Raw genomic sequence first — 57,671 nt, forward strand, 5'->3', positions numbered from 1 at the left:
AAAAAAGGCTTATAGCCGCAGAGCAAACCACCCGTTATACGGGTGGTTTTGATTAGTAAATTTCTATTAACCATTGATTAAATTAATTTAAATAGCTAGACAAATCAATGTAGCTAGTACTCGTCAGTAATTCTAAGTATAGCGTTGCAAACAAACTTATAGCTTTCTAAATTTAAATCGGTCTTATTCATTATTATTGATTTGTGCTTGTAGTGATTGTGAATTAGACTGTGAAATATTGAGTAAATATTTGGACCTTGCCAATGATTGCTTACTGTTATTATAGGAAACCCCAGTTCGCTTGGAAAGTAACACCGTGACAAGTGACCCTAATATCGCTAACACTGTAATTGTGATAAATAATGACACATTCGCAGTTGGATTCACAAAAAAGATAACCACCGCAATAAGTATAGATACTATAGCGATACCGATTAATATTAATGTAGCATACATATATTGCGTTGCTTGTTTCAAATCTTTTTGAAATTGTTCTTTGGAACGTCTATAGTAGAGGTTATTTTTGTATAATTTCAAATCTTTGTTTGCATCCATCGTTTGCGCAAAATCTGAAACTTCTTTATTGTCATCCTTTTTTAATGCTTCGATGATTGGTTGATAACCAAATGTAAGTGCAATTTTTTTCTCTTTTACTGTGCCCTTTGCCAGCCGGTTCAATTCTTCTAATTTTTGTTGGTTCATTGTTTCCACTCCCGTATTGTTTAATATTGATCCGTGTTATTAAGCTAGCGCTCACTTATCCATTGAGACTGCTATTTTGTTAACAATAGGTGCTTCTAAACATCATTATTTATTTTTTGATAATTCTGTTTTTTGTGAATTTTGAACTTGAGTTTGCGTCTCTTTATTATTATCTTGTTTTTCTTGGCTGTTGGCTACATGACTACCAAATAAAGTACCTGAACCTAGCACGGCACATAAAAAGAGTCCACCTAACCAAGTAAAGAACGTTGGTTTTTTTCTTCGTTCATAGCGTTTTGCTTTTTCAGCATCATCATCTAATAAGTTACCGACATCGATGTTCTGCGGTCCAGCCACCTTACTGAAATTTGATTGATTTGAATCATTATTTGAAAAACTTAGGGCCTGTTGTTTAATTTCCATAGCCCGCGCTGAGATACTTAAACTTGTTTGATTACTTTGTTCTAGTTGTTGATTTAATCGATCTAGATGACTTCTATTATTTTGAAGTTCCATTTCTTTAGAACGGATCGATTCATCTTTATCTGCGCTTTCTCTTTTTGATTTCTCTAATTCTACTCTTAACCAATTAATTTCATCTGTCATTTGTGAATCTTTTAATTCATAATCAGTTACTTTTTGATTCACTGCTAAATCTAAACGTTCATTAAATGTTGCTTCATTATGAATTAAATCTTGTTCTAACTTACTAATTTCTCCTCTAAGTTTGTCGACATCTTCACTTCTTTTTTGGACTAATGTTTCCACATCTTTTTCCATAATATTTTGAAGTTCCGACTTTTTAGTAGCTATAGTCTCTTGATGATGTTGAACGATGTCATCGACAATCTTAGTAATATGCAAATCATAGTCATTTTTCACATTGGCATCTAGTACTTTAATTTGATTATTATAAGCATTTTTTGCTTTATCTGATAATGTCTTCTCATATTCACGAATACGATTTGTTAAAATCGGTCTTTCTTCTCTTTCTATTCTTTCTTCCATATCTCTGCGTGCTTTTTCGCTACGCTCGTTTTTACTTGTTTCAAATTCTTTTTCTAATTTTTTAGTTTGTTCTTCAACTTTTTTTGGAATAACTCCTAAATCTTCTTGTAATTTACTTTCAATTTGTGTGTATGTTTTATGATATTGAGAATCATTAGATTTATAATTACGCATTTTATCTGCTTCAATGCTTTTGCTCCACAAATCATTAACAAGCTGATTGAATATACTGTTTATAATATCTTCTCTCTTTTTTTCTAAAACTGCTAATTTATCATTTTTTGCTTTATTAAAGTCGTCTTCTGTTAATTGTTCAAGTTTTCGGTAAGTAGGTAATATGTCTTCATTATATCCTTTATCATCGACAATACTTCTAAATTCTAAATTTTCGTCATCTAAATATATTTTATCTATAAGCGAATCCAGTGTGTGATATAGATTACTCTTTAAAAACTGTATGTCTGAAGAATCTTCGTTTTTATTTATAGATATAACTTGTTTATTCTTTTTCTCATTAAACAATTTTTTCTTAGCTCCATTTTTATTTTGAATTTGTTCTATAATCGCATCTTTCAGTGGTTGTAATGTTTCAAAGTTTAATCCTTTACTTAAATCAGAAATATCACAGCCAGCAATATTGATGTCTTTTAAAATATCATTGTTTATAACTTTCAATTTGGACTCATTTTTATGAGGCATATACAGTCTTAAACCAAAATTACAGTCAGGACGTTTAACCTCTTGAATATGTTGTAAAGAAGTTAGGTCTGTAATACAGTATTCTCGATCTTCGAATATTTTGAATGGCTCATTTTCATCATTATGATCTATTGTCACATCAAATGATTGCACAATTTTTGAGGACCCTAAGATTTGTTTAAAAGAATCAACAGCATTCCCTTTAGAATCTCCTTTTCTCAATACTGGGGCAACGATTGGAACAATATATATTTCGGTTTCTCCTGCAAGTACATGGTCTATTTCTAAAGAACTAATATCTAAAACGTTATTGCTCATTACATGTCATCCTTCCATTCGAGTTATTGTTTAAAAAGTATTTTAATAATACTTAAATGACTTCACTTTATGCTTAATCGATAGTCAAGAAGTCATAAAATAATATTTCTGCCTGTGCAATGAAATAATATCAAAAAACAAACTTATGTATTTTTTAATATCTTCTCAAATAAATTATTATTACCAGTCATATTTAGATGATAACATATTAATTAAAGTTGTAATATTAATATTTTAAATAAAAACACGTATTTTAATTATTAATTTTTCTGATTTTGTGATAATTTTTACACAATATCTGAAATATAAACATTTTTTCGTTGTGAAATGAAGGATTAACAGTGATGTGTGGAAATTCACCATTTAAAATCATCAAATGAACTTCGTCAAACTACCTCATTAATCACAGAAATATTTAAGGTTAAACAGCAGTTTCAGTAAATGGTTACCAATGAAATCGAATTTGGTTTTACAACAATAAAGAGGTTCTTTATTCAAGAACATAAAAATAGAAAGTCCGAGACATTAATTTATGTCTCGGACTTTTATCATTTTTAACTTACTTAAGAATTGATATAAAAAACAATTCTAATGTGTTCTATTTAGTTAATCTTTTACTCTATTTCACTTATTTTCTGTTCTGGATATTTTGTAACATTATCTAATATATTTATAAATTTATCCAACATACGTTTGATTGTTGATGAAGAAAATAACTCACTTGCATATTTTAAAGACACTTTGTAAACTTCATCACCTTCGATTATCATGTGTAAATCAAATTTAACGTTTGTATCGAAAGTTTCTTTACGTTCAATTTCCCAACCGTCTATGTTCAATAACTGATTATTTATATTTTGAAAAGAAAATGTTACATCATGCAATGTGTTACGAGTTAAATTATATTTTTCTATAATTTCTTCTTTTAATTGTTCAATAGGATAATCTTGGTTATCTAAAGCTTTTAACGATAAATCAGTAATTTCTGTTAATAATTGATTTATTGATTTATTTTCTTTTGGATAACCACGTAAAGCAAGCCTATTAAAAAACGGACCCGCCACCTCTTCCGTATCCTTAAAGGTACGTCCTGAAAAAGGGCTACCGATTACTATATCTTCTTGATTAGTATACTTACTCATCAATATCATTAGCGATGTTAATAATATTGTATAGTCAGTACTACCAGTTGTTTGTGTAAGTTTATCCATTGCTTTTTTCATTTCATTAGACAAGTTTACAGTAATTGTTTTGCCCTCAAAAGTTTGTTGTTTGGGCCTTGGATAGTCTAAAGGTAAATCTAAAATAGGTAATTTATCTTCAAACTGTGATAACCAAAATTTGCGTTGGTCGGTTAAATCATAATTTTTAATCCACTCACTATAATCTTTATACTGTAACTTCTTGTTTTCTATGTTATGACCTCGATATAATTTTGAAAATTCATTAATGATATGATAGATAGTGACTCCATCTGAAATGATATGATGGATATCAAATAATAATATATAACGCTGCTCATCATATTTCACTATTTTAATTCTTAACAACGGCGCCATCTTTAAATTAAACGGTTGTACAAAGTCTTGTAAGAGACTATCATAATCAATTTTTGATTTTTCTTCATAGTCTACACTAATTTGTGTATCATCTTCGATTATCTGAACAGTTTCTCCATTAATTCTTTCAAAACGCGTTCTTAATACCTCATGCCGATTAACTAAAGTTTGAAAGGCATACTGTATGCGTTGAATATCTAAATCACCTTTTATTTTAAATGCTCCAGGCATATTATATGATGTTGTTTGTTTACCAGCAATTGTATTCAAAGTATATATATGCTGTTGAATCGGAGATATAGAATAAAATAGTTTATCTTCAGCTTTTGGTATATTTCGTATATTCTTGTATTCATTACTTTCTTTTATAATTTTAGCCAATTGTATAACTATTGGTTTTTCAAAAATAACTGTGACTGGTATACGAACACCACTTCTATATTCTATTTCATTTATAATTCCCAAAGCATTAAGTGAATGTCCTCCTATTTCAAAGAAATTATCATTCATTCCAACCTTTTCAATACCTATTATCTTCTCAAATATTTGGGTAAGCATTACTTCTGTGTCATCTTTAGGTGCAACATATACTTTGCTTTCAATCTTAATTTCAGGTAACTGCCTTTTATTTAATTTACCATTATCTGTAACTGGTATTTTTTCAATTTGAGTTATATATTTTGGAATCATATAATTTGGCAAGCTTTCGCTTAAATTTCTTTTGATATTTTCATAGTTTAGCTGCTCTTCTGAGACTAGGTAAGCACAAAGATCTATATTTCCATCTCCCATTGATTTGGCAATGACAGCGACATCTGTAAGTTTTTCATTTTTACGTAAAGCACTTTCTATTTCACCAAGTTCAATGCGATAACCACGTATTTTTACTTGATCATCGATACGCCCTAAACATATAATATTTCCATCTTCTTGCCATTTCGCTAAGTCACCTGTTCGGTATAATTTCCCTTTACCAAACGGGTTATCAATAAATCTTTCTTTTGTTAATTGGGGGCGGTTTAAATAACCATCAGTCACACCTGCTCCTCCTATACAAAGCTCTCCTTGAGTACCAATACCCATGAGATTATTATCTTCATCCATAATATACGCTTGCGTATTCGCAATAGGTTGACCAATAGGTATAGTTTCATAGATAACATTATTTTCAAAACTAAAGTTTGTCACATCAATAGTAGTTTCAGTAGGACCATAAACATTGATTAATTGTGTATTATTCACCTTACCAATCCATTGATTAAATTGATTAACTAACTCTGGCTTCACTGCTTCGCCTCCAACTAAGACATACCTTAAGCTAGAAAGTAAGTTCGCTTGTTTAGTTAACTGAATATAATGAATAAATGGATTAAACATTGAAGGTACAAAGACAACTATCGATACTTTAGATGTGTGAATTAATGATGTGATTAATTCTGAGTTACCTTCTTTCCCCGAAGGTAACAATGTGGCTTGTGCACCAACCATAGCCCATCCAAATAATTCCCAAATTGACGGGTCAAATGTAAATGGCATTTTAAATAATATATTATCTTTACTACTAATACCAAATCTCTTAATCCTTCTATTAAGATTATTCATAACACCTTTAGAAGTTATCTTAACACCCTTAGGTTTACCTGTAGTGCCAGAAGTATAAATAATACACATCACATCAGATATACTTGTGACATGCGATAAATTCTTTGTGGGTTGTATTGATGTACTTTTGTCTTCCATTAAATTTATAACCGATTGATTAAATTCAATAGAAGTCCCTAAATCTCTATCTGTTAATAGTGTATTGGGCTTACTATCACTTAAAATATAATTGATACGCTCAATCGGATATTCTGGATCAATTGGGACATAGGCGCCACCCGCTTTTAAAACACCATATATCCCAACTATCATTTCCAAATTACGATTTGTCATTACACCTACTAAGCTATTTGGTTTAACGCCATTGCGTCGTAATTGATGCGCGACTTGATTTGCTTTAGCGTTTAATGTTTGATAAGTAAGGCTTTCACCTTCGTAAGTAACTGCCTTGTTATTTGGTGTTTTTTTCACTTGGCTCTCAAAAACATCCACAAAGGTTTTCGTGTTATCCATACTTACTTGTGTATCATTAAACCCCTGTAAAATAAGCGTCTTTTCTTCATCTGTAAGAGTCTCAATTTCACTAATTTTTTGTTCTGGATTCTCTAGAATTACATTTAAAATTTTTATAATATTTGAGTGTAAATTTATAACTTCCTTTTCGCTGACCAGGTCCAGCTGGTACTCGTAATCTATTTCAAGGCTGTCTTCTCCATCTCTATTACTTATATTTAGACCTAATGGGACATTTGTGGTACCAGGGTCTAACCATTCTTCTGAGTATCCTTTTTTAATAAAATCTGGGTTATGTTGAGTGTTTTGAAATGATACTACAAAGTCTAATAAACCTTTTGCATTTTTGCTATGTTCCACTATATAACTATTTGGATATTTTCTATGTTTCAACAATTTGAATGTTTCTTTTTTCATTAACTTTAAAAATTCATTAATGGATAATTTTTTATCTATTTCCACTATTATAGGTAACACTCTTGAATAGACTCCTGTGACTTGCTTTTCAAATTGCGTATTTCTATTGTGTAATATTAATCCAATCGAATTCTTATTTACTGAATTTTTTTTATACTTTAGAATTAGCATAGCAGCGGAAAACAAATTGCTAATACTCAATTGATTACTTATACAAAATTCCATAATTTTATGTGTGTATATGTCTGAAAGTCTATAATTTAGCCTATTCCCCTGGGCACTATTATTCCTTTTACTTTCAAACAACTCGCTATTTTCTAAATTTTCTACTTTTTTAATCCAAAATTGTTTATCTTTTTCAAATCTAGATGAATTTTTATAATTTATTTCTTCTTCCACGTGATCTAAATACGTATATTCAAAATTTTCTTCTTTTTTTCCGTAAATTAATGATTCACATAATGTATCCCCAGCTATAGTCATGCTCCAGCCATCTGAAATAAAATGATGTTGCAACAATAATATTCCAATATCTCCACTAGGCTGTGTTAAAATTACAAATTTAAATAATTCGCTATTGAGGGCAAATATATTTGATTTTATCTGCGTAGTAATCCATTCATCATAACCCTTTTTATTATTATAAAAATCAATATACTCAAAGGCTTTTCTTTTATATTCATCAATATATTGTTTATATTCAGCGTTCACTTTTCTAACTTTAATCCTATAACTCTCATGTCTTTTTATTAAATTGTTTAGTGATTTATCAATTTCTTCTATTTTAACATTATCTTTAATAGTAACCATTGCTGCTATATTATTAATACTAGTGTTTTCATAATATTCTTCTAACTGAATAATTTCACGTTGCGCTTCAGATAATATATACTCTCTCACTAATTTTACCTCCATAATTTTAATCAATGTATATAACATGTAATTACATACATTTGCATATTATTTTATGACGATATTCTTTGTAATTTTTACTACAATTATATATTCAAATAAGTATAGTTCAATAAAACAGAAAAGGGTCAGGATGTATTTTATTTTGGGATTACTACATCTCAAGGTGTGTTACTCATTTCTTTTTAAGCTAAGTATTTGTGTAATTTTTTCTTCAAAAATAATGGTGATACTTGATATAATTTTAAAAGGTAATGGACAAGTTGAGGCTTGTTTATTTCTTCTTTTTTCTTTTGAATTCCTTTTACTATAGTTTTTGCTAATTTATCTGGATTTAATATAAACGTTTTATTCATGTTTTTATATAATCCATGTAGATCTGCTTTCTTTAAAAATGGAGTAGCTATTGGTCCTGGGTTTACTACAAGAACATGGTACTTTGGCTCTTCCATTCTTAAAGTATTTAATATTTGAGAAAATGCCGCTTTTGAAGCTCCGTAATGACCAGTACCTTTATCTGTTATTAATGAAGCAAAGCTAGAAATACCTACAATTGTTGGTTCTTCAACAAAAAATTTTCGCAAAACATTCAATAAAATAGAAAAATTAATTGTATTAATTTTATAAATTTCATTCATTTGCTCTATAGAGATGGAAGACATATTTACTATATAACTCAAGCCTGCACAATGAATAAAACCGTCTATATCATTGCTTAATTTATGCTCTAGCAATGTTAAATCTTCAATATTTAATAAGTCACATTCTATAACCTGAACACTCTTGTTATTTTTAAATAATTCAATTTGATTAAATTTATATAAATCTCGCGAAAGGATAGTAACTTTACAACCTTTATTAAGCAATGTTTTTACGATAGAGTAACCTAAACCACTGGTTCCCCCAGTAATAATGTAATGCTTATTATCCACACTAACACTCCTTTTAATTATATTTTAAAATTGAAATATCAATGACAATCACGATAATAACATAAAAATCAGTTATAAATCATTTTTTATATGTTTACCAATCAATAAAAAATATATTTTTATATAATATTAAAGAAATTAAAAACAATGGGAAGCTATACAAAGTTTAATAAAAGAAAATTTTGTGGATAGTACTATGGCAAAAGGAATGTTTATAGAAGAAAATAAGAATCACAAACAAAATATTTAAAGGACTAATTCATATGAAAATGAATTAGTCCTTTAAAAAAATGAAATTTATAATCAACCACGTATAATAAAATCATACCGTAAATATGAATAGTAAAATTTGAAATTATCGATGTTAAAGTAACAACAACTACAATAGATGGAGTAATAATCAAAGATGTATTAATTTAATGTTTATATTTTTGATAATGGTTGCTTGCTTTTTTTCTATTTCCACACGTTTCCATATCGCACCATTTTCGTTTTCCAGCTTTTGATATATCAAGAAAATAACATATACAATTTTCATGGTAACACTGCTTAATTCTTTTAGTATCGTAATGTTTCAAAGTATCGACTAAATCATTAATAATAATATAGGTTATATTATCCTTTATAGTTTTACCTATATATGCTAAATCTATATTTTTATCATTATCTAAAAAATCAACAGTAATATTTGTGTCATTTATATATTTTTTTATTTTACTTTTAATACTCTGCGAAAGTTTTGCATCACTTTGGATACTATTTAATACTTCGTTAGATAACATTCTCAATTCTTTTAGCAAAGTAACTAATTCATCTGTTATAATATTTTCATTTGTATTATGATTAACCATATTATTCTCTATTAACCAATTTAATATATCTGATTTACTAGTCAATAAATCCATATTTTTATTATTTTTAATAAATGTCGTATTAACTAGATTAATCCATGCTCTTCCACCAATAGTTAATATTTTTTTGTCCATGCTATCACCCCACCTATATACTAACCTTTAAATTATCGTTTTACAAGTTAGTTATTCACGCGTATCATATAACCTGTAAAAATATTTTAAAAGGTTATATGATAAGAGGAATTAAAATGACTACGTTTTATCAAAAAGTAACTGTGCAAGATATCAATATATTTTATAGAGAGGCTGGCAATCCAAAAGACCCAACTATTTTATTATTACATGGTTTCCCTTCTTCATCACATATGTATAAAAGTTTAATAGAAAAATTAGAAGATGATTATCACCTGGTTGCGCCAGACTATCCAGGCTTTGGAAATAGTGACCAACCAAATATAAATGCCTTTGATTACACATTTGACAACATTTCAAATATTATAAATGAATTTATAGAAATACTATCTTTAGAAAAATTCAGTATATATGTTCATGATTACGGCGCACCAATAGGATTTAGATTAGCTACTAAGAACCCACATAAAATACAAGCAATTATTAGTCAAAATGGCAATGCATACGAAGAAGGATTGTTATCGGCTTGGGACCCAGTCAGAGATTATTGGGAAAATCCATCAAATGAAAACAAAGAAAAATTAAGAAAATTATTAACAGCTGATTTCACAAATATCAATACATTGATGGTACAAGAAACCCTGATACTATAAGTCCTGATGGATGGAATATGGACCAAAAAAATTTAGATAAAAAAGGCAATCAAGAAATACAAATAAGCCTATATTATGACTACAGAAATAATTTGAAATTATATCCAAAATGGCAAAAGTATTTTAGAACTTATCAACCACCTACATTAGTAGCTTGGGGTAAAAATGATATGTTTTTCGGACCTGAAGGTGCATTAGGTTTTCTTAGAGACATTGAGGACTGTGAAGTTCATTTATTTAACACGGGTCATTTCCCATTAGAAGAAGAACTTACAACAAGTGCATTTTTAATTAAAAATTTTTTAAGCTCAAGATTAAAACAATAATTGTATAAAGGTTAAGTTTTGTTTTAAGTTACAAAAAGCTTCAAAAGTATAAAGAGATTTTAAATATTGACTAAATAATCATGATTTTACTATAAAAAATTATCTTTATTTCATTCTTCAATTAAAATTACCACTCTAAAATAAATACTTACAATTCTTAATAATATTATTGAAAAAGCAAATCATATAATTCCAAAAACGCTAATTTTTGACAAAAACCCTCTTAAATACAATTTAAGAGGGTTTTCTTAGATATTTATGTTCATAAACTGGCTTTACTATCAATAATCAAAAATTATTTAGCAATATGAAACTTTTGACGATGTTAGGTGTATATATTATCGAAAAACACATTCTATGAATGAAGCAGAATGAAATCAAATGGCCAAAATTGATTATACTACAATCAAAAAATTAAGCTCTTCCAACTATAAAAAATGCAATTTTCTTAGCTATTGCTTCCTTCTCTATCGTACCATTACTATCAGCTAACTGTAATGCGGCTTCATGAACCATTTGTGCAAAAATAGGCACAAATATTTCTTTTTCATTATCTTCATAAACACCTTTCAAACTTATTGTTAAAACATTATTCAACTCGCTTAGTATTTTTTCTTTCATTTGAGGTAATGCTAATCCAGCATAGCTGCTTCTGCATTCAATATTAGGTTCTTGATAAAAATCGTGAACTGCTAAAATGAGTTGACTTATATTTTCTTGGTTAAAAATCATGGTTTCCGAAACATAGTTCTCAATAGTAACTGTAGCAAAATCTTCCATAATATAGTCGATTAAGTCATATTTATCTTCAAAATGGGCATAAAATGTTGCTCTATTTACTTTAGCCCCTTTTGTGATATCTGCTATTGTTATTTTCTCAAAAATTTTTTTATCTACTAAACTAAAAAAGGCGTTAATCAATGATTGCTTCGTATGTGTCACTCTCAAATTTTTTACTTTTTCTGCCATTTGAATCATCTCCTCAACAATTTAAAGTTATTGTTGCTATAGCAACATTCAAGCATGGTTTGTTGATTGTTATATCACTTTATTAATTGTATATTTTACTTAAAGCAACACTTTGTTGTTTTAATATATCATAGACAAGGAGCTACTTAAAATGAAAACATTAGTCATTGTAGGCGCAGGTACTGGTTTAGGACTATTTATAGCTAAAAAATTTGGTTCTGAAGGATTTAGAGTAGCAACTATTTCTCGAAATTCTGAGAAATTAAAAGTTATTCAAGAAGAATTGAGTAATTTAAACATTGAGACAAAAACTTATATAGCAGATATCACAGACTTGGAAGCATTAAAACAATCTATCCAAGCAATTAAAATTGATTTTGGTTCGATTGATGTCATAGAGTTTAGCCCTTACGCCAAAGAAGATAAATTTACAAATATATTAGAAACTACGCCAGATAGTGTATCAGAAATGTTAAAAACTTATCTATTCCCATCAATTCAGTTGGTTAACGACGTTTTACCAGATATGATAAATAAAGGGGAGGGGGCAATTCTATTTACAACAGGTGTATCTACAATATTCCCTTTACCTTTTGCTGGAAATGCTGGAATTATAGGAGCAGGCTTACGTAATTATGCTGAAAGCCTCTACACTCAACTGGAAGATAAAAACATATTTATAAGACATCTTTCAATAGGAACAGTGATAGAACCTGGAACAATAGGAGACCCAAATTTGATTGCGGAGGCCTGGTATAATTTATATAACCAAAGAGAAAAGTTTGAAGAAACCTTCCCAAAAGATCTTAAAAAATCTGATATTTCCTAATTTTTGTACTGTACTTAAATGATAAAAATTTATGTTTATATTAATTAAACAATTTATGTTTTACTGTATTAGGATGTTATAAAACATTTATCAAGGAACTAACATAGACTAATCTCTCACTATCAGCTAGTAGTGAGGGATTAATTATGCAAAAAACTGCCATTCAAATCAATGACTTGAAGGCAGTTTGAAATATATTTTAGTATGATATTTTAACATTTACATCTAACTATTTTTGTTGACCATTCGTCTTAATGATATAGAACAGGTAGTATACTATACCAATGACAAACCAAATCAATGTATAGAATTTAGCTTGTCCACTTAATCCCCAAAATACTGCAAACACACAAATAAACACAAGTATTGGCATAACAGGATACAACGGTAATTTAAATGCTGGTAATGGCAAATCTTTACCTTCTCGTTTACGTAAAGCGAAAATACCCACTGTTACAAACATAAAGGCTACTAATGTTCCTGCTGTAATTAATTGAGCTAAAAACCCAAACGGGAATACAGATCCAACAATTACTGCAACGATAGATAATACGACTAAAGCGCGATTTGGTAAGTTTTTATTATCCAATTTACCTAACCAAGATGGAAGGATGCCATCTCTACCAAATGAGTAAAGTAAGCGTGAACCAGCTAGCATCATTCCAATTAATGCAGTAAACATACCAATAACCGAAATAGCTTGTACAATAATTGCAATCGTACCATGACCGCTTGTACGTAATGCCCATCCAACGGGTTCAGCATTGTTTTTATATTCACTGTAATCAAACATTCCAACTAATACTAACGCAACAACCACAAATAACGTCACCGCAATTAATAATGACCCTAAAATCCCTCTAGGCATGGTCTTTTGTGGATTAATAGCTTCACCAGAATTGGCAGCGATAGAATCAAAACCAATGTAAGCAACAAATATAACAGAGCTACCTGCATAAATGCCCTGCCAGCCACCAAAAGCACCTGCTGCTGTTTCTTTATATTCAGGAATAAATGGAACATAATGTCCAATATCTATTACAGATAAACCTACTATTATAAATAGGAAAATTGCTAGTACTTTTAACACGACTAATATATTCTGTACTCGTGCTGTTTCTGAAGTACCTCTAGACAATAATAAAGCAGTAATAACAACTACAATTGCAGCTATCAAGTCTATTACCCCACCATCAGTACCTAATGAATTAGAAAGTGAATTAGGAAGTGAAATATGGAAGGGGTCTAACAGCCCTCTTAAATTTGCAGAAAAACCAGAGGCTACAAAGGAAACTGCAATTAAATATTCAGCGATTAATGCCCAACCAACAATCCAACCAAAAAATTCTCCAAATAATATACTAATCCAAGTATATGCAGAGCCTGCAAACGGCATTACTGTCGCCATTTCAGCATATACAAATGCAACCATAGCTGCTACAATTGCTGCAACTAAAAAGGATAGACTGACGGAAGGTCCCGTATGATCCGCAGCCACAACCCCTGGCAATGTAAAAATAGCAGTTGAAACTATTGTCCCAACACCTAATGCTAAAAAGTCCTTAACGCGAAGTGTACGTTCTAAGTGCGCATCTTTATTTTGGTAGCGCGATACATCTTCTTTACGTAGTATTCTATGTATCAGATTCATTTTTATATCTCCTAGCTTTTTTTAAAACAAACATGTTTTTAAGTATAATGATTTTTGAAACTATTGTACATGCCATTTTTAAAAAGAATTATTATTTTTAAGTCATTTTACCTAGGTTACTTTAAAGTGCGTACTTACATTTTCCTAATAAGAGGTTTAAAATAGCGTTCATAGTTAATAATTTACTAAAATTGATTTAATGAAAAGGAGCATAATGATGCAAAATATAACTTTTAATAATGGCAATACAATGCCACAACTTGGCTTAGGCGTCTTTAGAGTAGAAAATGATGATACGGCAAAAAATGCAGTAAAGCATGCAATCATTAACGGATATCGTAGTATTGATGCAGCATTAGTTTATGCTAATGAAGAAATGGTTGGACAAGGTATACAAGAGGGTATAAAGGCCGCAGGTATTACTAGAGAAGACCTATTTATCACATCTAAATTATGGTTAAATCACTATGGTAAAGATAACGTGAAAGATGGCTATGAAACGTCATTAAGTAATCTTGGCTTAGATTATTTAGACCTATACCTCATTCACTGGCCAGGTACCAACGAATCACTCATGCTAGAAACTTGGGAAGGCATGGAAGCACTATATAATGAGGGCAAAGTTAAAAATATTGGTGTTAGTAACTTTACAATTGAACAATTAGAGTTACTAGAAACGAAAACGACTATTAAGCCAGTTATTAACCAAGTAGAATTCCACCCATACTTTACTCAAGAAGCATTGAGAAAATATTTAGCTTCAGCATCTATCCAAATGGAATCTTGGTCACCTTTAATGAATGCTGAAATTCTTACAGATGAGACTATCAATGCTATAGCTGATGAAACTGGAAAATCTCCTGCACAAATTGTAATTAGATGGAACATTGAACATGGTGTTGTCACAATTCCTAAGTCTGTGACACCACATAGAATTGAAGAAAATATAAATGTTTTTGACTTTTCATTAACTGAAGCACAAATCAATCGTATTGATGCTTTAAACCAAGATAAAAGAATTGGTCCAAACCCTGTAGAATTTAATGGATAAATAATTAATAGCGTGGAACGACAATCATTTTATAATATATGATTGCTGTTCCACTTCTTTTTATTTATTATTTCATTAAATTATTTTTTAGCTCTTTTCTTTGAAATGCTAATGAATATGGATCATTGTACCAATACGTCTCGGCCTTTACTTTAATAATATGATTATTTTTAACAGCAGGTATTTGTTGCCACATATTTGTTTTTTCAAATTCTGGCTGAGCTTTACCTTCACTCATCGTGATAATGTAATCTCCAGCATACTTTGGTAGTTGTTCTTGTGATAATTCTTTCCAACCATCTTTTTTGACTTCTTTTTCTAACGGTTGAGGCATATTTAAATCAAATGCTTGATATAACACTTCTCCACCACGTCCCCACTCTGAGCCAAATGCATAGATGGTTTTGCTAAAATCATCAAAAATTGAAACTGTTGCGTTTTCTCCTATATGCCCTTTGATTTCTTTAGAATCCTCAGCAGTTTGAGCTTTCCATTTTTCCACCCAATCTTTAGCTTCTTTCTCCTTACCAAGTATCTTACCTAATTCAATTTGCGTATCTAAATAATCTTTATTACCGTATTCGATTGGTAATGTTGCCGCAATTTTTTCATACTTTTTAATATTTTTGTCAGTAGTATCAACAATAATTAAATCTGGCTTAAGTTTTGCAACTTTTTCCACATCGTTTTCATTTAGTTTTGCAGTATTTTTAAATTTATCTTTTAGAACATCACTCTTTTCTATATCTTTAGTAACACCGATAATATTACCACCTAAATATTTTATGCCACCTGCATATGTATTAGCCACAACTGCAATACGCTTTGGATGTTTTGGAATATCAACTTTTTTACCACTACCCAAGGTATAACTTTTCGTGCTTTCTTCTTCATTAGATTTTGACTCATTACTACATGCTGAGAGCAGCAGTACTGCTAAAATAATAAAACTTAATAATTGTTTCATTTGGCCCCTCCTATTGATAATGATTATCACTATTAATTATATTTTATGCCCAGTATTAATAATAAGCAATATATTTATTTGTATTTTAAAATTAATAATAAATATTATTAGTTTTAACACTTTATATTTTTGCTTGATTCACCTATGTAAATAGTTTACTTACAATGTTCTGAAGGGATAAGATAAATTGATTAACTCATGAGATAAAAATAAGTGGCTGGGATATGATTCCCAACCACTTTCACATTAAATTTATTCCATACGTTTTAATATTTCTAATTTAATCACTTTTAATGCTTCGCTATATTCTCTGTTGGTACTTTCTTGGGCATTAACGATTAATAGTTCAACAAGTTCTATGTCACTTTTTTCGCTAACTTCATGTTCAAATTGATGTAAGTGCTCTTCGGATGTTTTAGCATTTTGCTTTTCTATTTGATAATATTGGTCCGCTCCTAAACCACCCTCTTCAATCATGACAGAAATACCACTTGACCGCGCTTCATTCAGTCTTTTCACTTTAATGCATTTGTTTTCACGAATAATCATTTGAATCCCTCCTAATTTAATGCGCGTATTTTAAAGTACGTTACTGCTTATAAACATCACATTGCTTCTAGAATTAGATTGACTTCAAATAATCTAGCTGACTTTAATCATTATGTATCACGTTATCTTCACAAATATCGATTAGTTAGCTATTAAAATTGTTGTTTACTGTAGTGTAGTATTACACTACAGTAATTACAACATCTTTGCTCACTATACTATACCCATTTAAATACTTATTTATGAATTACTAAATAATATCTTTTTTACTACTTCAAATAATGTATGTCTCATTCAAAAATGTTTAACAAAGTTTTCATAAATACAATATGTTAACAACTTCTATTGCTTAAGATATAACTATATAATTGATAATGATTATTATTATGAAAGAGTGATGAATATGTTGAATTTAAAGACTGGTATTTTAGAAAAAAATTATACAATTAAAAGTATGGAAATCGAAAACAAATACTTGATTCAGCGTCTTAACGCTTTAGGTTTAGCCCCTGGATCAAATGTAAAAATTAAACAAAAATGCTTATTTAGAGGCCCTTGTATTCTAGAAATAAATGGTCAAAATTTAAGTATTCGTGGTTGTGATGCATGTCATATTTTACTAGAGGAATCTCATGGCTAATAGTTTCTGTATTTTAGGGAATCCTAATGTAGGTAAAACCTCGTTATTTAACGCTTTAACTGGTACATACGAATATGTGGGTAACTGGAGTGGCGTTACTGTAGAGAAGAAGGTAGGACGTCTTAAAGCTAATGCTGGAGAGCTCATTGATTTACCGGGTATATACGAATTATCTCCTATTTCAAAAGATGAGACTGTGGTTACCGACTACTTATTAAAAAATGAATTTTCTGGCATGATTAATATCATTGATGCTAGCCAATTGAAACGAAATTTACAACTCACGATACAATTAATGGAACTCGGTGCACCAATAATTATAGGGTTAAATATGATTGATGTTGCTGCGAAACGTGGCATACATATTAATCAAGACGCACTCATGAAAAAATTAAAAGTACCTATACTTCCTATTATCGCTAGAAATGGAAAAGGTACTAAAAAATTATTAGATGCACTAAATGATGCACATTTATCTAGAAATTCCCCATTACATATCAATTATGGTGAAGCTATAGAAAACACAATCCAAAACATATCAGAACAGCTACTAAAGCACAGTAATTTCGACAGGCACTTATTACGTTTTATCGCCATACAATTTTTGTTAGATAATATAAAAATCTATGAACTTCTCGATAAAACTTTAATTAATCTAATTGAACCTTTACGCCAAAAATTAGCCGCTTCTCAATCCATTGATATTCGAGCAGTAATCCAACAAAAACGAAACAATTATATAGATCATTTGTTAACTGATGTCGTCGAATATCCTGATGAAGAACGACAATATTTTTCATCACGTTTAGATAAATTATTAACGCACAAATTCCTTGGTATTCCTATATTCCTAGGTATTATGTGGTTGATATTTCAAATCACATTTACTTGGGTCGGCACACCAATATCAGACCAACTTGATGAATTTATTGGGGGAAGACTGACCGACACTGTTAAATCCGTAATGGAAAGCATTAGTTTAGTGCCGTTTCTACAGTATTTAATCACTGATGGTATTATCGCCGGTGTAGGTGCAGTCATAGTATTTGTACCTCAAATCATGGTACTTTTCTTCTTTATTTCATTATTAGAAGACTCTGGGTATATGGCACGTATTGCTGTACTCATGGACAGAATTATGGAAACCTTTGGCTTAAGTGGTAAATCATTTATTCCTATGATTATAGGATTTGGCTGTAATGTGCCTAGTATTATGGCTGCACGTAGTATCGAAAGTGAAAAAGAACGCCTTACAACAATCTTAATTGCACCTTTTATGTCTTGTTCAGCACGGCTTCCAGTTTATGCTTTATTTGTTGGTGTATTCTTCGCACAACATCAGGCTTTGATTGTATTAAGTCTTTATATCCTTGGCATCGTTGTAGCTTTGGCTACGAGTATAATCTTGACTAAGACTTTATTGAAAAATGATGACTCGGTATTCATAGTAGAATTACCAACATACCGCATGCCATCTATCAAGACATTATGGCGAAGCACATGGGAAAAAGCTAAAGGTTTTGTAAAAAAAGCAGGTACATTTATTTTTGGTGGCTCTGTTGTGATTTGGTTATTAAACTACACTGGACCTAGTGGGTTTAATGTAGACGTCAATGATAGCTTTTTACATGCAATTGGTAGCTTCTTTGCCATTTTCATAGCACCATTAGGCTTTGGTACGTGGCAAGCTGGCGCGACTTTAATTCCTGGCTTCCTTGCAAAAGAAGTCATTGTCAGTTCAATGGCAATTATTTATGCTTCCGATGAGTCAGGATTAGTCAATATTATCCAAGAACAATTCACACCATTATCTGCATATGCATTTATGATATTTATATTATTATATATACCATGTTTATCAACCGTAGCAACTATTCGAAAAGAAACTTATTCACTTAAATGGACTGTACTAGCAGTTGCGTATCCTCTAATTGCTACCTATGTATTATCGTTCATTTTCTATCAAGTTGGACATCTATTTATTTGAGGGAGTAATTTTATGACTATTTTAATTAATATTATTGTCTTTTCCGCAATATTTAGCTATACCGTATATACACTCACTAGATTTATTAAAAGGTCCAAATCTGGAAAGTGTAACTCTTGTGGTTCAAAAGACGGCTGTATAATTGAACGTAGAAAAAACTAAACCAAATGCCGAAGAGATTGGGACATAACCCCCCAGACGCTTCGGCATTTTAATATTTTATCTTAATTAACATCTTTATATACTTATACTTTACCAACAAATACTAAAATAGCATCCTTAAGAAATTGTGTACCGCCTTCAACATGTTTATCATAGTAGTCAGTAAAAGTAGCATCGTTAACATACATTTCTGCTAGCCCAGCATGAGCTGCTTTAGAGTATTCAGGCCATGTATACATGAGCCAAGCTTTGTGTTTTGCTGCTAATAATTGTGCAGGTTCGGAAGCTGAATCACCTGTTTGGTATGCTTCAGATAGCAAATCGATAATTTCTTTTTCCAAATTCTTCCAAGCATCGTAATCTGTTTGTGTCATATTCTTAAATTTTTTATTGCTTTGATCTATGAGGTCATCTCCATATTGCATTCTGATTTCTCTTCCATATTTCGTTTCATTTTCTTGAATAACTTTTTCTTTGAATCCTTCAAATTTTTCTTTATCTTTCATGATAATTTCTCCTTTATTATTAGCAATCGTTTTTTCAACTGTTTGAATCATTTTATCGAGGCGTTCACGTTGTTGTTTTAAGTTATAATAATGGTTTTCTAAAGCTTTCACTCTATTAAATGTCGGTTGTTGGATAATCTCTTTAATTTCATCTAAACTGACCTCTAACTCACGGTAAAATACGATTTGTTGCAGTATATCGACTTCTTCTTGTTCATATATGCGATATCCAGATTCATTAATTCTAGCTGGCTTAAGTAAACCTATTTGGTCATAGTAACGTAAAGTTCTATTACTTACGCCTGATAGCTCAGCTAATTGACTTACTGTATAGTTCATCATTGACCTCCTTTCAAATTTCACTTTACACCCTTACGTAACGTAAACCTCAAGGGGAAATTTATTATATATAGTATTATTAACCTCAAAAACATGGTTTGCTATTAAAATTAATTATTATTTCAACTTACCATACTAATAATATTTTAATATAACTGAAATAAAACTTATTTTAAAGACACTTTTAAATGTTTGATAAAATAATTGTCGGGAATACTAATACAGTGGTGAAATATTACATTTTTAATAATCTTAAAGGAGGGCATTTAAAATGACAAATAAACTTTATAGAGCATGTAGAAAAGTTCAAACCTAGATACTGTAACTTAAATAACTTACTAATTAATTTAAGTTCTAGATAAATTTATCTAAAAGTATTACTACAACTTTCACTTTCGCTTTTCAACAACGATGCCGCTATTAATTAATGTCTTACAGTCAACTACCCCAATGCGTTAGTATTTGTGACAAAAATTCCAATTGATGTTCATTACAAATACTTTTTATTTACCATTAGAAGTATAGTTAGGACACATACTTACATTTCAATATTTAACTAAGGGACTAAAAACCATTTTGTCGAGAGTTTAACTTTTAATAAATAGATAGAGGTGATTCTATGAAAATAGAAGATTGCATCGAAAATTTTATTCTCAGTATTAATGAAAAAAATTCCTAGCTTTTTTGTAACTTGTTAGGGCCTAGGGAACTCTCCAAATTAAGAAAAAAGTTATATATTAGTAGAAATTATATAAGTATTAACAGATATGTCAAAGAACGATATTTAGAGAAACTATCTCGTTTAGTATCTCCTCTATATTCATATGAATATTTCAAAATTGACAATAAATATATTGTTAAGTATAAATTTTCTAAAAATAAATCGTATTTTATAACTGAATTTAACGTTTCAGAAAATGAAAATGGCTCTTTAATTAGTTTGAATATTACTAAAATCCAAGCTAAGATATAACCTGTTATACAATCCTTGCAGTTAATAATTCATCTTATTATAGGGGAAAAATGGTACATTAACCCCTATCTATTTAGTGTAAATAAAAGGAAAGGTTTCTCAATATTGTAATAGAAACCTTTCCTTTTTATTATGTGTTATTAATTTGTTTTAGCTATCCAATTAGTTTAAATTTATCACCGAAACATGTAATAATCCTCTCGGAAAAACAATAATATTCACTATTTTTGTCATTTAAAAATAAAAGTACTTATTAGTGCGATTATTAAAAATGTACCTACAACTAATATAAAGCTGTACCAAAATGTAGCTACATTTCTTAATTTAGTAGTCTTGACCTCATTTGGGTCGTTACCTTTCATAAACGCAACGATACGGTCATAGGTTTGTATATCGTATGATTTCTTAATGCTATCCACTTTAATAGAAGCCGTTATCCCAATGCCTAATAATATAACTTCAGTTATCGTTCCAACTGTTCCCCAATAATACATTGCTGGGCCAATTAAAATCGCGGCCATTAGCATTGGCCATATCATTAAATGCGTCCACAAGTTAAAGCGAGCTTTTCTTAATTTTTGCTCCATAATCTCTACATCTCCTTTGACTAAATCGTCTAAAGAAACATCGAACAATGAACTAAGCATTAATAAATTATGCACGTCAGGATAACTCCTATCATTTTCCCAGTTTGATATTGTTTGTCGTGAAACATATAGTTTATTAGCTAAGTCTTCTTGAGAAAGTTGATCACGTCGGCGGAAATATTTAATTTGATAACCTAGATTCATTGCTTTTTGCTCCTTTTATTAGAGAGTAAGATATATTATATTATTAGACTATCAAAGTTCTTTAACATCTGCATAATTATCTTTGTCTAAATACTTTTACATACTGTTATGACAGCTTTTTTAAGACTTCCTCTAGACAGACAAACAAAAAGAGCGAGATTGAAACCAATAAAGTTTCCTATGCTCGCCCTCACGATAATCATATATTTAGGTATTAAGTAATCATTTAATTACTTAATTTTGCTAGCTGTATATATTCCATAGTTAAACATTCATCACATCTATACAATTAAATGATTGATATGGCTAACTCAATTAATGTAGTTCTTCTTGACCACGTTTGTTCCAGGTTAGTATGAAGCTAAGCATTGCTAAAATACTAATAACAGTTAATAATACAAAGCCAATATCCCAACCAAAATGTTGCACGACAAATCCTAATACGATATTAGCCATTACAGCGCCAAATAAATAACCAAACAATCCTGTTAATCCTGCTGCAGTTCCAGCTGCTTTCTTAGGAACATAATCTAATGCCTGTAAGCCAATTAACATTACAGGTCCGTAGATAAGGAACCCAATAGCAACGAGTGAGACATTATCTAACCAAGCGTTACCAGGAGGATTCAGCCAATATATAAGTACAAATATTGTTACACCCAACATGAAGAAAAATCCTGCTGGACCACGACGTCCCTTAAATAATTTATCGGATAGATAACCGCATAGTAATGTACCAGGGATACCCGCCCATTCATATAGGAAGTACGCCCAACCTGACTCACTTAGATTGAATTGCTTCTCTTCACTTAAATATGTAGGCGCCCAATCTAACACCCCATAACGTACAAAATAGACAAATATATTTGCAAAGGCAATTGCCCATACCCATTTATTATTCAGAACATATTTAAATAAAATTTCTTTCGTAGTCAGTTCTGTCTCTAATGTCTGTTTAGATGATGTAGAATAATCATTATTATAATGTTCAATGGGTGGTAGCCCCTGTGATTGAGGAGTATCTCTAATTAAACAGTATGAAATGATCGCAATAATGATGGCTAATATTGCTGGATAAATGAATACACCTTCAAAACCTTTTAAGTACCCAAAATTATATAGTGCAGTCATGGAGATACCCCATGTCGCTATAGGAGCCATTAGACCCCCACCTACATTATGAGCTACATTCCATATTGAAGTCTTACTACCACGTTCACTGACGCTATACCAATGGACAAGAACACGTCCTGAAGGCGGCCACCCCATACCTTGGAACCATCCATTTAAAAATAGTAACACGAACATAATTGTAATACTTGATGTAAAAAAAGGCACAAAACCAAGTAATAAATTTACAATTGCCGTTAGTATTAAGCCTAAAGTTAAAAATATGCGCGCATTACTCCGGTCACTAATGGTTCCCATTATAAACTTACTAAAACCATAAGCAATCGAAATTGCTGAAAGTGCAATACCAAGTTCACCTTTACTGAAGCCCTCCTCGATTAATGATGGCATCGCTAATGAAAAGTTTTTACGTAATAAATAATAACCTGCATAACCAATGAAGATACCTAAGAATACTTGAAAACGTAATTTCTTGTATGTATCATCAACTTGCTCCTCAGGCAAAGGTTCTATATGTTTTGCTGGTTTCAAAAATTTAAGCATTGAATCACTCCTGACTTAATATACTTTTGATATATGATTTATAAAATATCATCATTATATTATATTCAAAAGTAAAATATAGCAAGGCGTTTTGCAGATTTTTTATAAAATAGATAATCGTTTATTATTAGTTGGATATTAGAAAAAGCGAGGATGCAAAATTAAAAATTCATATGCTCGCTTTTCTATAAATAATTATAATATTTTGTTATTAGTCTATTTAATAAATTGACGATTTATCTTCATCATATTAAATACAATTTTTGACTAATATTACGTTACCTGCTGTTGCTGATATGGAATAGGATGATCTAATTCAAATTGCGCACCGGCCGTCATTTTCTTATATTGATAACCGAAGTAAGCAACCCATAATATGGTCAACACAAATGCGAGTATATAGCTCAAATTAAGGTCTAAGCCTAAACCAATTTTCTGGCTTAAAATATAAGTAAATATATTCCAAGTCATAAATACAGCTGGTATCGCTGCAACCCAGAAATTCTTTTTCGCAATTAATAAATACATGGCACCTACCCATAATGCCACTACAGCCGTTGTCTGGTTAGCCCAAGAGAAATAACGCCATAAAACTGTGAAGTCAACCTGTGTTAACCCAAAACTTATAACAAATAATGGTGCAGCAACTATAATTCTTTTTACAATACTGCGCTGTCCATAATTCAAATAATCTGCAATAATCATTCTTGCACTACGGAAAGATGTATCACCACTTGTTATCGGTAATATGATAACGCCTAATACAGCAATTGTACCGAAGACAGAACCTAATAATAGATGCGAAGCTTGACTAACTACTAACGCCGCTTCACCTCGCGCTAATACATCATTTAAGCCATTATAGCCATTAAACAGACTCATTCCAGCTGCTGCCCATATCATTGCAATAATACCTTCTGCAATCATCATACCGTAAAAAATGAAACGACCATTCTTTTCCTTATTAGTTGTTCTTGAAATAATAGGTGTTTGAGTCGCATGAAAACCAGATAATGCGCCACAAGTAATAGTAAAGAATAATAATGGAAAAATAGATGCGCCATCCGGATGCATATTCTTCAAGCTTAACTCAGGAATAGGAGCACCTGTTTGAATAAGACGGAATCCAATGCCTACTGCACTTACTAAGAGTAAAGCACCAAATATTGGATATATACGCCCAATTATTTTATCTATTGGTAAAATTGTAGAGAGTACATAATATACAAAAATAACAAATATAATAATACCTAGAGCAATACGACCATCCATTAAATTATGTAAAAGTAAGGCAGGACTTGTTACAAAAACTGCACCAGTTAACAACAATAATAAAATTGAAAAAATATTAACGAAATGTTTCATAACTTGTCCTAAAAATTTACCTGCAAGTTCAGGTAAATGCGCCCCTTTGTTTCTTATCGAAATCATTCCAGTTAAATAATCATGTACAGCACCTGCAAATATACAGCCAAAAACAATCCAAATAAATGCTACTGGACCATATAAAGCCCCCATAATCGGACCAAATATAGGGCCAACTCCTGCAATATTCAATAATTGGATTAGTGAATTAGATGATGTTTTCATAGGTAAATAATCTACATTATCCCTTTGATGATAAGCTGGCGTAGGACGCTCTTCTTTTGTACCGAACATTTTATCGATATATTTCCCATAAGTGAAATACCCAATAATAAGTATAATAATAGAAACTATAAATGTAATCATGTTACCATTCCCCCCTTAAGATAACGTGAAATCGTTTTCTTAATTTAATCACAAATAGTAATTTTTCACAATATTCCGTTATTTTTTTATTCTAATTTGTTTCACAGAAAGTCTTAATATTATTATATGAAGCACAACCCATGTTCACCTAATTTTTCCAATTGATTACCCAATTTAACAAAGCTAACTATATGGCTAGTTTTCTATTATTGCAAAATACTGTTGTTGCAAATCAGATGACACACATATGAAGCCTACTAATATAAAACAATCAATAAATAGTTAAAGGTCGAGACAAATGGATGCCTCGACCTTTATTATTCTAATATTTATATAATTTAATTTTTATTTCATAGTAATCATCGTGATCTTTAGCTTGATGTTCGAATTTAATACCACTTTTTTCAATAGACTCTAAACTTTGACCAACTGCTTCACGTGCATCAGTTAAGTCTTTTTCAAACTCAAATCTACGGGCTTTAACTTTTTCAGGGCCAAGTTTTTGTTTAACTCGTGCTTCTGTTTGTTTAACATTTAGCTTTTGGCTAATAACTGTTTCGACCAAGTCAACTTGATCTTCTTCTGATAAACTTAACATCGCACGTGCATGACGCTCTGTAATCTTGCCTTCACGTAGACGTTCTATTACTTTAGGCGCTAGTTTTAATAGTCTTAATTTATTTGCTATAAAACTTTGGCTTTTACCGACACTTTTAGCCAATTCACTCTGCGTGGTATCACCAATATCTAATAGCTTCTTATATGCTTCCGCTTCTTCTATGACAGATAGATTTTCACGTTGAATATTTTCAATTAAAGCTACTACAGCCGTTTCTTCATCATCTAAATATCTGATGATTACATCCGCATGTGTTTTATTGAGTGTTTGTAACGCTCTAAATCTACGCTCACCAGCGATGATTTCAAACATATCTTCTTCGATTGGACGTACTACAATCGGTTGTAGCAAACCATGTTCTTCTATAGATTCTGCGAGTTCTTTAATCTTATTTGGCTCAAATACTTGTCTCGGTTGATAACGGTTTGGCACAATGCGTTCGGTATGAATAGATTCAACGTTATTATGATCCTCTTCAATATAACCAACAATGTCATCTTTGTTCTTTAAACCAAATAATTTAGAAAAAGGTTTCTTCATTTATTATGCGCTCCCTCTAAATTAATTGTATTGAATTGAATTCTTTCTATTTTTCAAGTAACGGTGACTTATTCGGCGTTCCTGGTTTTCTTGGATATTTCTTAGGTGTTTGACTTCTTTTATCAATGATAATCATCTGTCTTTCACCTGCGTTTTCAGGTAATTCGTATGAAATGGTATCCAAAACTTTACCACCTAGGACACCTATACCAAAACGTGCTTCTTCCAATTCTTCTTCACCTTTAGAAGATTTTAAAGCAATAAATTGCCCACCTTTTTTAACTAATGGAATACACAATTCACTCAATACCGATAGTCTTGCAACTGCACGTGCAGTCACAATATCATAAGACTCCCTGTAGACTCCCTTACCAAATGTTTCAGCACGATCATGTACAAAACTAACATGCTCTAAATCTAAAGCATCTGCCAATTGGTTTAAAAAGTGTATTCGTTTATTCAATGAATCTACAATCGTAACTTTTAAATTTGGAAAAATAATTTTTAAAGGAATGCTAGGAAAACCAGCACCAGCACCTATGTCACATATTGTTAATTCTTTAGTTAAATCCGTATAAAAACTAGCCGCAATTGAATCATAAAAATGTTTCAAATATACTTCATGTTCCTCTGTAATACTTGTTAGGTTCATTTTTTCATTCCACTCTACAAGCATTTGATAATACGTTTGAAACTGTTGTTGTTGTTTGTCTGAAAGTTCAATTCCATGTGTACTGAGTTGCTTAGTTAACCATGTTACACTCATTTTAATTATTCACCCTTTGAATTTTACCTTGTTCAAGAAATACAAGTAAGATTGAAATATCGGCTGGATTCACACCTGAAATACGAGAAGCTTGCGCAATATTTAAAGGCTTAACTTCTGCTAATTTTTCTCTTGCCTCCGTAGCTAAACTATCCACTTTGCTATAGTCTAAATCCTCTGGAATTTTCTTCTCTTCCATACGTTTAACTTTTTCAACTTGTTGTAATGACTTATTGATATAACCTTCATATTTTGTTTGAATTTCAACTTGTTCTTCAACATCTGAAGGCAATTGATGTGCTTCATCCAAGATTTCAAGGATTAAATCATATGTCATTTCTGGACGGCGTAGTAATTCTAAAGCTAATATGCCATCTTTTAGACGTGAACCGCCTTGTGCTTCAATAATTGCTTGTACACGTTCATTTGGTTTAACACGAATGCCCTGAAGACGTTCTTGTTCTGCTTTAATCATGTCGCGTTTTTCATTGAAGCGTGCATAACGTTCTTCAGAAACCATACCTAATTCATAACCTAAATCTGTTAAACGTAAATCAGCATTGTCATGTCTTAATAGTAAACGATATTCTGCACGAGAAGTTAATAAACGATAAGGTTCATTTGTACCTTTAGTAATAAGATCGTCTATAAGTACACCGATATAAGCATCCGAACGACTTAAAATGACTTCTTCTTTACCTTGAACTCTAGCTGCTGCATTAATACCTGCCATAATACCTTGGCCGGCCGCTTCTTCATAACCAGAAGTCCCATTAATTTGACCAGCTGTATATAAGTTTTTTATTTTTTTAGTTTCAAGTGTTGGCCATAATTGTGTAGGTACTAGCGCATCGTATTCAATTGCGTAACCCGCACGCATCATGTCCGCTTTTTCTAAGCCAGGAATAGTTTCTAGCATTTGACGTTGTACATGCTCTGGTAAACTTGTTGATAAACCTTGAACATAAACTTCATTTGTATTTCTACCTTCTGGTTCTAAGAATAACTGATGACGCGGTTTATCATTAAAACGAACAAACTTATCCTCGATTGAAGGACAGTATCTTGGACCAGTACCTTTAATCATACCTGAGTACATAGCTGATAAATGTAAATTATCATCAATGACTTGGTGTGTATCACCATTTGTATACGTTAACCAACATGGTAGTTGATCTAAAATATACTCTGTTGTTTCAAAACTAAATGCTCTACCCACATCATCGCCAGGTTGGATTTCTGTTTTAGAGTAATCGATTGTTTTTGCATTAACACGTGGCGGTGTTCCTGTTTTGAATCTAACTACATCAAATCCAAGTCCTCTTAAGTTATCAGCAAGTGAAATTGACGGTAATTGGTGATTTGGACCACTAGAATACTTCATGTTTCCTAGTATAATCTCTCCACGTAAAAACGTACCTGTTGTGATGATTACTGCCTCTGCCCAGTATTCAGTTCCAATATTCGTACGCACGCCTTTAATTACATCGTCTTCAATAATTAAATCATCCACCATACCTTGCATAATATCAAGGTTGTCTTCATCTTCAATTACTTTCTTCATTTCTTGTTGGTATAACACTTTATCGGCTTGAGCACGTAAAGCTCTAACGGCTGGTCCTTTACCAGTATTTAACATGCGCATTTGAATGTGTGTTTTATCAATTGTCTTGGCCATTTGACCGCCTAATGCGTCAATTTCACGTACAACAATACCTTTTGCTGGACCACCAACTGATGGGTTACATGGCATAAACGCGATGTTATCTAGGTTAATTGTTAACATTAACGTTTTAGCACCACGTCTCGCTGAAGCAAGTCCTGCCTCAATACCAGCATGCCCGGCTCCTATTACTATTACATCATATTCTTGAGCCATAATTTTTCCTCCTTATTATTTTCCTAAGCAGAATTGACTAAATAACTGATCAATCAATTCATCGCTTGCGGATTCTCCGATAATTTCACCTAAAATTTCCCAAGTTCTAGTTAAGTCTATCTGTATCATATCCATTGGTATACCTGTTTCTGCTGCATCTATAGCATCTTGGATTGTATTTCTTGCCTGTTTCAGTAACGAGATGTGCCTTGAATTCGATACATATGTCATATCTTGATTTTGAACATCGCCACCAAAGAATAAATCTCTGATTTGGATTTCTAATTGATCGATGCCTTCTTGTTTTAACATAGACGTTTGTATCAATGGCATATCGCCAATCATTTCTTTAACTTCATCTAGATCCAATTGTTTGTCTAAGTCCATCTTATTTACGATGACTATGGCATCTTCATTTTTAATAACTTCGTATAATTTGCGGTCTTCTTCAGTTAATCGCTCATTATAATTAAGTACAAATAAGATTAAATCAGCTTCGCCAAGTGCTTTTCTAGAACGCTCTACACCAATACGTTCTACTATATCTTCAGTCTCACGTATACCAGCTGTGTCTACAAGCCTTAATGGTACGCCTCTTACATTAACGTATTCTTCTAATGTATCTCTTGTTGTTCCAGGTACTTCAGTCACTATAGCCTTATTATCTTGAATAAGATTATTGAGCATAGATGATTTACCTACATTTGGTTTACCAACTATTACTGTAGCTAATCCTTCTCTCATAATCTTACCCTGCGTACCTGTATCAAGTAATTTATTAATTTCAGTTTTAATTTTATTGGATTTATCCAATAATACTTCTGTTGTAGCATCTTCTACATCATCATATTCTGGATAATCTATGTTAACTTCAACTTGTGCGAGGATTTCGAGAATGGATTGTCGCTGTCGTTTGATCATATCACTTAAACGACCTTCTATTTGATTCATCGCAACTTTAGACGCACGATCGGTCTTAGAACGAATAAAATCCATAACTGCTTCGGCTTGAGATAAATCAATACGACCATTTAAAAACGCACGTTTCGTATATTCACCCGGTTCTGCCATACGCGCACCATATGTCATTGTTAATTCTAATATCCTATTTATTGTCAAAATACCGCCATGACAGTTTATTTCAACAATATCTTCTCTTGTAAAAGTTTTAGGTGCTCTTAATACACTGACCATAACTTCTTCTACTACTTCATTTGATTCAGGATCAATGATATGACCATAATTAATGGTATGAGATGCCACATCTTCAAGCTTTTCTTTACCCTTAAATAACTTATCTGCAATTTCTACTGAATCAACACCAGATAAACGTACAATTCCTATGGCTCCTTCGCCCATTGGCGTGGATATACTCGTTATCGTATCTAAATCCATCATCCATCTCGCCTCCTTTTTAAACTCATTTTTTGTCATTATAATATTTTAAAGACTTTCCTATTAAAAAGCGAACATATTGTTTCGAAAAATTTAAATATATGTCAAAGGTAAGGCTTAGGTTTGTCTGAGGTTAGACTTACTTCTGTCTTATTTCAGCCTCCCCTACCCTACTCAAATACGCTTGTTAAAAACTTTTGCTATTTTCAAAACATGTTCTAAGCTAGCCTGTATTTGTAAAGTGTCCATGTGTTTTGCTGGTTGCCTTGCAATTACAATAATTTCTATTGGTATAATATCTTCCTTATGAACTTTAAAGTTTTCTCTAATTGCTCTCTTAATTCGATTTCTAACAACTGCATTACCCAACTTTTTAGAAACACTAATACCTAATCGAAAATGTTCTAGCTCTTTATTAACTTTTGTATATACCACAAACTGTTTATTAGCTACTGATTTTCCTTTTTTATAAATGAATTGAAAATCACTATTCTTTTTAATTCGGTACGCTTTCTCCACCAAACATCACTCACTTATCTATTCATTACATATATTCACATCTATATATGTTATATCTATATATGTTATATCTATATCCATCATTGACTTAAAACAACAATTAAAATCAGCGTATCCAATAATCATTTTGCTAAATTAAAACCAAAAAAAAGACCACTGATGAGTCAGTGATCTTATGCTGATAATACTTTACGGCCTTTACGACGACGACGCGCCAAGACTTTACGACCATTTTTTGTGCTCATGCGTTTTCTGAAACCATGAACTTTACTATGTTTACGTTTATTTGGTTGATAAGTACGTTTTACCATGCAAAAACACCTCCATCTTTATTCGGTTCTATACTATTATAATAGATAAATTAATATACGTTTCTGCCTTTAAGTCTTGATTTAACTGTTATTAATTTCTAGTCATAATTCAAGCAACTACTACAATATAACAAAATATATTTTATAAAGCAAGTATCAATTTAAGTGGCGCTTCTAAAATAGCTTCAGAGCAATAATACTATTTCTTTAACTATTTATAATGAAGAAACTTAACAACTATCACTTCAATATTGTTGTTGAATTGTATCATACTCCCTCTTTTAAACATAACCCTCTATGCCTATTTTCCATTATACATTTTTCATACATGTTTTATAAATTATTTCCCAAGCCCACAAAATGCTAAAAATTTGGTATACTGTTTATTCCTTAAAGTTATCCACTTATACACAGTGGAACATTACATATTTGTGGATAAATTATATATTATTCACAGGATTCCATACGATTTAACAACATATTCACACCCATTTGACAGAGGTTCATGTTAAAAAGTATAATTGTGTGGATAAGTCATGTAGATATTGATAGATACAGGGTTTAATTTATTAAATTATATTGTAAAAGTCTGTGTATAAATCATAGAACTAGATTAGTTATCCACCGATTGTGTGTAACTTGTGGATAATTATCAACAGCCTGTGATTCTTTTTAATTACACTTGTTACTTTTGTGTATAACTTTTAAAATTTACGAAAGTTGGAGTTAGTTATTATGTCAGAAAAAGAAATTTGGGAAAGAGTTCTAACCTTAGCTCAAGAAAAAGTTAGTTATCCCAGCTATCAAACTTTTCTTAAAGATACGAAACTTTATCAACTACAAAACAATGAAGCCATTGTAGTTATAGATGATCCTTTTGTTGCTAATTGGTTAAAATCGAATTACGTTGAAATTGTTCAAAGTGCCTTGTATGAAGCCATTGGTCATGAAATTATGCCTGTTTTCTATACAGAAGATGAATTGGAAAACTTAAATCCAAGTAAAAATCAAGAAACTAATGAGGCTGAGCAATTCAAAAAAGAATATACACCTGGCGTAGATGAAGCTGCGATTGGTGGAGAGCAATTCAATACGCATAATACATTTGAAACATTTGTTATTGGACCTGGCAACAGATTTCCTCACGCAGCAAGTCTTGCAGTTGCTGAAGCGCCTGCGCAAGCATACAATCCTTTATTTATCTATGGTGGCGTTGGTTTAGGTAAAACCCATTTGATGCATGCAATTGGCCATTATGTATTAGCAAACAATCCTGATGCTAAAGTTATTTATACCTCAAGTGAAAAATTTACCAATGAATTTATTAAATCTATTCGAGATAATAAGACTGAACGTTTTAGAGAAAAATATCGTAATATTGATGTACTTCTCATTGATGATATTCAATTTATTCAAAATAAAGAGCAGACACAGGAAGAATTCTTCCATACGTTTAATGAATTACATCAAGCAAATAAGCAAATAGTTATTTCTAGTGATAGACCGCCTAAAGAAATTGCTAAACTTGAAGATCGACTGCGTTCACGTTTTGAATGGGGACTAATCGTTGATATTACACCGCCAGATTATGAAACAAGAATGGCAATTTTACAGAAAAAAATTGGCGAAGAAAACTTAGATATTCCCACTGAAGCACTTACTTATATTGCAAATCAAATTCAGTCAAATATTCGTGAACTTGAAGGTGCATTAACTCGCGTATTAGCATTTTCGAAATTACAAGGTCAACCTATTACAACTGAATTAACAGCTGCAGCGTTGAAAGATATTATTCAAGCACCTAAATCTAAAAAGATTACCATACAAGATATTCAAAAAATTGTTGGCCAATACTATAGTGTGAAAATTGAAGACTTTAGTGCCAAAAAACGTACAAAATCGATTGCATATCCTAGACAAATTGCGATGTATCTTTCACGTGAATTAACGGATTTTTCACTTCCTAAAATTGGCGAAGAATTTGGTGGACGTGACCATACTACTGTTATTCATGCACACGAGAAAATTGTAAAAGATATACAAAATGATCCAACATTTAAACAAGAAGTTGAAAATTTAGAAAAAGAAATAAGAAATCAGTAAAGCATTCTGTACTATAACAGTTTTATGGTAGTTTATTTGAGGAATAACATGATGGAACTATTTTTGTGAATTGTGGATAATGTGTAAAAGTCATACACAGTGTGCACAAGTTATCCACAATCTTTAAAGGACGACACTATCACTTAAATTTGAGTTATCCCCTAATCCACAAGCCCTACTACTATTACTACTGTTTTAAAACCTATATAATTTAATATATAAACGACTGGAAGGAGTTTAATATGATGGAATTCACAATTAGAAGAGATTATTTTATTAATCAATTAAATGACACGTTAAAAGCCATCTCACCAAGAACAACATTACCAATCTTAACTGGTATAAAAATTGAAGTTAAAAACAACGAAGTAATACTTACTGGATCTGATTCAGAAATATCAATAGAAATCACTATCCCTAAACAGGTTGATGGTGAAACAATTATTGAAATTGCAGAAACTGGCTCAGTGGTACTTCCTGGTCGTTTCTTTGTAGACATTATTAAAAAATTACCAGGTAAAGAAGTTAAATTATCTACCAATGAACAATTCCAAACATTAATAACATCTGGTCATTCTGAATTTAATTTAAGTGGTTTAGATCCTGATCAATATCCGTTATTACCACAAGTTTCTCGTGATGATGCAATTCAATTGTCAGTTAAAGTACTTAAAAACGTGATAGCACAAACGAATTTCGCAGTGTCCACCTCAGAAACACGCCCAGTACTAACTGGTGTTAACTGGCTTATACAAGATAATGAATTAATATGCACGGCTACTGATTCACACCGCTTGGCTGTAAGAAAAGTAGCTTTAGAAGACGATTCTGAAAATAAAAATGTCATCATTCCAGGTAAGGCATTATCTGAATTAAATAAAATTATGTCTGACAACGAAGATGATATCGACATTTTCTTTGCATCTAACCAAGTACTTTTCAAAGTGGGTAACGTAAACTTTATTTCACGTTTATTAGAAGGTCATTATCCTGATACGTCTCGTTTATTCCCAGAAAATTACGAAATTAAGTTAGGCATTGATAACGGTGAATTCTATCACGCAATTGATCGTGCATCATTATTAGCACGTGAAGGCGGAAATAATGTAATAAAATTAAGCACAGGTAATGAATTAGTAGAATTATCTTCAACATCTCCAGAAATTGGTACTGTGAATGAAGAAGTTAAAGCAAGTAATGTAGATGGGGGCAATTTAAAAATTTCTTTCAACTCAAAATATATGATGGATGCACTTAAAGCCATTGATAACGATGAAGTGGAAATAGAATTTTTCGGAACTATGAAACCATTTATTTTAAAACCAAAAGATGATGACTCAGTTACACAACTTATTTTACCAATTAGAACCTACTAAGTTAGTATTAAGTGTGAATAAGTGAGCCATAGCAACTAAATTAAGTAGCATATAATTTTATATGCATAGCATGAAACAGTTAACTAAGCCATATTTAAACTATTTTATTAACTGACTGATTAACTTTGCAGGAGCGAGACTATGAAACCAATTTGTATATTGGTTTCTGTCCGTTCCTTTTTTTATGGAAATTTAACAGAATAAAAGTAATGTGACACATTAAAACGTGTATACAAGAAAGGGATAATGCTAGAAAGTGAGTAGATTAAGAGAAGGTAAAATAAATTTTAATGATTAGAAGCATGTAGAAAGCCAATATAAGCAAAAAATAGACATTAGTGGACCGAACATCGTAATTCAAAAAAATACGCTAAAAAATAGCTTAAAATGCAAATTTTGGTTAAGCACATAAAAATCATGAATTTTATAGCAACACTTTTAATTTGTTTTTTAATAATGATTTGTACATAGATTGATATTAATTTTAAGGAAATAGATTATTAATCATTAATTTTTGATATAATATTATTAGTAAAGAGCTGTTATAAACAACTTTGAAACTAAATATAAAAAAATAGTTAAAATAAGTTGAAAGAAATCGCTTACTCACTGTATTTTACATGAAATTTTTCGTAAAAAAAGGTATAATATATAAGTGAGCTTAAAAGAAATGGAGTGATTGATTTGGTTGAAGAAGTAATCGTTGATGGGGACATTACTTTAGGACAATTTCTAAAGACAGAAGGTATTATCGAATCTGGCGGACAAGCAAAATGGTTCTTACAAGATTTTGACGTCATGATTAATGACGAGCGTGAAACACGTCGTGGTAAAAAATTAAATCATCGAGATAGCATTGTTATACCAGAAGTCGGTTCATTTTTGATTTTACATCAAGGTGAAGAATGAAATTAAAGAAACTCCAACTAGAGCATTATCGAAATTACGAGTCAATCAGTTTAAATTGTCATCCTGACGTAAATATTTTGATTGGTGAAAATGCTCAAGGGAAGACAAACTTACTTGAATCAATATATACCTTAGCATTAGCAAAAAGTCATCGAACATCTAATGACAAAGAACTGATACGTTTCAATAGTGATTATGCTAAAATAGAAGGTGAACTTAGCTATAGATATGGCGACATGCCTTTAACGATGTATATTACCAAAAAAGGCAAGCAAGTTAAAATCAATCACTTAGAGCAAAGTAGACTGACACAATATATAGGTCATTTAAATGTCGTATTGTTTGCGCCTGAAGATTTAAACATTGTCAAAGGATCGCCACAAGTTAGACGCAGATTTATAGACATGGAACTTGGTCAAATATCTGCGGTATATTTAAATGATTTATCACAATATCAGAGGATTTTAAAACAAAAAAATAATTATTTGAAGCAACTGCAATATGGTCAAAAGACGGACAGCACAATGCTAGAAGTCTTAAATCAACAATTTGCAGAGTATGCGCTCAAAATTACACAAAGACGTGAACATTTTATTAAAGAACTTGAATCACTAGCTAAACCTATCCATTCTGGTATTACCAATGAACGTGAAACATTGTCACTAGAGTACTTGCCAAGCATTAAATTGGCAGATGGAGAACAAAGTGAGACGGAACGCTTAGAGGAAGTCTTAACTTTACTTAATGACAATATGGAACGTGAGAAAGATAGAGGCGTATGTTTATATGGTCCTCACAGAGATGATTTAGGTTTTAATGTAAATGGTATGGACGCTCAGACATATGGTTCGCAAGGTCAACAGCGAACAACGGCGCTATCAATAAAACTCGCAGAAATTGAGTTGATGAATATTGAAGTCGGTGAGTATCCAATATTATTGCTAGATGATGTATTAAGTGAATTAGATGATTCGCGTCAATCTCATTTATTGAGCACTATTCAACATAAAGTGCAGACTTTTGTAACGACGACATCCGTAGATGGTATAGAACATGAAATTATGAAAAACGCTAAACTTTATCGCATTAACCAAGGCGAAATTATAAAGTAACAGAAAGTGAAGGTGGAAGCATTGTCAGATGTGAACAACACGGAAGATTATGGTGCTGGACAGATACAAGTATTAGAAGGTCTAGAAGCGGTACGTAAAAGACCTGGTATGTATATAGGATCAACTTCAGAAAAAGGTTTACACCATCTTGTATGGGAAATTGTCGATAATAGTATTGATGAAGCACTTGCAGGGTATGCTAACCAAATCGAAGTTGTTATTGAAAAAGATAATTGGATTAAAGTAACAGATAATGGGCGTGGTATTCCAGTAGGTATACAAGAAAAAATGGGACGTCCAGCAGTTGAAGTTATTTTAACAGTACTTCATGCCGGTGGTAAATTCGGCGGCGGCGGATACAAAGTTTCTGGTGGTCTACATGGTGTAGGTTCTTCTGTAGTTAACGCCTTATCTGAAGACTTGGAAGTTTATGTATATAAAGATCGTCAAGTTTATCATCAAGCTTATAAAAAGGGTGTTCCTCAATTCGACTTGAAAGTAGTTGAAGAAACAGAAGATGATAATACTGGTACAGTGATTCGTTTTAAAGCGGACCCTGAGATTTTTACAGAGACGACTGAATATCACTATGAGACATTACAACAACGTACAAGAGAACTTGCTTTCTTAAATAAAGGCATTTCAATTACTTTAAGAGATGAACGTGGTGAAGAAGTCAGAGAAGACACTTATCACTACGAAGGTGGTATTAAGTCTTACGTTGAGATGTTAAATGAAAACAAAGAGCCATTACATGAGGAGCCTATATATGTCCATCAAACAAAGGATGATATTGAGGTTGAAATAGCGTTACAATACAACAAAGGCTTCGCAACTAACTTATTGACTTATGCGAATAACATACACACTTATGAAGGTGGTACACATGAAGAAGGCTTTAAACGAGCACTTTCTCGTGTATTAAATAGTTATGGTATAAGTAGTAAAATTATCAAAGATGATAAAGAGAGACTTTCAGGTGAAGATACACGTGAAGGTTTAACAGCGATTGTCTCAATCAAACATGGCGATCCACAATTTGAAGGGCAAACAAAAACAAAATTAGGTAACTCTGAGGTACGTCAAGTTGTTGATAAATTATTCTCTGAGTTGTTCGAGCGCTTCTTATTAGAGCACCCGCAAGTAGGACGCATTGTTGTTGAAAAAGGTATTATGGCTTCTCACGCACGTCTTGCTGCGAAAAAAGCACGCGAAGTGACACGTCGTAAATCTGCTTTAGAAATTTCGAGTTTACCAGGTAAACTTGCAGACTGTTCTAGTAAAGATCCTTCCAGAAGTGAAATCTTTATCGTAGAGGGTGACTCTGCCGGCGGGTCTACAAAATCAGGTAGAGACTCAGAAACGCAAGCAATTTTACCATTGCGTGGTAAGATATTAAACGTTGAAAAAGCTCGCTTAGATAGAATATTAAATAATAATGAAATCCGTTCTATGATTACAGCATTTGGTACAGGGATTGGTGGAGAATTTGATTTAAGTAAAGCTCGTTACCACAAAATTGTATTAATGACTGATGCTGACGTCGATGGTGCGCATATCAGAACGTTGTTATTAACGTTCTTCTATCGCTTTATGAGACCGTTAATAGAAGCAGGCTATGTATATATTGCTCAACCACCTTTATTCAAATTGACACAAGGTAAACAAAAGTATTACGTGTTTAATGAACGTGAGTTGGAAAAACTTAAAGCTGAGTTAGATCCTACGCCGAAATGGTCAATTGCACGTTATAAAGGTCTTGGTGAAATGAACGCAGACCAATTGTGGGAAACAACAATGAACCCAGAAAATAGAGCTATGTTACAAGTATCATTAGATGACGCGATAGAGGCAGATCAAGTTTTTGAAATGCTCATGGGAGACGTTGTTGAGAATCGTAGACAGTTTATTGAAGATAACGCAGTCTATGCCAACCTAGATTTCTAATACAATGAACTGAATTTTGAAGGAGGATATCTTGATGGCTGAATTACCTGAATCAAGAATTAATGAACGAAATATAACGAGTGAGATGCGCGAATCATTTTTAGATTATGCGATGAGCGTTATTGTATCACGTGCTTTACCAGATGTTAGAGATGGTTTGAAACCAGTACATCGACGTATATTGTATGGTTTGCATGAACAAGGTATGACACCAGATAAGTCATACAAGAAGTCTGCCCGTATTGTTGGGGACGTAATGGGTAAATATCACCCACATGGTGACTCATCTATTTATGAAGCAATGGTAAGAATGGCACAAGACTTCAGCTATCGATATCCTTTAATTGATGGACAAGGTAACTTTGGTTCAATGGATGGCGATGGCGCAGCAGCGATGCGTTATACTGAAGCACGTATGTCTAAGATTACATTAGAAATGCTTAGAGATATAAACAAAGATACGATTGATTTTATAGATAACTACGATGGTAATGAGAGAGAGCCGGCAGTCTTACCATCAAGGTTCCCAAACTTACTAGTTAATGGTGCTTCAGGGATTGCAGTAGGTATGGCTACAAATATTCCACCACATAATTTAACAGAAGTTATTAATGGTGTATTGAGTTTAAGTTATAACCCTGATATTACTATTGCGGAATTGATGGAAGATGTTCAAGGACCTGACTTCCCAACGGCGGGAATTATACTTGGAAAGAGTGGTATTCGTCGCGCCTTTGAAACAGGTCGTGGATCTATTCAAATGCGTTCTCGTGCTGAAATTGAAGAACGTGGTGGCGGACGTCAACGCATCGTCGTTACAGAAGTCCCATATCAAGTAAATAAAGCACGTATGATTGAAAAAATTGCTGAATTAGCACGTGATAAAAAGATTGAAGGTATCACAGATTTACGTGACGAAACAAGTTTACGTACAGGTGTACGTGTTGTTATTGACATTCGTAAAGATGCAAACGCAAGTGTTGTACTAAATAATTTATATAAACAAACGCCATTACAAACATCATTTGGTGTGAATATGATTGCTTTAGTTAACGGCAGACCTAAATTAATTTCACTGAAAGAAGCTTTAGAAGCATATTTAGAGCATCAAAAAGTAGTGGTACGTAGACGTACAGAATACAACTTGAAGAAAGCATTAGATCGCGCACATATTTTAGAAGGACTAAGAATTGCATTAGACCATATCGATGAAATCATTCGAGTGATCCGTGAATCAGAAACTGATAAAGTAGCGATGGCTAGCTTACAAGCACAATTTAAATTATCTGAACGTCAAGCTCAAGCTATCTTAGACATGCGTTTAAGACGTTTGACAGGTTTAGAGCGAGACAAGATTGAATCTGAATATAATGAATTAATAGCTTATATCGAGGAATTAAAAGAGATTCTTGCTGATGAAGAAAAATTATTACAAATCGTCCGCAATGAATTAATCGATATACGTGAACGTTATGGTGACGAACGTAGATCTGAAATTCAACTTGGCGGATTAGATGATATCGAAGATGAAGATTTAATACCTGAAGAACAAATCGTGATTACATTAAGTCACAATAACTATATTAAACGTTTACCAGTTTCTACATATAGAGCACAACATCGTGGTGGGCGTGGCGTACAAGGTATGAATACACTTGAGGAAGACTTTGTTAGTCAACTCGTAACGTTAAGTACGCACGACAACGTATTGTTCTTTACTAATAAAGGACGCGTGTACAAACTTAAAGGTTATGAAGTGCCTGAACTATCACGTCAGTCTAAAGGTATCCCAGTAGTCAACGCAATTGAACTAGATAATGACGAATCAATCAGTACTATGATTGCCGTTAAAGACTTAGAAAGTGAAGACGATTACTTAGTATTTGCAACACTCAAAGGTAGAGTGAAGCGTTCTGCATTGAGTAACTTCTCTCATATCAATAAAAACGGTAAGATTGCGATTAGCTTCAAAAATGATGATGAACTGATTGCTGTTCGTCTCACTGATGGAGAACAAGACATTCTGATTGGTACATCTCATGCATCACTAATACGCTTTAACGAAACTACATTACGTCCGCTTGGTCGTACAGCAGCAGGAGTTAAAGGTATTACACTTAGAGAAGATGATAAAGTGGTCGGTTTAGATGTCACTAATGCTGAGAGCGATGAAGAGATTCTAGTCGTTACTGAAAATGGATACGGTAAACGTACCCCAGTCGGTGATTATAGATTATCAAACCGTGGCGGTAAAGGTATAAAAACAGCTACAATTACTGAGCGTAACGGTAACATTGTATGTATTACTTCAGTAACTGGAGAAGAAGACCTGATGGTTGTAACAAATTCAGGTGTCATTATTCGTATTGATGTAGAAGATATCTCGCAAAATGGTCGTGCTGCCCAGGGTGTAAGATTGATTAAATTAGGTGACAACCAAATTGTATCAACAGTGGCTAAAGTAAATGATGAAGATGAAATTAAAGAAGCTGATGAATCAACTGAAGCTATAGCCTCTGATGTAGACAATGACAATGTATCACAAACTGATTTACAAGGTTCACAAAATAGTGAAAACATTGTAGAAGATGATGCGCCAGGAAATGCGATTCACACAGAAGTTGAAGACGAGGAAAATACGTCAAACAATGATGAACGACAAGAAGTAAGACAAGACTTCATGGATCGTGTTAATGAAGATATAGACAACGCGGATCATGGAACTGATGAAGACAACGAAGAAGAATAACGCTAACTAAAAGACCTACCTCATCTGAGGTAGGTCTTTTTATATTATTCATTTTCTAATGATTTCATAGCGATTGGAATCTCACTGATTAGTCTAGAAGGCGGAACGACATACATTTTTTCAGCTAATTGTTCGCCAATAAAACTGTGTGTATATGTCGCACTTGTAACAGCTTCTTCGATATCATTAAATTGTCCAACGAAGCTAGTTATCATACCAGATAAAGTATCACCCATGCCTCCAGTAGCCATCGCTGGTGTACCAATAGGTAGCTTGTAATCTTTATCTTTAAAGTAAAGTTCTGTACCGTGCATCTTCAGTATAATTGTTGCACCAATACGGTCTACCGCTTCACGGTTACGTTCATAAGTTTGTTCATCTATCGGGATACCACTTAAACGTTCCCACTCTTTTTGATGCGGTGTGAATATGACTTTACAAGTTGGAATCTCAGGTTTCAATTTACTGAAAATCGTAATAGCATCACCATCTACTATCAAAGTTTGATGAGGTTGTATATTTTGAAGTAGGAAAGTAATTGCATTATTACCTTTAAAATCACAACCTAATCCAGGACCGATTAAAATACAATCTGTGTTTTCAATCATTTTTGTTAACATTTTTGTATCATTTATATCGATTACCATTGCCTCTGGACAACGTGAATGCAAAGCAGCATGATTTGTGGGATGAGTTGCTACTGTTATTAAACCACTACCACTGTATACACATGCTCGTGCTGCAAGCATGATTGCACCACCTAAGTTCGCATTACCACCAATTAAAAGAATTCTACCATAATCACCTTTATGTGTTTCATCTTTACGTTTTGGAATGCTCACTGATGATAAAGTTTCCATATTGAAACCCCCTTCTTAAATTACTGAATGTGTGTAAATTTCTGTATTTTAATAAAGAAAATGAACTGACTAACATCTTAAAGAGGTTCTGCTTTTAATAGCGATTATAACAATTGCAGAACGATTTGTATTTCAGTTACTTTTCTATTGTTTTCGTAATAGGAATTATAAATACAATAAGAAATATTATACCTGGTTGTCCTATTAGTCAATAGTTAAAAGCGTTAAGAAATTATAAATTTCAATAAACTTATTTTTATTACAGCTTTATCCCATTAAAACAGTAATTTAATACCATGTTACGGATATTGGTTAAGCTATTGTCCAGCAAAAAATGTAAGCGTATACTCAAAATAATTAGAGAAAAATATTAAGCGAGGAGATGGGAAAATGACATTACAACTTAATGGGGAAACATTAACGATTAACGATATTAAACAGTTTTTAAACAGAGAAGATAAGGTAGAAGTTACGGAAGATGCATTTGAACGTGTGAAAAAGAGTCGCCAAACAGTTGAAGATATTATAGAGAATAAAGAAACAATTTATGGGATTACAACTGGCTTTGGTTTGTTCAGTGATGTACGTATAGACGAAGGAGAATACAACCAATTACAAGTCAACTTAATTCGTTCACATGCATGTGGTATGGGGAAACCATTTTCAGAAGAAGTTGCATTAGTGATGATGGTATTAAGATTGAATACGTTATTAAAAGGGCACTCTGGTGCAACTGTAGATTTAGTAGAACAACTACTATATTACATCAATGAAAGAATTATACCTGTTATTCCGCAACAAGGATCATTAGGTGCTTCGGGAGATTTGGCGCCACTATCACATTTGGCTTTGGCATTAATAGGAGAAGGTAATGTCTTTTATAAAGGTGAAGAAGTAGACAGTCGGTATGTCTTAAATCAGTTAAATCACAAAGCTTTAGAGTTACAAGCTAAAGAAGGTCTTGCGTTGATTAATGGCACACAAGCAATGACCGCTCAAGGGGTTATAAATTATATAGAAGCGGAAGCTCTAGGTTATCAAGCGGAGTGGATTGCCTCCCTTACACACCAAGCTTTAAATGGTATTACAGATGCCTATAATGACAAGGTACATAAAGCTCGTAATTTCCAAGAACAAATTGATGTTGCGGCCAGAATGTTAGACTGGTTGGAAGGTTCAGAATTGACGACGACACAAGGTGAAATACGTGTACAGGATGCTTATACTTTGCGCTGTATACCTCAAATTCATGGTGCTAGCTTCCAAGTATTCAATTATGTGAAGGAAAAATTAGAGTTCGAAATGAATGCTGCAAATGACAATCCACTTATATTTGATGAAGGTGATGAAACACTTGTTATCTCAGGGGGGAATTTTCATGGTCAACCTATAGCGTTTGCTTTAGACTTTTTAAAACTAGGTGTCAGTGAATTAGCGAACGTTTCAGAGAGACGTCTAGAACGCTTGGTAAATCCTCAATTAAATAATGGATTGCCGGCCTTTTTAAGTCCACAACCAGGATTACAAAGTGGTGCAATGATTATGCAGTATGCAGCAGCAAGTCTTGTTTCAGAAAATAAAACACTCGCACACCCAGCAAGTGTTGATTCTATACCTTCTTCCGCTAACCAAGAAGATCATGTTTCCATGGGTACTATAGCTTCAAGACATGGCTATCAAATGATTGAAAATGCGCGTCGTGTATTGGCCATTGAAACAATCATCGCTCTGCAAGCTGTTGAATATAAAGATATTGATAAGTTATCACCTAAGACTTATGAAAAATATCAAGAACTACGTCATATTGTGCCATCTATCACAGAAGATAGACAATTCCATAAGGATATTGAAGCAGTATCACAATATTTGCGTGATGTTGCTTATATGGATGAGATATCATTGACATAAATACTATCACTCTTGAAAAAAATGAAGTTATTTGCTATATTTAATTTAACTTAATAAGTCATTGTTCGTAGGATAAGTAGTATTAATTTTTCGGTTTCAGAGAGCCTGTGTTGAGTGTGAACAGGTAGCCAAGGTTAATGTGAATCTACCTACTATTAAAGAACAATCGGATTTAACCGTTATTTTTGTGAGAGTGCAGTCTAATTTAGACTGTTAAATAGGGTGGCAACACGTAGACCACGTCCCTTGTAGAGGGATGTGGTCTTTTTTGCGTGTTTATCCCAAATTTTAAAAATTGAAAGGATGGATGAAGTTATGTTAGATATTAAATTATTTCGTAATGACCCTGATTTCGTTAAAGAAAAAGTAGCTAAGCGTGGTATGGAAGATACAGTAGTAGATGAAGTACTAGAATTAGATGAACAGCGTCGTCAGTTAATTAGTAAAGCTGAAGAAATGAAAGCTGAACGTAATAAAGTTAGTGGTGAAATTGCTCAGAAGAAACGTAACAAAGAAGATGCAGATCATGCAATCGCAGCAATGCGTAAGCTTGGTGATGAAATTAAAGTTTTAGATGATACGCTTAATCAAGTTGATGTGGATCTTAACGATAAATTATCACGCATTCCAAATATAATTCAGGATGATGTGCCTGAAGGTGCTACAGACGAAGATAACGTAGAAGTTAAACGTTGGGGTACGCCAAGAACTTTTGATTTTGAAGAAAAAGCACATTGGGATTTAGTAGAAGAATTAAAAATGGTTAATTTTGAACGTGCAGCTAAAGTATCTGGAGCTAGATTCGTCTTCTTAACAGGGGAAGGCGCACAATTAGAAAGAGCATTAATGAACTATATGATTACGAAACATACAACACAACATGGTTATACAGAAATGATGGTACCACAATTAGTTAACGCTGATTCAATGTATGGTACTGGGCAATTACCTAAGTTTGAAGAAGACTTGTTTAAAGTTGAAAAAGAAGGACTATATACAATACCTACTGCAGAGGTGCCGTTGACAAATTATTACCGTAATGAAATTATCGGACCGGATGAATTACCAGCTAAATTCACTGCTCAATCAGCATGCTATCGTAGTGAAGCGGGTTCAGCTGGTCGTGATACTAGAGGTCTTATCCGTTTGCATCAGTTCGATAAAGTTGAAATGGTTCGTTTTGAAAAACCAGAAGATTCTTGGCAGGCTTTAGATGAAATGACTGAACATGCAGAAGCAATTTTAGAAGAATTAGGCTTACCATACCGTCGTGTTATTTTATGTACAGGTGATATTGGTTTTGGCTCAAGTAAAACTTATGATTTAGAAGTTTGGTTGCCAAGTTATAATGAATATAAAGAAATAAGTTCTTGTTCAAATATTACTGATTTCCAAGCACGTCGTTCAAATATTCGTTTTAAACGTGATAAAAGTGCTAAACCAGAATTAGCACATACACTTAATGGTAGTGGTTTAGCAGTTGGACGTACGTTTGCTGCAATAGTTGAAAATTATCAAAATGAAGATGGTTCTGTAACAATACCAGAAGCATTAGTGCCATATATGGGTGGTAAAACAGTCATCCGTCCTATTAAATAAATTATTAAAAGTGCGTAGCTAAAGTATTAGCTACGCACTTTTTTATATTTACGGAGAGGGTAGGGGATTTGTAAAAGTTGTAAAAGTTGGGTGTAAGAAATACATAAATACGCACTATTAAAATAGTTAATTTGATTGCAGGAACTGTGTTTTTTTAAAGGGAGGTCTAATAAAAAACACAAGATTCTGAAATGTTTAAATAATTGTACTAACAACGTTTTAAGACAAACGTTAGACTTACTTCACACAAACTTCCCTCTAAGGCTATTGCTTATTTTTATACTATTATATTAGAATGGATTTACTGTTTTTTAGTGTTTGAGGTGAGAGGGTGAAAAAATGGACAATGAGGCGCATGTTACTTTTAAACAAGGTGTAAAAGCATGTATTCCTACTTTGTTAGGTTATGCTGGTGTTGGCCTGTCTTTTGGAATTGTAGCAGTGGCATCGGGATTTAGTATGTTGGAAATTATTTTACTTTGCTTGCTAGTGTATGCGGGCGCTGCACAGTTTATTATTTGTGCACTTGTTATTTCTGGCACGCCCATATCTGCAATTATATTGACGACATTCATTGTGAACTCAAGAATGTTTTTATTAAGCATGACACTTGCGCCAAGTTATAAAAACTATAGTTTATTAAATAGAATTGGTCTTTCTACATTAGTAACAGACGAAACATTCGGTGTAGCTATTACACCACATTTAAAAGGTGAGAAGATTAATGATCGTTGGTTGCATGGATTAAATATAACGGCATATGTCTTTTGGACATTTGCATGTATAATTGGTGCAGTCTTTGGTAAATACATACATCAACCAGAAGCGTTAGGATTAGATTTTGCAATTACCGCTATGTTTATATTCTTAGCTGTCTCACAATTTGAGTCGATAAGACGCTCGAAGATAAACATATATTTTGTATTGATTATATGTGTGATTGTAATGATGTTTAGTTTAAGCTTGTTTATGCCTTCATATTTAGCTATCATATTAGCTTCGACTATTGCAGCGTTGATTGGAGTGGTGATGGAACGATGACAACGACGATACATGTGTTAACAATTATCGTATTATGTGGTGTGGTAACGTGGCTTACACGAATTATTCCCTTTATCTTGATAACTAAAATAAAGTTATCTGAACGTGTTATTAAATGGCTATCATTTATACCAATTACATTATTCACTGCCTTAATCATCGATGGATTAATAGAGCAACAAGAAGGTGTGATGGGTTATAGCATTAATGTGCCGTTCTTAATAACGATGCTCCCAACTATTATTATTGCTGTGATATCACGCAGCTTAACAATCACTATACTTAGTGGCATTATCATTATGGCAGTGTTACGTTGGGTATTTTAAACAATCCTATTGAAGTAAGTTATATTATCCGTTAAACTATAAATAATTAGAAAATTAAGATATTTCAGATTACATTAACACTTTAATTTTATCTGAATTAATGCGCTTATCTTTAATACAATTAAAATCAAATCTTATTTCGAGAAGCTGAGGGACTTGGCCCGTAGACGCTTCAGCAACCGGCTTATAAAGTACGGTGCTAATACCATCGATACACTCGAATGATAAGTACTTTTAACTTCTTACTTATTTTATGAGTGAGGAGTTTTTTTACTAAGTAGGAGGTAAAACATGACGAATTATACGGTTGATACATTAGAACTAGGGCCATTCACAACGGAGTCAGGTGAATTCATCTCAAACTTAAAACTACGTTATGAACATGTAGGGTTAAAAGGGCAACCACTTGTGGTGGTTTGTCATGCTTTAACAGGTAATCACTTAACGTATGGTACAAATGAAAACCCTGGATGGTGGAGAGGGATTATTGATGGTGGTTATATGCCAATTAATGATTACCAGTTTTTGACATTTAATGTTATTGGAAGTCCTTATGGTTCAAGTTCTGCATTAACAGAGCCAAACTTTCCTGAGACACTTACGTTAAGAGATATCGTACGTGCTATAGAATTAGGAATTGAAACATTAGGTTTCGAAAGAATTAACATATTAATCGGTGGTTCGTTAGGTGGCATGCAAGCAATAGAATTATTATATAATCGTAAATTTGATGTTGAAAAGGCAGTGATTCTCGCAGCTACAGATAAAACATCATCCTATAGTCGTGCGTTTAATGAGATAGCGAGACAGGCTATTCATTTAGACAATAAAGAGGGCATGAGTATTGCAAGGCAGTTAGGTTTTTTAACATACCGTTCGTCTAAAAGTTATGATAAACGTTTCTCACCAGATCAAGTTGTAACCTACCAAAAACATCAAGGCAATAAATTTATGAATCATTTTGATTCTTTATGCTATTTAACACTCCTAGACGTCTTAGATAGTCATGACGTTGATAGAGGACGCAATGATGTAGATGAAGTTTTTAGTAACCTAGACACTAAAGTAATGACAATGGGCTTTACAGATGATTTGTTATATCCAGATGACTTAGTACGTGCCGTGGGGAACCGTTTTAAATATCACAAACATTTCTTTGTACCAGATAACGTAGGTCATGATGGTTTCTTACTGAATTTTAATGACTGGGCGCCTAATCTATATCACTTTTTAAAAGTATATAAAATTAAAAGAAAATGATTTAACGACTTTAATATATTAATTTTTAGGATGAAGCTATATGACTACTTTCGATAGGGGAGGGTAGACTGACATATATAGTACATCCTTTTTTTGGTACAAGTATTCAAGTTGTGGTGACGTAAAGTGAAATTAAAAGTAGTAACATTAGAAATGTAATACCGTGAAGTGTTGATGAGTTCAGTCATTTATATGTTTATAATTATGGAAAGTATAGTATATCGTTATCTTCTGTATTTGGATTGCCAATAATTGTATAAAAGTTTTAAAGAGGTTAAAATAATAGTTATAGTCAAAAATAGTATGGGAGTGGCGAAATTGTTTTCAAAAATATATCCTAAAGTAACTGTGCTTAGTATACTAACGCTAATCGTAGTGGCTTTAGCTTTACATATATTACCTCCGTTAGGCCTGGTGTTAGGTATCTTTGCAACAATTCCAGGCATTATCTTATGGCATAAGTCTATTGAATCATTTGGTTTAACAGCAGTCATTACAGTGGTATTAACAACATTACTAGGTAATATATTTGTGTTAAGTACTATGGTCATCATACTCTTAGTGAGTTTTGTTATCGGCCAATTATTAAAAGAACGTACATCTAAAGAACGCATACTTTATATAACAACTACATATATTAGTATGTTCTCGTTAATTGCGTTTATGGGACTACAAACGTTTGATAAAATACCAAGCTCTACAGTTTTAATGAAACCAGTGAAAGATTACATGCATAACGTTGTTTCTGGAATTGCGGGAACTGCAGAATATAAGCAAATGCTTGAAGAAGGCTTCCGCCAGATGTCAGTTCAGTTACCAAGTTATGTCATTATCACAGTATTTCTACTTATTTTAATCAATTTAATTATTACTTTTCCAATTTTACGTAAGTTCAAAATCGCTACACCAATATTTAAACCGTTATATGCTTGGCAAATGAAGCGTTCACTATTATGGATGTATATTATCGTCTTGATTTGTGTTATGTTTTCGAGCCAACCAGGGACTTTCCAAAGTATCGTTTTAAACTTTGAAATTGTGTTATCATTATGTATGTATATTCAGGGCTTAAGTGTTATTCACTTTTTCGGAAAGGCAAAATCAATGCCAACCGCACTTTCTGTGTTATTCATGGTTATAGGGACAGCTTTAATGCCATTAACACATATTGTAAGTCTCCTGGGTGTTATAGATTTGTGTATTAACTTAAAAAGTATCATTAAAAAATGATTTGAGGTGGAAGAATGAACCGTCAATCCACTAAAAAAGCGTTAGTTTTACCATTTATTATTATGGCGCTCACAGCAATTGCACTTGTAGTAGTTTGGTTTGTTTTTAACCAGCTCATTGCAGGCATAGCGACAGTTGTATTAGTGATTATTATCGTAGGGACAGCAATAATGGTAAGACGAGCTTTACAGAAACTAGATAGCTATGTTGATAATCTAAGTGGCCATATTTCGGCAGGCAATAATATCGCAATTAAAAGTTTGCCAATTGGAATGATTATCTTAGATGAAAATGAAAACATAGAGTGGATGAACAAATTTATGTCGGAACGCTTAACGCGTAATGTAATTTCCGATCCAGTTAATGAAGTATATCCTAATATCTTAAAACAATTAGAAAAAACACAAGAAGTTGAGATTTCTGAAAATGAGTACCACTACCGCGTACGTTATTCTGAAAAAGAACATGTATTGTATTTCTTTGATATTACTGAAGAAGTACAGACAAATAAGCTATATGAAGACTCTAAACCGATTATTGCTACATTGTTCTTAGATAATTATGACGAGATTACGCAAAATATGAATGACACACAAAAATCAGAGATTAACTCGATGGTTACACGTGTGATTAGTAGATGGGCTAGTGAGCATAACATTTATTTCAAACGTTATAGCTCAGATCAATTTGTTGCTTATTTAAATCAAGATATATTAAACAACATAGAAGCAACAAACTTTAGTATTTTAAGTCAGTTGCGTGAAAAGAGTGTCGGCTACCGTGCACAGCTAACTTTAAGTATCGGTGTCGGTGAAGGATCTGAAGATTTAATAGATTTAGGTGAATTATCACAATCAGGACTAGACTTAGCGCTAGGACGTGGTGGTGACCAGGTTGCTATCAAGCATATGAACGGCAATGTACGTTTCTATGGCGGTAAGACTGACCCAATGGAAAAACGTACACGTGTTAGAGCACGTGTTATATCACATGCGCTTAAAGATATTCTGATGGAAGGCGACAAAGTTATCATTATGGGACATAAACGCCCTGACTTAGATGCCATCGGTGGTGCAATTGGTGTGTCACGTTTTGCGATGATGAATAACCTAGATGCTTATATCGTCTTAAATGATTCTGACATTGATCCAACATTACGACGTGTTATGGATGCAGTAAATGAAAAACCAGAATTAAAGGACCGTTTTATCACATCGGATGAAGCATGGGATATTATGACATCTAAGACAACATTAGTCATTGTAGATACGCATAAACCTGAAATGGTCATCGATGAGAACATTTTAAATAAAGCTAACCGTAAAGTGGTTATTGATCATCATAGACGTGGTGAGAGCTTTATTTCGAGTCCGTTGCTTGTTTATATGGAACCATATGCAAGTTCAACTGCAGAACTCGTGACAGAACTACTTGAGTATCAACCGACAGAACAACGATTAACGCGTTTAGAATCGACAGTCATGTTTGCAGGTATTATTGTAGATACGCGTAACTTCACGCTACGAACAGGTTCTAGAACTTTCGATGCTGCAAGTTACTTACGTGCACACGGCGCAGATACAATATTGACACAACATTTCTTGAAAGATGATCTTGATACGTATATCAATCGTACCGAGTTGATTCAAACAGTGAAATTACAAGAAAATGGTGTGGCTATTGCACATGGTTCGAATGATAAAATTTATCATCCTGTTACAGTTGCACAAGCTGCCGATGAACTGTTAAGTTTAGATGGTGTAGAGGCTTCGTACGTAATTGCAAGAAGAGAAGAAAATGTAATAGGTATGTCTGCCCGCTCACTTGGTGCTGTCAATGTGCAATTAACAATGGAAGCACTTGGCGGTGGTGGTCATTTAACGAATGCAGCCACACAGTTAAAAGATGTAACAGTGGATGAAGCAATAGAACAATTACAACAAGCTATAACAGAACAAATGAGTAGGAGTGAAAATGCATGAAAGTAATATTCACACAAGATGTAAAAGGTAAAGGTAAAAAAGGTGAAGTTAAAGACGTACCAGTAGGTTATGCAAATAACTTCTTATTAAAGAAAAATTATGCAATAGAAGCAACACCTGGTAATTTAAAACAATTAGAACAAAAAAATAAAGCTGCTGAAGCAGAGCGTCAACAAGAAATTGAAGATGCTAAACAATTAAAAGCACAATTAAGTGAAATTGAAGTCGAAGTGTCTGCTAAAACAGGCGAAGGCGGTAAATTGTTTGGTTCAGTAAGTACGAAACAAATCACGCAAGCATTACAAGAACAACACAACATTAAAATTGATAAGCGTAAAATGGATTTACCAAACGGTATCCATGCATTAGGTTACACTAATGTACCAGTTAAACTAGATAAAGAAGTTGAAGGTACAATCCGTGTACACACAGTTGAACAATAATAGTGGATTGAGATATGAGGTGTAATCACAATGGATGGAATGTATGAACAAAATCAAATGCCACACAGTAATGAGGCTGAACAGTCTGTCTTAGGTGCCATTATCATAGATCCAGAATTAATCAACACAACTCAGGAAGTATTGCTTCCTGAGTCATTTTATAGAGGTGCACATCAACACATCTTTAGAGCAATGATGAACCTCAATGAAGATAATAGAGATATTGATGTGGTAACCATTATGGATCAATTGACACAAGAGGGTCGATTGAATGAAGCGGGTGGTCCTCAATATCTTGCAGAATTATCAAGTAATGTGCCGACAACACGTAATATCCAATACTATACCGAGATTGTTTTTAAGCATGCAACTAAACGTAAATTAATACAAACTGCAGATAGTATTGCGAATGATGGTTATAATGATGAGCTGGAACTAGATACGATACTTAACGACGCTGAACGTCGTATATTAGAATTATCATCCTCACGTGAAAGTGATGGATTTAAGGATATTCGAGATGTACTAGGTGAAGTATATGAGAATGCAGAACTATTAGATCAAAACAGTGGTCAAACTCCAGGTATTCCAACGGGCTACAGAGATTTAGACCAGATGACAGCAGGGTTTAACCGTAATGATTTAATCATTTTAGCAGCACGTCCTTCAGTAGGTAAGACTGCCTTCGCGCTTAATATTGCGCAAAAAGTTGCAACACACGAAGATCATTTTTCAGTAGGTATATTCTCGCTAGAGATGGGTGCAGATCAACTTGCAACACGTATGATTTGTAGTTCAGGAAACGTGGACTCAAACCGCTTGAGAACTGGTATGATGACTGAAGAAGACTGGAATAGATTTACTATAGCAGTCGGTAAACTGTCACGTACTAAGATATTTATCGATGATACTCCAGGTATTCGTATTACTGACATTCGTTCTAAGTGCCGTCGTTTAAAGCAAGAGCACGGATTAGATATGGTTGTTATTGATTACTTACAATTAATCTCAGGTAGTGGCTCACGCTTTTCAGATAACAGACAACAAGAAGTTTCTGAAATTTCACGTACATTAAAGGCTATAGCTAGAGAGCTAGAATGTCCTGTTATTGCACTGAGTCAGCTATCACGTGGCGTTGAGCAGCGTCAAGATAAACGTCCGATGATGAGTGATATTCGTGAGTCAGGTTCTATCGAGCAAGATGCCGATATCATCGCTTTCTTATACCGTGATGATTATTATAATCGTGGTGAAGACGAAGAAGACGATGATGATACTAATTTCGAACCTCAAACAAATGATGAAAATGGGGAAATTGAAATTATTATCGCTAAGCAACGTAATGGCCCTACAGGAACAGTGAAGCTGCACTTTATGAAACAATACAACAAATTTACAGATATAGACTATGCACATGCTGAAATGGGTTAAAAAATAATGAAAAATATTTTTCCGTACAATGAACTGATTTGAAGTTTTATTGTACGGTTTTTGTTTGCGTTTGGTTCATAGATTTATAAGTAAGTATGTGTCTTTATTTTACAAATTAGTTCGATAAGACTTTGGTATCACTAGCTTAAAGATGCATACGAGTTGGTTGATATTTTTTGCTGAGTAGAGAGAATCATTGAAAATTAATGTTCGATTTTTGGTTTGCAATCTATCCTGTGTATTGGTAAAATACGTAATGGTTAATCGAGAAAACTTGGAGGTGCTCATATGTCATCAATAGTAGTAGTTGGGACACAATGGGGAGACGAAGGTAAAGGTAAAATTACAGATTTCTTAGCAGAACAAGCAGACGTTATTGCACGTTTTTCAGGCGGTAATAATGCAGGTCATACTATTAAATTTGGCGGAGAAACATATAAATTACACTTAGTACCATCTGGTATTTTTTATAAAGAAAAATTAGCAGTGATTGGTAACGGTGTCGTTGTAGATCCAGTGGCACTATTAAAAGAATTAGACGCTTTAAATGAAAGAGGTATTTCGACAGATAACTTACGTATTTCAAACCGAGCACAAGTTATTTTACCTTATCATATTAAACAAGATGAATATGAAGAAGAACGTCGTGGAGATAATAAAATTGGTACAACGAAAAAAGGAATTGGCCCTGCTTACGTAGATAAAGCACAACGTATTGGTATTCGTGTTGCCGATTTATTAGACAAAGAAACATTCGAAAGATTATTAAAAGATAATATTGAATACAAAGGTGCATACTTCGAAGGCATGTTTGGTAAACCGTGTCCATCATTTGATGAAATCTTTGAAGCTTATTATGCAGCCGGCCAACGTTTAGCTCCATTCGTTACTGACACTGCAAAAGTTTTAGACGATGCATTTGTAGCAGAAGAAAAAGTATTATTTGAAGGTGCACAAGGTGTAATGTTAGACATCGATCATGGTACATACCCATTTGTTACTTCAAGTAACCCAGTTGCAGGTAATGTTACTGTGGGTGGCGGTGTAGGTCCAACATTCGTATCTAAAGTGATTGGTGTATGTAAAGCATATACATCACGTGTAGGCGACGGTCCATTCCCAACTGAACTATTTGATGATGACGGACACCATATCCGTGAAGTAGGCCGTGAATACGGTACAACTACAGGTCGTCCACGCCGTGTAGGTTGGTTCGATTCAGTTGTATTACGTCACTCTCGCCGTGCGAGTGGTATTACAGACTTATCAATCAACTCTATTGATGTGTTAACAGGTCTAAAAGAAGTTAAAATCTGTACTGCTTATGAGTTAGACGGTAAAGAAATCACTGAATATCCAGCAAACTTGAAAGATTTACAACGCTGTAAGCCAATCTTTGAAACATTGCCTGGTTGGACAGAAGATGTAACAGGTTGTCGTTCATTAGATGAATTACCTGATAACGCACGTAGATATTTAGAGCGTATCTCTGAATTAAGTGATGTTAAGATTTCTATCTTCTCAGTAGGTCCAGATCGTAATCAAACCAACTTATTAAGTTCATTATGGTAAGCAAATAGTGCCATTGAACCTCTATTAAAAGAAAACCTTGTAGTCATTCATTTTGTAAAAAATGATTTGGCTACAAGGTTTTTTGTATATATTTATTTTTGCATTATGCAATGCGCGTCACGAAACTCTAAAATTTTATTCGCGGCTAATTCATAACCGTATTGTTCACTATGTGAAGGGTCTTTAATCATATCTATATTGTTTTGGTATTCTTCTAAATGATTAAGCATTGTTAATACGGTTTGTTTCAATTGTTCTACAGTAAAAGTTTCGGAATTTAATTGTTGCCCGATATTTAAATCTTCTATTTGTTGTGCTACAACGGGTTGGTCTGCATTTTGTGGAAAAGCTAGCATAGGTACGCCCATCATAATTGCTTCATTTGCACTATTCATACCTGCATGTGTCAAGAATAATGAAGTGTATTGCAGTAATTCAGTTTGAGGTACAAATGACTTTATAATAAAGTTGGAAGGCACTTCATCAAAATCCTCTATACGATTCGTTTCTCCAATAGAAACTACAACTGTGGCGTCAATATCAGCTAATGCTTTAAAACACTTATTGAAAAACGGTATATTTTCATTAAAAACAGTACCTAAAGAAATGTAGATAATTGGTTTAGACTGATCAATTTCTGCCATGAAGTCCGAAGGCTGTGGCATGATGACAGACGGTCCAGCAAAGAAATAGCGATTACTGTCAAATGTATCAGAGTTAATTTGGAAGTTTCGCATGACGTATGAAATATTTAAGTCGCCTGGATTATTCATCACTTCAAATCTTGAAGGAATTGAAATATCATAAGTTTGTTCTAAACGTGTCTTTAAAGTAATAAACGCTTTGTCAGCTTCATCTTTTGCTTCAGCACTTAAATTTACGTTCAATTGATTTGTGAATTGCTCAAATGAATCTTTAGTGTGTGCAAATGTTGTAATAGAAGAAATAGCAGGAATACCTAATTTTTGAGCCAACATATAGCCGCATCCAAACATAGAATCATAAATCATATAGTCATAGTGTTCATTTTCGATGTTTTTTAATATTTTTGGTAAGAACAGATCTGTCGTATTTAACAAGCCATTCATGACATTAAAGAGATTATCACGTCCATAAGTCGAAAAATGAGTCATCATATCATCTGAATTAAATGTACGTATTTCTACGCCAATATCCTGAAGCCTATCTGTGAATTTATCAGTTGCGTAATATACAACTTCCTCGCCTTTCTCTACTAATGTTTTACAAACGGCTACTGTTGGATTTACATGTCCTGCAGAACCTGGGTTAATAAATAGTACTTTTGCCAATTGAGTGCCTCCTCATATGTATTATTTAATTATTTTATCAAAATACATAGAAAACATAAAATATTTCAAATTTAATAAATAGGTTTACTATTAAAGTTTAATGCATTGTTATTGGTATTTTAGTAGTGATACTTAAAGTTTGAGTGCTATTTTGTCGGGCTTTCATCACATTTTTATAGTTTTTTATAGGTATTGGTAAAAAAGTTACACATTATACAATTAAGATAGAAAATTATACTAATTTAATTTAAAAAAGAGCTTGTCATCCTATGAAAGAGTTGGTATAATTTATTTTGTGCTTAAGAGAGGCTCCTTGGTCAAGCGGTTAAGACACCGCCCTTTCACGGCGGTAACACGGGTTCGAGTCCCGTAGGAGTCACCATTTTTTTAGGTCTCGTAGTGTAGCGGTTAACACGCCTGCCTGTCACGCAGGAGATCGCGGGTTCGATTCCCGTCGAGACCGTATAATGCCCATCCAACAGGATGGGCATTTTTTTGTATATATTTTTTTAATTACTACTTGATTAGACTTCAGTATACATTGCTAATCTAGCAAGTATAATATTTTTGTAGTTACGTCAGGATAAAAAGAATTTATAAGTATTAAATATAGGAGGAAAGTAGATTTTTATTTCGTAAGTAAATTGTGTAAGCAATTAATTCGAACGTAAACGCAATATTGTTTAGACTGGAAATATCTATTCATGACTCGAAGAGTACCCATTTTATAGCAACAATGTTATAATTTTACAATATACAATTTTAATTTTCTATTTAGAAAAATAGAATTGAAGTGCCATAAATGGTAAATTATATTATAGAGATGTGCGTAGAATTTAATGTAAATGTACTACAATATAGAAATGAGGTTTATAAAATATGGCTAGAAAAGTTGTTGTAGTCGATGATGAAAAACCAATTGCTGACATTTTAGAATTTAATTTAAAAAAAGAAGGGTACGAAGTATTTTGTGCCTATGATGGAAATGATGCAGTAGATTTAATATATGATGAAGAGCCAGATATCGTGTTGTTAGAT

45 protein-coding genes, 2 tRNA genes, 1 riboswitch and 1 other annotated feature (1 of these 49 running past the window's edge) are annotated in these 57,671 nt (G+C 32.7%); of the genes, 26 read left to right on the plus strand and 21 right to left on the minus strand.

The window, feature by feature from the left end; genetic code table 11:
• Nucleotides 1-183 precede the first annotated feature (183 nt).
• The 5 genes from D9V42_RS05365 to D9V42_RS05385 form a co-directional block, all read right to left on the minus strand.
• Nucleotides 184-702: a magnesium transporter gene (locus tag D9V42_RS05365; protein ID WP_107556275.1), complete on the minus strand. Its 519-nt coding sequence runs from the start codon at nt 700-702 to the stop codon at nt 184-186.
• A 105-nt stretch (nt 703-807) separates the two neighbouring features.
• Nucleotides 808-2,727 carry a coiled-coil domain-containing protein gene (locus D9V42_RS05370; RefSeq protein ID WP_122063604.1) on the minus strand — a complete coding sequence of 640 codons (1,920 nt, stop codon included), beginning with the start codon at nt 2,725-2,727 and terminating at the stop codon, nt 808-810.
• Between the two features lie 614 nt (nt 2,728-3,341).
• Nucleotides 3,342-7,718 carry a non-ribosomal peptide synthetase gene (locus D9V42_RS05375; RefSeq protein WP_122063607.1) on the minus strand — a complete coding sequence of 1,459 codons (4,377 nt, stop codon included), beginning with the start codon at nt 7,716-7,718 and terminating at the stop codon, nt 3,342-3,344.
• Nucleotides 7,719-7,915: 197 nt separating this feature from the next.
• Nucleotides 7,916-8,662, minus strand: coding sequence for an SDR family NAD(P)-dependent oxidoreductase (locus D9V42_RS05380; RefSeq protein ID WP_158593180.1), 747 nt, complete (start codon nt 8,660-8,662; stop codon nt 7,916-7,918).
• 416 nt (nt 8,663-9,078) lie between these two features.
• Nucleotides 9,079-9,648: a CGNR zinc finger domain-containing protein gene (locus D9V42_RS05385; protein ID WP_122063613.1), complete on the minus strand. Its 570-nt coding sequence runs from the start codon at nt 9,646-9,648 to the stop codon at nt 9,079-9,081.
• A gap of 116 nt (nt 9,649-9,764) precedes the next feature.
• Here D9V42_RS05385 and D9V42_RS15640 point away from each other — a divergent pair, with 116 nt between their 5' ends.
• Together D9V42_RS15640 and D9V42_RS15645 are read left to right on the plus strand one after the other, a co-directional pair.
• On the plus strand, nt 9,765-10,301 hold the full coding sequence (locus tag D9V42_RS15640; protein WP_325167786.1) for an alpha/beta fold hydrolase: 537 nt from the start codon (nt 9,765-9,767) through the stop codon (nt 10,299-10,301).
• A 17-nt stretch (nt 10,302-10,318) separates the two neighbouring features.
• Complete coding sequence (locus D9V42_RS15645; RefSeq protein ID WP_325167787.1) at nt 10,319-10,627, plus strand: alpha/beta fold hydrolase; 309 nt, start codon at nt 10,319-10,321, stop codon at nt 10,625-10,627.
• 414 nt (nt 10,628-11,041) lie between these two features.
• Here D9V42_RS15645 and D9V42_RS05395 read toward each other — a convergent pair whose 3' ends face one another.
• Nucleotides 11,042-11,596, minus strand: coding sequence for a TetR/AcrR family transcriptional regulator (locus D9V42_RS05395; RefSeq protein ID WP_122063616.1), 555 nt, complete (start codon nt 11,594-11,596; stop codon nt 11,042-11,044).
• Nucleotides 11,597-11,747: 151 nt separating this feature from the next.
• Between D9V42_RS05395 and D9V42_RS05400 the strand changes: the two genes are divergently transcribed.
• Nucleotides 11,748-12,425: an SDR family NAD(P)-dependent oxidoreductase gene (locus D9V42_RS05400; RefSeq protein WP_122063619.1), complete on the plus strand. Its 678-nt coding sequence runs from the start codon at nt 11,748-11,750 to the stop codon at nt 12,423-12,425.
• A gap of 229 nt (nt 12,426-12,654) precedes the next feature.
• On the opposite strand, the gene D9V42_RS05405 is transcribed toward D9V42_RS05400, so the two are convergent.
• A complete protein-coding gene (locus D9V42_RS05405) occupies nt 12,655-14,076 on the minus strand; it encodes an APC family permease (RefSeq protein ID WP_122063622.1) in 1,422 nt (473 codons plus the stop codon).
• 217 nt (nt 14,077-14,293) lie between these two features.
• Between D9V42_RS05405 and D9V42_RS05410 the strand changes: the two genes are divergently transcribed.
• Nucleotides 14,294-15,127, plus strand: coding sequence for an aldo/keto reductase (locus D9V42_RS05410; protein ID WP_122063625.1), 834 nt, complete (start codon nt 14,294-14,296; stop codon nt 15,125-15,127).
• Between the two features lie 67 nt (nt 15,128-15,194).
• Here the strand turns inward: D9V42_RS05410 and D9V42_RS05415 are convergent, their stop codons facing one another.
• Both D9V42_RS05415 and D9V42_RS05420 read right to left on the minus strand, forming a co-directional pair.
• Nucleotides 15,195-16,094 (minus strand): ABC transporter substrate-binding protein, encoded by a 900-nt coding sequence (locus tag D9V42_RS05415; protein ID WP_107556281.1) that lies wholly within the window; start codon nt 16,092-16,094, stop codon nt 15,195-15,197.
• Nucleotides 16,095-16,346: 252 nt separating this feature from the next.
• Entirely contained in the window at nt 16,347-16,643 is a 297-nt protein-coding gene (locus tag D9V42_RS05420) for a hypothetical protein (protein WP_107556328.1), read from the minus strand.
• A gap of 403 nt (nt 16,644-17,046) precedes the next feature.
• On the opposite strand from D9V42_RS05420, the gene D9V42_RS05425 reads away from it, so the two are divergent.
• Genes D9V42_RS05425 through D9V42_RS05435 form a run of 3 tightly spaced genes read left to right on the plus strand, consistent with a single transcriptional unit; the run spans nt 17,047 to nt 19,432 of the window.
• Nucleotides 17,047-17,283: a FeoA family protein gene (locus D9V42_RS05425; protein ID WP_122063628.1), complete on the plus strand. Its 237-nt coding sequence runs from the start codon at nt 17,047-17,049 to the stop codon at nt 17,281-17,283.
• Entirely contained in the window at nt 17,276-19,270 is a 1,995-nt protein-coding gene (gene feoB / locus D9V42_RS05430; RefSeq protein ID WP_122063631.1) for a ferrous iron transport protein B, read from the plus strand. The genes D9V42_RS05425 and feoB overlap by 8 nt, the downstream gene beginning before the upstream one ends.
• A gap of 12 nt (nt 19,271-19,282) precedes the next feature.
• Nucleotides 19,283-19,432: a FeoB-associated Cys-rich membrane protein gene (locus tag D9V42_RS05435; protein WP_107556331.1), complete on the plus strand. Its 150-nt coding sequence runs from the start codon at nt 19,283-19,285 to the stop codon at nt 19,430-19,432.
• 83 nt (nt 19,433-19,515) lie between these two features.
• Here the strand turns inward: D9V42_RS05435 and D9V42_RS05440 are convergent, their stop codons facing one another.
• The 10 genes from D9V42_RS05440 to rpmH all read right to left on the minus strand — a co-directional run bounded on the left by D9V42_RS05440 (nt 19,516) and on the right by rpmH (nt 31,475).
• On the minus strand, nt 19,516-20,277 hold the full coding sequence (locus D9V42_RS05440) for a MerR family transcriptional regulator (protein WP_122063634.1): 762 nt from the start codon (nt 20,275-20,277) through the stop codon (nt 19,516-19,518).
• A 1,203-nt stretch (nt 20,278-21,480) separates the two neighbouring features.
• On the minus strand, nt 21,481-22,041 hold the full coding sequence (locus D9V42_RS05450; RefSeq protein ID WP_122063636.1) for a helix-turn-helix domain-containing protein: 561 nt from the start codon (nt 22,039-22,041) through the stop codon (nt 21,481-21,483).
• A 315-nt stretch (nt 22,042-22,356) separates the two neighbouring features.
• Nucleotides 22,357-23,715 carry a glycerol-3-phosphate transporter gene (glpT, locus tag D9V42_RS05455; RefSeq protein ID WP_107556399.1) on the minus strand — a complete coding sequence of 453 codons (1,359 nt, stop codon included), beginning with the start codon at nt 23,713-23,715 and terminating at the stop codon, nt 22,357-22,359.
• A gap of 273 nt (nt 23,716-23,988) precedes the next feature.
• On the minus strand, nt 23,989-25,446 hold the full coding sequence (locus tag D9V42_RS05460) for a carbon starvation CstA family protein (protein ID WP_122063639.1): 1,458 nt from the start codon (nt 25,444-25,446) through the stop codon (nt 23,989-23,991).
• Nucleotides 25,447-25,768: 322 nt separating this feature from the next.
• A complete protein-coding gene (locus D9V42_RS05465) occupies nt 25,769-26,605 on the minus strand; it encodes a ParB/RepB/Spo0J family partition protein (protein ID WP_107554721.1) in 837 nt (278 codons plus the stop codon).
• A gap of 46 nt (nt 26,606-26,651) precedes the next feature.
• On the minus strand, nt 26,652-27,371 hold the full coding sequence (rsmG, locus tag D9V42_RS05470; RefSeq protein ID WP_107554720.1) for a 16S rRNA (guanine(527)-N(7))-methyltransferase RsmG: 720 nt from the start codon (nt 27,369-27,371) through the stop codon (nt 26,652-26,654).
• A gap of 1 nt (nt 27,372) precedes the next feature.
• On the minus strand, nt 27,373-29,250 hold the full coding sequence (gene mnmG / locus D9V42_RS05475; RefSeq protein ID WP_107554719.1) for a tRNA uridine-5-carboxymethylaminomethyl(34) synthesis enzyme MnmG: 1,878 nt from the start codon (nt 29,248-29,250) through the stop codon (nt 27,373-27,375).
• A 15-nt stretch (nt 29,251-29,265) separates the two neighbouring features.
• The gene (mnmE, locus tag D9V42_RS05480) at nt 29,266-30,645 is read right to left on the minus strand and encodes a tRNA uridine-5-carboxymethylaminomethyl(34) synthesis GTPase MnmE (RefSeq protein ID WP_107554729.1); all 1,380 of its coding nucleotides are present in this window, start codon (nt 30,643-30,645) and stop codon (nt 29,266-29,268) included.
• A gap of 174 nt (nt 30,646-30,819) precedes the next feature.
• Nucleotides 30,820-31,164, minus strand: a complete 345-nt coding sequence (gene rnpA / locus D9V42_RS05485) for a ribonuclease P protein component (RefSeq protein WP_107554728.1) — start codon at nt 31,162-31,164, stop codon at nt 30,820-30,822.
• 173 nt (nt 31,165-31,337) lie between these two features.
• On the minus strand, nt 31,338-31,475 hold the full coding sequence (rpmH, locus tag D9V42_RS05490) for a 50S ribosomal protein L34 (RefSeq protein ID WP_000240855.1): 138 nt from the start codon (nt 31,473-31,475) through the stop codon (nt 31,338-31,340).
• A gap of 735 nt (nt 31,476-32,210) precedes the next feature.
• Here rpmH and dnaA point away from each other — a divergent pair.
• From dnaA to gyrA, 6 genes are all read left to right on the plus strand, one after another.
• On the plus strand, nt 32,211-33,578 hold the full coding sequence (gene dnaA / locus D9V42_RS05495; protein ID WP_017723675.1) for a chromosomal replication initiator protein DnaA: 1,368 nt from the start codon (nt 32,211-32,213) through the stop codon (nt 33,576-33,578).
• A gap of 242 nt (nt 33,579-33,820) precedes the next feature.
• Nucleotides 33,821-34,954 (plus strand): DNA polymerase III subunit beta, encoded by a 1,134-nt coding sequence (dnaN, locus tag D9V42_RS05500; RefSeq protein WP_026113537.1) that lies wholly within the window; start codon nt 33,821-33,823, stop codon nt 34,952-34,954.
• Between the two features lie 675 nt (nt 34,955-35,629).
• Nucleotides 35,630-35,863 carry a S4 domain-containing protein YaaA gene (gene yaaA / locus D9V42_RS05505; RefSeq protein ID WP_171914394.1) on the plus strand — a complete coding sequence of 78 codons (234 nt, stop codon included), beginning with the start codon at nt 35,630-35,632 and terminating at the stop codon, nt 35,861-35,863.
• Nucleotides 35,860-36,975: a DNA replication/repair protein RecF gene (gene recF, locus D9V42_RS05510; RefSeq protein ID WP_107554718.1), complete on the plus strand. Its 1,116-nt coding sequence runs from the start codon at nt 35,860-35,862 to the stop codon at nt 36,973-36,975. The genes yaaA and recF overlap by 4 nt, the downstream gene beginning before the upstream one ends.
• A 12-nt stretch (nt 36,976-36,987) precedes the next feature.
• Nucleotides 36,988-38,922, plus strand: a complete 1,935-nt coding sequence (gyrB, locus tag D9V42_RS05515; RefSeq protein ID WP_172592890.1) for a DNA topoisomerase (ATP-hydrolyzing) subunit B — start codon at nt 36,988-36,990, stop codon at nt 38,920-38,922.
• A 34-nt stretch (nt 38,923-38,956) separates the two neighbouring features.
• On the plus strand, nt 38,957-41,671 hold the full coding sequence (gyrA, locus tag D9V42_RS05520) for a DNA gyrase subunit A (protein WP_122063642.1): 2,715 nt from the start codon (nt 38,957-38,959) through the stop codon (nt 41,669-41,671).
• Between the two features lie 44 nt (nt 41,672-41,715).
• Here the strand turns inward: gyrA and D9V42_RS05525 are convergent, their stop codons facing one another.
• Entirely contained in the window at nt 41,716-42,531 is an 816-nt protein-coding gene (locus D9V42_RS05525) for an NAD(P)H-hydrate dehydratase (RefSeq protein WP_017723680.1), read from the minus strand.
• A 390-nt stretch (nt 42,532-42,921) separates the two neighbouring features.
• Here D9V42_RS05525 and hutH point away from each other — a divergent pair, with 390 nt between their 5' ends.
• The 10 genes from hutH to D9V42_RS05575 all read left to right on the plus strand — a co-directional run bounded on the left by hutH (nt 42,922) and on the right by D9V42_RS05575 (nt 55,323).
• Entirely contained in the window at nt 42,922-44,439 is a 1,518-nt protein-coding gene (gene hutH, locus D9V42_RS05530) for a histidine ammonia-lyase (RefSeq protein WP_107554715.1), read from the plus strand.
• A 61-nt stretch (nt 44,440-44,500) separates the two neighbouring features.
• Nucleotides 44,501-44,689, plus strand: a binding site (T-box leader).
• 65 nt (nt 44,690-44,754) lie between these two features.
• Nucleotides 44,755-46,038 (plus strand): serine--tRNA ligase, encoded by a 1,284-nt coding sequence (gene serS / locus D9V42_RS05535; protein WP_122063645.1) that lies wholly within the window; start codon nt 44,755-44,757, stop codon nt 46,036-46,038.
• A 339-nt stretch (nt 46,039-46,377) separates the two neighbouring features.
• Nucleotides 46,378-47,079, plus strand: a complete 702-nt coding sequence (locus D9V42_RS05540; protein WP_122063648.1) for an AzlC family ABC transporter permease — start codon at nt 46,378-46,380, stop codon at nt 47,077-47,079.
• Nucleotides 47,076-47,405, plus strand: coding sequence for an AzlD domain-containing protein (locus tag D9V42_RS05545; RefSeq protein WP_107529967.1), 330 nt, complete (start codon nt 47,076-47,078; stop codon nt 47,403-47,405). Before D9V42_RS05540 ends, D9V42_RS05545 begins: the two co-directional genes overlap by 4 nt.
• A gap of 131 nt (nt 47,406-47,536) precedes the next feature.
• A riboswitch (SAM riboswitch) is annotated at nt 47,537-47,636 on the plus strand.
• Nucleotides 47,637-47,696: 60 nt separating this feature from the next.
• On the plus strand, nt 47,697-48,665 hold the full coding sequence (metX, locus tag D9V42_RS05550) for a homoserine O-acetyltransferase MetX (protein ID WP_107554712.1): 969 nt from the start codon (nt 47,697-47,699) through the stop codon (nt 48,663-48,665).
• A gap of 303 nt (nt 48,666-48,968) precedes the next feature.
• Nucleotides 48,969-49,895 carry a DUF2232 domain-containing protein gene (locus D9V42_RS05555; protein WP_172592900.1) on the plus strand — a complete coding sequence of 309 codons (927 nt, stop codon included), beginning with the start codon at nt 48,969-48,971 and terminating at the stop codon, nt 49,893-49,895.
• 14 nt (nt 49,896-49,909) lie between these two features.
• Nucleotides 49,910-51,877, plus strand: coding sequence for a DHH family phosphoesterase (locus D9V42_RS05560; RefSeq protein ID WP_122063650.1), 1,968 nt, complete (start codon nt 49,910-49,912; stop codon nt 51,875-51,877).
• On the plus strand, nt 51,874-52,320 hold the full coding sequence (gene rplI, locus D9V42_RS05565) for a 50S ribosomal protein L9 (RefSeq protein WP_017723688.1): 447 nt from the start codon (nt 51,874-51,876) through the stop codon (nt 52,318-52,320). The genes D9V42_RS05560 and rplI overlap by 4 nt, the downstream gene beginning before the upstream one ends.
• Nucleotides 52,321-52,350: 30 nt before the next feature.
• Complete coding sequence (dnaB, locus tag D9V42_RS05570; protein ID WP_017723689.1) at nt 52,351-53,751, plus strand: replicative DNA helicase; 1,401 nt, start codon at nt 52,351-52,353, stop codon at nt 53,749-53,751.
• Nucleotides 53,752-54,039: 288 nt separating this feature from the next.
• Nucleotides 54,040-55,323 (plus strand): adenylosuccinate synthase, encoded by a 1,284-nt coding sequence (locus D9V42_RS05575; protein WP_122063652.1) that lies wholly within the window; start codon nt 54,040-54,042, stop codon nt 55,321-55,323.
• A gap of 92 nt (nt 55,324-55,415) precedes the next feature.
• Here the strand turns inward: D9V42_RS05575 and D9V42_RS05580 are convergent, their stop codons facing one another.
• Nucleotides 55,416-56,633, minus strand: a complete 1,218-nt coding sequence (locus tag D9V42_RS05580; protein ID WP_107554709.1) for a macrolide family glycosyltransferase — start codon at nt 56,631-56,633, stop codon at nt 55,416-55,418.
• 307 nt (nt 56,634-56,940) lie between these two features.
• Between D9V42_RS05580 and D9V42_RS05585 the strand changes: the two genes are divergently transcribed.
• From D9V42_RS05585 to yycF, 3 genes are all read left to right on the plus strand, one after another.
• Nucleotides 56,941-57,015 (plus strand) — tRNA-Glu (locus D9V42_RS05585).
• An 8-nt stretch (nt 57,016-57,023) separates the two neighbouring features.
• Nucleotides 57,024-57,096 (plus strand) — tRNA-Asp (locus tag D9V42_RS05590).
• A 416-nt stretch (nt 57,097-57,512) separates the two neighbouring features.
• Nucleotides 57,513-57,671: the 5' end (the start) of a response regulator YycF gene (gene yycF / locus D9V42_RS05595; RefSeq protein ID WP_017723692.1), read on the plus strand. Its footprint extends 543 nt past the window's final position; the window shows 159 of its 702 coding nt (coding positions 1-159); the start codon lies at nt 57,513-57,515; its stop codon lies off the right edge, out of view.

Source organism: Staphylococcus pseudoxylosus (assembly GCF_003697915.1).
Taxonomy (GTDB): Bacteria; Bacillota; Bacilli; order Staphylococcales; family Staphylococcaceae; genus Staphylococcus; species Staphylococcus pseudoxylosus.

What these genes read in the sequence shown, in the direction of transcription:
- D9V42_RS05365 (WP_107556275.1), bottom strand. Translation starts at nt 702, where the DNA reads ATGAACCAACAAAAATTAGAAGAATTGAACCGGCTGGCAAAGGGCACA.
- D9V42_RS05370 (WP_122063604.1), bottom strand. Translation starts at nt 2,727, where the DNA reads ATGAGCAATAACGTTTTAGATATTAGTTCTTTAGAAATAGACCATGTA.
- D9V42_RS05385 (WP_122063613.1), bottom strand. Translation starts at nt 9,648, where the DNA reads ATGGACAAAAAAATATTAACTATTGGTGGAAGAGCATGGATTAATCTA.
- D9V42_RS15640 (WP_325167786.1), top strand. Translation starts at nt 9,765, where the DNA reads ATGACTACGTTTTATCAAAAAGTAACTGTGCAAGATATCAATATATTT.
- D9V42_RS15645 (WP_325167787.1), top strand. Translation starts at nt 10,319, where the DNA reads ATGGACCAAAAAAATTTAGATAAAAAAGGCAATCAAGAAATACAAATA.
- D9V42_RS05395 (WP_122063616.1), bottom strand. Translation starts at nt 11,596, where the DNA reads ATGGCAGAAAAAGTAAAAAATTTGAGAGTGACACATACGAAGCAATCA.
- D9V42_RS05400 (WP_122063619.1), top strand. Translation starts at nt 11,748, where the DNA reads ATGAAAACATTAGTCATTGTAGGCGCAGGTACTGGTTTAGGACTATTT.
- D9V42_RS05405 (WP_122063622.1), bottom strand. Translation starts at nt 14,076, where the DNA reads ATGAATCTGATACATAGAATACTACGTAAAGAAGATGTATCGCGCTAC.
- D9V42_RS05410 (WP_122063625.1), top strand. Translation starts at nt 14,294, where the DNA reads ATGCAAAATATAACTTTTAATAATGGCAATACAATGCCACAACTTGGC.
- D9V42_RS05415 (WP_107556281.1), bottom strand. Translation starts at nt 16,094, where the DNA reads ATGAAACAATTATTAAGTTTTATTATTTTAGCAGTACTGCTGCTCTCA.
- D9V42_RS05420 (WP_107556328.1), bottom strand. Translation starts at nt 16,643, where the DNA reads ATGATTATTCGTGAAAACAAATGCATTAAAGTGAAAAGACTGAATGAA.
- D9V42_RS05425 (WP_122063628.1), top strand. Translation starts at nt 17,047, where the DNA reads ATGTTGAATTTAAAGACTGGTATTTTAGAAAAAAATTATACAATTAAA.
- feoB (WP_122063631.1), top strand. Translation starts at nt 17,276, where the DNA reads ATGGCTAATAGTTTCTGTATTTTAGGGAATCCTAATGTAGGTAAAACC.
- D9V42_RS05435 (WP_107556331.1), top strand. Translation starts at nt 19,283, where the DNA reads ATGACTATTTTAATTAATATTATTGTCTTTTCCGCAATATTTAGCTAT.
- D9V42_RS05440 (WP_122063634.1), bottom strand. Translation starts at nt 20,277, where the DNA reads ATGAACTATACAGTAAGTCAATTAGCTGAGCTATCAGGCGTAAGTAAT.
- D9V42_RS05450 (WP_122063636.1), bottom strand. Translation starts at nt 22,041, where the DNA reads ATGAATCTAGGTTATCAAATTAAATATTTCCGCCGACGTGATCAACTT.
- glpT (WP_107556399.1), bottom strand. Translation starts at nt 23,715, where the DNA reads ATGCTTAAATTTTTGAAACCAGCAAAACATATAGAACCTTTGCCTGAG.
- D9V42_RS05460 (WP_122063639.1), bottom strand. Translation starts at nt 25,446, where the DNA reads ATGATTACATTTATAGTTTCTATTATTATACTTATTATTGGGTATTTC.
- D9V42_RS05465 (WP_107554721.1), bottom strand. Translation starts at nt 26,605, where the DNA reads ATGAAGAAACCTTTTTCTAAATTATTTGGTTTAAAGAACAAAGATGAC.
- rsmG (WP_107554720.1), bottom strand. Translation starts at nt 27,371, where the DNA reads ATGAGTGTAACATGGTTAACTAAGCAACTCAGTACACATGGAATTGAA.
- mnmG (WP_107554719.1), bottom strand. Translation starts at nt 29,250, where the DNA reads ATGGCTCAAGAATATGATGTAATAGTAATAGGAGCCGGGCATGCTGGT.
- mnmE (WP_107554729.1), bottom strand. Translation starts at nt 30,645, where the DNA reads ATGGATTTAGATACGATAACGAGTATATCCACGCCAATGGGCGAAGGA.
- rpmH (WP_000240855.1), bottom strand. Translation starts at nt 31,475, where the DNA reads ATGGTAAAACGTACTTATCAACCAAATAAACGTAAACATAGTAAAGTT.
- dnaA (WP_017723675.1), top strand. Translation starts at nt 32,211, where the DNA reads ATGTCAGAAAAAGAAATTTGGGAAAGAGTTCTAACCTTAGCTCAAGAA.
- dnaN (WP_026113537.1), top strand. Translation starts at nt 33,821, where the DNA reads ATGATGGAATTCACAATTAGAAGAGATTATTTTATTAATCAATTAAAT.
- recF (WP_107554718.1), top strand. Translation starts at nt 35,860, where the DNA reads ATGAAATTAAAGAAACTCCAACTAGAGCATTATCGAAATTACGAGTCA.
- gyrA (WP_122063642.1), top strand. Translation starts at nt 38,957, where the DNA reads ATGGCTGAATTACCTGAATCAAGAATTAATGAACGAAATATAACGAGT.
- D9V42_RS05525 (WP_017723680.1), bottom strand. Translation starts at nt 42,531, where the DNA reads ATGGAAACTTTATCATCAGTGAGCATTCCAAAACGTAAAGATGAAACA.
- hutH (WP_107554715.1), top strand. Translation starts at nt 42,922, where the DNA reads ATGACATTACAACTTAATGGGGAAACATTAACGATTAACGATATTAAA.
- serS (WP_122063645.1), top strand. Translation starts at nt 44,755, where the DNA reads ATGTTAGATATTAAATTATTTCGTAATGACCCTGATTTCGTTAAAGAA.
- D9V42_RS05540 (WP_122063648.1), top strand. Translation starts at nt 46,378, where the DNA reads ATGGACAATGAGGCGCATGTTACTTTTAAACAAGGTGTAAAAGCATGT.
- D9V42_RS05545 (WP_107529967.1), top strand. Translation starts at nt 47,076, where the DNA reads ATGACAACGACGATACATGTGTTAACAATTATCGTATTATGTGGTGTG.
- metX (WP_107554712.1), top strand. Translation starts at nt 47,697, where the DNA reads ATGACGAATTATACGGTTGATACATTAGAACTAGGGCCATTCACAACG.
- D9V42_RS05555 (WP_172592900.1), top strand. Translation starts at nt 48,969, where the DNA reads ATGGGAGTGGCGAAATTGTTTTCAAAAATATATCCTAAAGTAACTGTG.
- D9V42_RS05560 (WP_122063650.1), top strand. Translation starts at nt 49,910, where the DNA reads ATGAACCGTCAATCCACTAAAAAAGCGTTAGTTTTACCATTTATTATT.
- rplI (WP_017723688.1), top strand. Translation starts at nt 51,874, where the DNA reads ATGAAAGTAATATTCACACAAGATGTAAAAGGTAAAGGTAAAAAAGGT.
- dnaB (WP_017723689.1), top strand. Translation starts at nt 52,351, where the DNA reads ATGGATGGAATGTATGAACAAAATCAAATGCCACACAGTAATGAGGCT.
- D9V42_RS05575 (WP_122063652.1), top strand. Translation starts at nt 54,040, where the DNA reads ATGTCATCAATAGTAGTAGTTGGGACACAATGGGGAGACGAAGGTAAA.